The organism is Micromonospora sp. BL1 (genome assembly GCF_003667485.1).
GTDB classification, from domain to species: Bacteria; Actinomycetota; Actinomycetes; order Mycobacteriales; family Micromonosporaceae; genus Micromonospora; species Micromonospora tulbaghiae.
Map to the genome: position 1 here is coordinate 1 of NZ_RCVK01000223.1, position 57,671 is coordinate 57,671.

Genomic DNA, 57,671 nt, shown 5'->3' on the forward strand with positions numbered 1-57,671 from the left:
GTGGACGGCGCCCCCGCCGGTCCCGCGCCGTCGTCGGACGCCGCCGCCGCGACGCCGCCGCGCGCCACCGCGCCGCCGGAGAGCGCCGTGCCGTCGGGCGCCGCCGCGCCGCCGGCGGACGCGGGACCGCCGCCGGACCCGGCGCTGCGGCCGGGACGTGCCGACCTGCTGGCCGCGCACGGGTACAACGCGCTGGCCCTGCCGACCGAGCTGGTCCCCTTCGACCTGCTCACCGACTCCTGGGCGGAGCGGGCGGACGGTTTCGTCGCGGCCCGGACGCGGCTGCTCGCCGAGCGGCCCGCCCCGCCCGAGCTCACCGCGCACGACTGGCTGCCCATGCCCGAGGTGGTGCCGACCCGGTCGGGGCGGGCGGCCGAGGAACTGCTCTGCCGCTGCCACCCGGGCCCGCGCGGTGTCGTGCTGCACGCCGCGGCGTTCCCGACCTGGCTGTCCACGCTCGCCGACCTCGGGTACGAACCGGTGGCCGTCGGAATCGGCCGGCTCGACCCGGAGACGATCGAGGCGTTCGCGGCCGAGCTGACCCGCCGGACCCCCGGATCGGTGTCGTTCGTGGTGGTGGAGGCGGCCAGCAACGCCGCCGGTGGCGTACCCGTCGAACCCGCCGCCCTCCGGGAGCTGCGCCGCGTCACCGCCGCACACGGGGTGCCGCTCGTCCTGGACGCCAGCCGCGTCGTCGACAACGCCGTCCAGCTCGCCGGCCCCGACGGGGATCCCTGGACCGGGGTGCGGGACATGCTCGCCGTCGCCGACACGGCGACGCTCAGCCTGTCCAAGGACTTCGGCGTCACCGCCGGCGGGCTGGTCGCCACCCGCGACCCGGAGCTGGCGGCGCGGCTGCGCGAGCACGTGGCGCGGCGCGGCGCCGAGGTGGACCGGGCCACCCGGATGACGCTGCGGGCCGCGCTCGCGGACCGCGACGGCGTCACGGAACTGGTCCGGCGGCGCGTCGCCGCCGTCGCGGTGCTCCGCGACGGCCTGCGGGCGGCCGGCCTGCCGGTCGTGGACGTCGACGGCGCCCACTGTGTCCTGCTCGACCTCGCCCGGATGCCCGGACTGGCCGGTCAGGAACACCCCACGATGTCCGGGCTGGCCTGGCTCTACACCGGCGCCGGCGTCCGGGGCGGCCCGCACCTGGCCGTCGGCGGGCCGCTCGCCGGCACCGTCCGGCTCGCCGTGCCGGTCGGCTTCGGGCCCGACGACGCCGAGGCGGTGGTGGCCGCCGTCGCCGCGCTCACCGCCGCACCGGGCGAGGTTCCCGAACTGGTCACCGGCGGGATCCGCACGGCGGGGGAGGCGGCCCGGGCGGTCTACCAGCCCGCCGACCGGGTGCCCGAGGACGTCCGGCAGGCGCTGCGCGACCAGGCCCCGGCCGACGACAACGGCACCGTGCTGCGGGAACACCAGCCGGCCGTACGCCGACGGGTGGTGCCGGTGGCCGGCGCCCAGGTGGAGGTCTTCACCGCCGGCGACGGCCCGCCGCTGCTGCTCGCCCACCCGTTCAACATCGGCGCCGGCGTCTTCGCGCGGCAGTTCGAGGCGCTGGCCGGGCGGTACCGGGTGATCAGCGTCCACCACCCCGGCGTCGGGGCGAGCACCGCCTCGGCCGACCTCACCCTCGACGGGATCGCCGCCCTCCAACTGCGGGTGCTGCGGGAGATCGGGGTCGACGGGCCGGTCCACGTCGCCGGCGCGTCGTTCGGCGGGCTGGTCGCGCTCACGTTCGCCCTCAACCACCCCGAGGACACCGCCTCGCTGATCCTGCTCGGCAGCTCCTACAAGATCGGCAACCGGGTCGGTGAGATCAACCGGCTGGCCGTGGTGGCGGCCCAGGACCTCGACCGCACGATCGAGGGGTCCGGCGCCGACCGGCTGCGGCACGAGCGGGCCGCCGTGGAGGCGCTGCTGCTGCGCTGCGAGAGCATGGACCCCCAGACAGGGCTGCGCTACCTCGACGTGTTCGCGGCCCGGCCGGACCTCCGCGACCGGCTCGGCGAGCTGGACCTGCCGGCGCTCGTGGTGCAGGGCCGGCACGACACGGTCATCCCGTCGGAGACGGCGCGGCTGCTGCACCAGGGCATCCGGGGCGCCCGCTACGAGGAGATCGCCGACGCCGGCCACTTCCCGTATCTGACCAGCCCGCAGGAGTGCAACCGGATCCTGACCGACTTCCTGCGCGGCGCCGGAGGGGAGGGGTCGTGACCGTCCTGACTCCCGAGCTGGAACTGCTCGGTCCCGACGCGACGACGCGGACGACAGTGGTGCGGCCCGGCATGTGCGGGCCGGGGTCGCTGTTCGTCGGCCAGGTCGGCGACTGGACCTGGGACACCGTCAGCGCGCTCTGCGACACCAACGTCTACACCGCCCGCGACGCCGACGGGATGCCGACCTACCTGGCGTTCCACTACATCCACCTGCGCGGCGGCGCCGACCTGCACGTGCGCGGCATGACCTTCGGCGACGTGCTGCGGGTGGACTCGCGGTCCTTCGCCTCCGGCAGCGAGTCGGTGCTGACGCTGCACGAGATCCGGCGCGGCGACCGGCCGGGACGCGTCGTCGACCCGGACGAGTTCTACGCCCACCCCGACCCGGCATGCCTGTACGCGCAGAACTTCAACCGCTGGGTGGTCCGGGGCCCGTCGGGCGGCAACGGCGACCTGCGCAGCGCGTCCCCACCGGGGTTCCGCCACGCGCACCTCCCCGTGCTGCCCGCGCGGCACTCGCCCCGGCGCGCGTACGCCGAACTGCGCGCCCTCGGCGCCGAGCCCGACCCGCCCGACCCGCTGGACCGGCTGGCGCTGGACTACCCGGTCGACCCGAGCCGCGACCTCAACGGCGTCGGCCTGCTCTACTTCGCGTCCTACTTCTCCATCGTGGACTGGGCGTCGCTGCGGCTGTGGCGGCACCGCGGCGGCACCGACGCCGGTTTCCTGCGGCGGATCGTGCTGGACCAGCGGATGAGCTACCTCGGCAACGCCGACGTGGGCGCCGTGCTGCGGGTGCGGGTGTCCCGGCGGCCGGGCGGCGACGTGACCGGCGCCGACGAGACGGTCCGGGTGGTGCTCGCCGACCGCGACACCGGACGGCCGCTCGCGGTGGCCCTTGCGCAGACCCGGACGGAGGCGACGACGTGAGCGCGAACGACGAGGCGGTCCGGCGGGTGGTCCACGAGGTGATCACCGAGATCCTGCCGGCGGTCCCCGGCGACCGGATCCCGGGCGGCGCGCACCTGCGCGACCTGGGCGCCGACTCGATCGACCGGGTCGAGATCATCCTGGCCCTCCGGGAGCGGCTCGGCGTCGACGAGCCGCTCGGCAGCTTCAGTGACCTGCCCGACATCGACCACCTGGTCGCGTACCTCTGCGAGGTGACGGCATGAACGTGGGCATCGAGGCCCTGAACGTGTACTGCGGGGTGGCCTCCGTCGCGGTGCCGGTCCTGTTCGAGGGGCGCGGTCTGGACGCGACCCGCCTGGGCAACCTGATGATGACCGCGAAGTCGGTCGCGCTGCCGTTCGAGGATCCGGTCACGCACGCGGTGAACGCCGCCAAGCCGATCCTCGACGCGATGGACGAGGCCGACCGCGACCGGATCGAACTGCTGGTGACCTCCAGCGAGTCCGGCCTGGACCTCAGCAAGTCGATCGCCTCGTACGTGCACCGGCACCTCGGGCTGAGCCGCCGCTGCCGGATGCTGGAGGTGAAGCAGGCCTGCTACGCCGCGACCGGGGCGCTCCAGCTCGCCTGCGGCTACCTCGCCGCCGGCCTGTCGCCGGGCGCCAAGGCGCTGGTGATCGCCACCGACGTGTCACTGGTGAACGAGAACGCCTCGTACACCGAGCCGGCCATGGGCACCGGCGCCGCGGCGGTGCTGCTCGGCGACGACCCGCGGGTGCTGGACGTGGACCTCGGGGCGTTCGGGACGCACAGCTACGAGACGTTCGACTCGGCCCGGCCGGGCCCGACGTTCGACGTCGCCGACGCGGACCGCTCGCTGTTCGCCTACCTGGACTGCCTGACGAACGCCTACGCCCACTACGCGGAGAAGGTGGCGGACGTCGACTTCGCCACCACCTTCGGCGGGCTGGCCATGCACACGCCGTTCGCCGGCATCGTCCGCGCGGCGCACCGCAAGCTCGCCCGCGAGCACCGGATGCCGGACGCCGACGCGGACTTCGCCCGCCGCGTCGCGCCCGGGCTGGAGTACCCGCGGCTGGTCGGCAACCTCTGCTCCGGCTCGGTCTACCTGGCCCTGGCCAGCCTGATCGACCATTTGCGGCCCGACGAACCGGTACGGGTCGGGATGTACTCGTACGGCTCCGGCTGCGCCGCCGAGTTCTACTCCGGCCTGGTCGACGCGCGGTCCACCGCCGAGGTGGGCCGGATGCGCATCGGCGAGCACCTCGCCGGCCGGTGCGAGCTGACGTTCGACGAGTACAAGCGGATCCTCGCCGACAACGCCGACTGCCTCGTGCCGGTGGCGGACAAGCGGATCGACCCGGGGCGGTACGCCGAGGTGCTGGACCGGGTGGCGGGCCCGCGCACGCTGCTCGCCTGCACCGGCGCCCGCGCCTACCACCGCACCTACGAGTGGATCGGGGCGGGCGCGTGACGCCGGGGCTGGACACGGCCGCCGCGCTGCTGGCGGCGGGCCCGCTGCTGCGGGTGCTGCCGCCACCGGTTCGCGTGCGGTGCGCCGACCCGGCCACCGCCGCCGCGCTGGTCCGGCTGTGCGCACGGCTGGACGTGCCGGCGCCGACGCCGGTGGCCGACGCCGCCGATCTCGGCCCGTTCGAGCGGGTGCTGAGCGACCTGCTGGACCTCGACGCGAACCCGGCACCGCGGGCGGCGGACGAGCCGCGGGTGGCCGCCGAGGCGCGCGAGCGGGACTTCACCTGCCGCTTCCGGCGCACCGACGTGCGTACCGGCGACGGGGCGGTGCTGCCGACGTACGCCGGCGGCGCCCCGGACCGGCCGCCGGTGCTGCTGGTGTCCGCGTGCGGGATGCCCGCCCGGCTCGCGGAGGGCTGGGCCGACCGGCTGTCCCGCGACTTCCACGTGCTCGTCCCCGAGACCCGGGGCCTGTTCGCCGACGTGGACGGGTTCACCGGCGACACCGGCGTGGTGGCCCAGGCCGACGACCTCCTCGCGGTGCTGGACCGGTTCGGGCTGCGCCGCGCGCACCTGATCGGCCTGTGCGGCGGCGCGGTGCTCGCGGTCGTGGCGGCCGCGCGGGCGCCGGAGCGGGTGTCGTCGCTGAGCCTCTGGCACGGCGACTTCGACCTCGGCGGCGAGAGCCCGAAGACCGACCACCAGCAGAACCTGCAGGCTCTGATGGCGATGGCCGCCCGCGGCCCGCAGCAGGCCGCGGCGGTGCACGCGGTGCTCACCAACACCATGCTCGGCGTCGCCCCGCCACGGCTGGCGCACCTGGTCACGTACCCGTACGCGACGCCCGAGCTGCTGCGCCGGTACTGCCGGCTCAACGGCGCCATCATGGGCACGGACCTGCGTCCGTACCTCGCCGGGCTGACCACGCGCACGCTCGTCGTCACGAGCGAGGACGACCACACGGCGCATCCCGCCGGTTCGCGGGCCGTGGCCGCCCGGATCGCCGGGTCCGTCCTGCATGTCGCCCCGCACGGCGACCACCTGTCGCTGTTCCATGCCGAGGACAGCCTCGTCGACCTCGCCGCGCGGTTCGTCGCCGGCGACGACGCCCTCGGCACACGATCTCCCGCCGAAGCCGGCCGGCGGGTGCCCCCCGTCCCGACGAGAGGTGGAGAGGAGGTGTTCCCATGACCAAGGAGACCGCGCCCAAGAAGTCGCTCCCGGTGCGCAAGCTGGAGTCCATCAAGGCCAGCGCCGTCGCCCCGTGCGCGCCCGCGCTGAACTGAACCCGGTGACACGGGGGCGGGGGTCCGGCTGCCGGACCCCCGCCCCTGCGCCCAGTCCCGCACCGTCAGAGGAGAGGTCCCACAGTGACCGAGTTCGCCCTCGACGCACCGGTCCTGGTCCGGCCGTACACCGCCCGCAGAGACGGTGACTTCGCCGTGATCGGTGACGACAGTCGTCAGGTCTACCTGTCCATCCCGGCCGAGGGCCTCGACCTGCTGGAGTGGCTGCGCGACGGCGCCACAGTCGGTGAGGCCGTACGCCGCTTCGAGGCGACGCACGCGGCGTCACCGGACGCCGACGCGTTCCTCCAGGCGCTGGCCGACGAGGGGTTCCTCGCCCCGGCCGGCGCGCACGACCCGCCGCCGGACGCCGAACCGGCCCGGGCGCGACGCGCCGGGCATCTGGAGTGGCTGTCCCCGCACGCCGCACGGCGCCTGCTGAGCCGGCCCGCGCTCGCCGTCTGCGGCGTGGTCGTCGGAGTCGCGGTCGCGATGGCCGTCGACCGGCCGGGGCTGGTGCCCGGGCCGTCCAGCCTCATGTTCCACTCCCACTTCTGGGCCTACCTGCTGGTCGTCCTCGGCATCGCGGTGATCGGCGTGTGGCTGCACGAGCTGGCCCACGTCGTGGGGGCGCGCGCCGCCGGCACGTCGGCCCGCATGACTGTCGGCAACCAGATGTACGCCATCGTCGCGCAGACCGACCTGTCGGGCATGTGGATGGCGTCCAAGCGGGAGCGTTTCGTCGCGGTGCTGGTCGGGCCGCTCGTCGACGTGATCGGCGCGGCGCTGTTGTTCATCACGCTGTGGCTGAACGACGTCGGCGTCCTCGGGCTGCCGGAGCCGGTACGGCTGGTGGTGGCCGGCGTGCTGTTCACGTCGTTCATCCGGCTGCTCTGGCAGACGTTCCTGTTCCTGCGTACCGACTTCTACTACCTGATCACGACCGCGCTGGACACCCGGAGCCTGATGGCCGACACCGGCGCCTACCTGCGCAACCTCGTCCGGCGGGTGCTGCGCCGCCGGCTCATCGACCAGTCCGGGGTCGGGCGCGGCGAGATGCGCACCATCCGGATCTACGCGGTCGTCTGGGTCCTGGGCCGCGTCGTGGCCCTGGCCGTCCTGTTCACCGCGACCATCCCGCTGCTGTGGTTCTACCTGGTCCGGGTCGTCGGCTTCTTCCGCGGCGACGAGATGACCGGCCAGTTCACCTGGGCCGACGTGCTCGCGCTGGCGATGCTGTCGTTCCTGCTCGACGGCGGCGGCACCCTGATGTGGCTGCGGTCGCTGCGACGTTCCAGCCGGCTGCGCCGCCGCGCGCCGGACCGCGTCCTGGTGGAGTAGGCCCCCCACGGACGACGACTCCGCCCGGTTGCACGGGCGGAGTCGTCGTCCGGCGGTCAGCGGGCGTCTCAGCGCCCGGCGGACCTGCGGAACTGGGCGATCGCCAGCGGGATCGACAGGGCCAGCAGAGCGCCGATCCACAGCGCGGAGGCGGCGACCGGGTGTTGCAGCGGCCAGACGTCCGGCGCGGTGGACGGGTCGACGTTGCCGAACTGGACCCGGACCGCCTGGACGATCGCCGAGACCGGGTTCCACTCGGCGACCGGTTGCAGGACGCCCGGCATGGAGTCGATCGGCACGTAGGCGTTGGAGAGGAAGCCCAGCGGGATGGCGATGGTGAAGCCGGTGCTGCTGACCGCCTCCGGCGCCCGGGACGCCAGCCCCACCACGGCCATCAGCCACGACAGCGCGTACGCGAACGCCAGCAGGATCAGGAATCCCAGCGCCGCCTCGGGCACCGACGTGCGGCTGCGCCACCCCACGACCAGGCCGAGCAGCGCGGTGACGGTGATGACCACACCGCTGTTCACCAGGTCGCTCGTGGTGCGGCCGACGAGCACCGCGGACCGGGAGATGGGCATCGACATCAGCCGGTCGACGATGCCGTTGCGCAGGTCGGCGGCGATCGCGGTGCCGGTGTTGACGGCGCCGAAGAGGACCGCCTGCACGAAGATGCCGCCGAGCAGGTACTCGCGGTACGGCACCCCCTGCGCGTCGATCGCGCCGCCGACGATGAAGCCGAACAGCAGCGTCATCATCGCCGGCGCGATGGCCGCGTTGAGCAGCATCTCCGGTACGCGCAGGATCATCCTCAGGTTGCGCTTCGCGACGACGACGCCCTCACCGAAGGCCAGTACGACGGCGTTCACTGCTTCTCCTCCACGGTCTCCTTGGCGGGCTCGTCGCCGGTCCGCCGGCCGGGGCCGGTGAGGGCGAGGAAGACGTCGTCCAGCGTCGCCGTGCGCAGCGCGGCGTCCCGGACCGGGATGCCGGCCTGGCGCAGCAGCCGCGCGCCGGCCAGGAGCGTGTCCACGCCGTCGCCGGCCGGCACGGAGATCCGGCCGGCGGCCTCGTCCACGCTGGCCGGTCCGGTGCCGAGCGAGGTGAGCACCGCCTGTGCGGCGGTCAGGTCGGCGTCCGGCCCGAGGGTGATCTCCAGGCTGGTGCCGGAGACCCGCCGCTTCAGCTCGTCCGGCGTGCCGCCGGCGACCACCCGGCCGTGGTCGATCACCACGATCTGGTCGGCCAGCCGGTCGGCCTCCTCGAGGTACTGGGTGGTCAGCAGCAGCGTCATGCCGCCGGAGACCAGCTCACCGATGGTGTCCCACAGCGCCGTCCGGCTCCGGGTGTCCAGGCCGGTGGTCGGCTCGTCCAGGAACAGCACCCGCGGCGTACGGATCAGCGCGGCGGCCAGGTCGAGGCGCCGCCGCATGCCGCCGGAGTACTCCTTCGCCCGGCGGCCCGCGGCGTCCACGAGGTCGAAGCGTTGCAGCAGCTCGTCGGCCCGCTGCCGGCTCTGCCGGGAGCCCAGGTGCAGCAGCCGGCCCAGCATCTCCAGGTTCTCGAACCCGGAGAGGTTCTCGTCCACGGCGGCGTGCTGCCCGGACAGGCTGATCACCCGGCGTACCTCGGCGGCCTGGGTGACCACGTCGAATCCGGCCACCTCGGCCCGGCCGCCGGTCGGGGCGAGCAGTGTGGTGAGCAGCCGGACGGCGGTGCTCTTGCCCGCGCCGTTCGGCCCGAGGATCCCGGTGATGGTGCCCTCCGGCACCACCAGGTCCAGGCCGTCCAGCGCGGTCACCTTGTCGAACTGTCTGCGTAGCCCGTCAGCGACGATGGCGTTCGCCACGTCGTCTCCTCCCTCTGCGGTTCGGTCGGGATGCTCACCGGCCGGCCGGCCGAACCGCAGTGGGAGCCGGTCGCGCCGGCCCGGTCAGAACTCGACCGTGAGCGCGGTCAGCCCGCGCAGCGTGAGCCCGGGCCGCCAGGGCGTCTCGTCGAGGCTCTCCGCCGGGCGCAGGTCGGGCATCCGGGCGAGCAGCGTGGTGATGGCGACCTGCCCCTCGACGCGGGCCAGCGGCGCGCCCAGGCACATGTGGGCGCCCCGGCCGAAGGCGAGGTGCCGGTTCGCGGTCCGCTCGATGTCGAGCCGGTCCGGCTCCGGGTAGCGGCCCGGATCGCGGTCGGCGGCCGCGAGGACGCCGATCACCATCTCGCCGCGGCTGATCGGCACGCCGCCGATCTCGGTGTCCTCGGCTGCGAACCGCGGGAAGCTGATCTCGATCGGGCCGTGGTAGCGCAGCATCTCCTCGACGGCGCCCGGCGCCAGCTCGGGCTTGTCGCGCAGCAGCCGCAGCTGGTCGGGGTTGCGGAACAGCGCCAGGACCATGTTGCCGATCAGGTGCTGCGTGGTGCCGAGGCCGCCGACCACGAGCAGCGCCACCATCTTCAGCAACTCGTCGTCGCTCATCCGCTCGCCGTCGGCCTCGGCCAGGGCCATCCCGGAGATCACGTCGTCGCCGGGCTCGGCGCGCTTGCGCTGGATCAGCGCGTCCAGGTAGCGCACGAACTCCTCGATCTCGGCCATCACCTGGGCCGGGTTCATGCCCTGCGGCGCGGACTGCGCGGACGTCGGGTCCAGCGACAGCAGCAGTTCGGACCAGAGCCGGAACCGGTCCCGGTCGGCGCGGGGGATGCCCAGCATGTCGGACATGACGGTGAGCGGCAGCGGCACCGCGAAGTCCTCGACCAGGTCGAAGGTCCGCCCCTCACGTTCGAGCAGCCCGTCGACGAGCTGGTCGGTGATCTGCTGGACGCCGGGGCGCAGCCGCTCGACGTACTGCGGCGTGAACGCCTGCTGCACCAGCCGGCGCTGCCGGGTGTGCTCGGGCGGGTCGACGCTGCCCATGCTGCCGCCGAGCAGCCGCACCACCGCCTCGGGCAGCGCCGGCGCCTCCATGCCCTCGGGCATCACGGTCGGGCTGGTCTTGAACCGGTGGTAGTCGGTGAGGAAGCTGGTGCACTCGTCGTAGCCGGTGACCAGCCAGACGTCCTGGCCGGTGGGCATCCGGACCCGGGAGACCGGGTTGGCGTCGCGGAGGGCGGCGTAGGTGTCGTAGGCCGTCTCCCGTGCGGCGGGCGACATCAGGTCCGGTTGTTCGGAGGTCGTCACGTCGGCGTCCCCTCTCCAGCGTTCGGCCGCACCGGTCGGCGCCGGCTCCGGATGAGCATTTCCGGGCCATGGCGACACCTCTGCTCAGAGTTGAGCACCGGCCACCCTGCGCACTACTGCGCAGACGTCACCGGCCCTCTTCCGGTGGACTGCGTGCTGTTGTCCTGGTTCCCTTCGATGACGGAGCGCCGACGCATGGACCTCGAAACCACGGAGACCGAACGCCTGCGCACGCTGGACCAGCAGCGCGTGTGGCACCCGTACACCCCCACCGACGCCTACCTCAACGCCAAGCCCCTGGTGATCACCCACGGCGAGGGTGTCTACCTGGTGGACAGCGACGGCAACCGCTATCTCGACGCGGGCTCCTCGCTGGGCGTGAACATCCACGGCCACCAACGTCGGGAACTGAACGAGGCGCTGGCCGCGCAGGCGGCGAAGATCGCGCACACCACGCTCTACGGCATGACCCACCCGGGCGCCGCGGAACTCGCCGACCGGCTGGTCCGGCTCGCCCCGGAGGGCATCGACAAGGTGCTGTTCCTGGAGTCCGGCTCCAGCGCCGTGGAGACGGCGATGAAGATGGCGTACTCCTACTGGGTCTTCAAGGGATCGCCGCAGCGCAACAAGTTCGTGTCCATGGGCGGGGCCTTCCACGGCGACACCATCGGCGCGCTGTCGGTGGGCCAGATGACGATCCTGAAGAACTTCTACCAGCCGCTGCTGCGCGAGACCAGCTCGTTCGCCCAGCCGTACGCGTACCGCTGCGGGTTGTGCAACAACAACTGCAACCTGGCCTGTGCGGACACGCTGGAGGAGGTGCTGGAGCGCGAGGGCGACGAGGTCGCCGCCGTGCTCGTGGAGCCGCGCGTGCAGAACGTCAGCGGCATGATCGTGGCGCGCGACGGTCACCTGGCCCGGGTCGCCGAGATCGCCCGCCGCTACGGCGTCCTGCTCATCGCCGACGAGCTGGGTGTGGGCTTCGGCCGTACCGGCCCGATGTTCGCCTGCCAGGCCGACGGCGTGTCGCCCGACATCCTCTGCGTCGGCAAGGGCCTGACCGGCGGGTACATGCCGTTGACGGCGACCATGGCGTCGGCGGAGGTGTTCGACGCGTTCCGCGGTGACGGCAAGATGCTGCTGTCCGGGCACACGTTCTCCGGCAACCCGCTCGCCGTCGCCGTGGCGCTGGCGAGCCTGGACCTGTTCGAGAAGGACGACCTGATCCGGCACGGCCAGGCGCAGGCCGTGGTCCTGGCCGAGGAGCTGGACAAGTTCCGCAGCGTCCCGCACGTCGGCGACGTCCGCCAGTGCGGCCTGCTGGCCGCCGTCGAGCTGGTGGCCGACGTGGAGACGCGCGAGCCGTTCCCGATGGAGCTGGGCGTCGCGACCCGTATCACCGAGCGGTGCCGCGAGCTCGGCATGATCATCCACTCGGCGCCGAGCGACACCATCGTCATCGTGCCGCCGCTGGTGATGACCGAGGAGGAGCTGCGCACGATGTCGCGGATCCTGCTCCAGGCGACGCAGGAGGTCGTGGCCTCGCTGTCCGCCTGAGCGCGGGAGAACGGGAACGGGACGGGCGCGGGCCCGTCCCGTTCCGTCGTCTCCAGGACCGGCTCAGGACCGGCTCAGGACCGCACGGCGAGATCGGCCAGGAGCGCCTCGGCCAGCTCGGCGGGCGGGCCGGCCAGGTAGAAGTGACCGCCGCTGAACACCCGCAGGCTGAAGCCGGCCGACGTGACCTCGGCCCAGGAGCGCATCTCCGTCACGTCGACCTCCGGATCGGCGTCGCCGGTGAACGCCGACACGGGACAGCGCAGCGGCGGGCCGGGCAACTGCCGGTACGTCTCGTTGACCGCGAAGTCGGCGCGCAGCCCCGGCAGGAACAACGCCATCAGGTCGTGCCGCCGCAGCACCTCGTCCGGCGTGCCGCCCAGCGCCGCGACGGCCGGCAGGAACTCGTCCGCGCCGAGCGTGTGCCGGTCCGGCCGGCGGGCGGGCAGGTGCGGCGCGCGCCGGCCGGAGACGAACAGCCGCGCCGGACCGTTCGGCCCGGCGGACAGCCGCCGGGCGGTCTCGTACGCGACCACCGCGCCCATGCTGTGGCCGAACAACGCGTACGGGCGGTCCGCGTGCGCGGCGATCGCGGCGGCCAGCGGCGGCACGACGTGCTCGATGCTGGTGTACGGCGGCTCCGACAGCCGGGACTCCCGGCCGGGCAGCACGACCGGGCAGACGCCCAGGTACGGCTCCAGCGCGGCGCGCCACGGCCGGAAGAACGAGCCGCCGCCCCCGGCGTGCGGGACGCAGTACAGCAGCATCGGGGCGTCCGGGTCGGCCGGGCCCTTGATCCACCGGTTGCTCATCGTTCCTCCTCGTCGGACCGCAGCACCACGTGCCCCACGGTGCCGGTCGCGCCGACCGCCGTGACGAGCGCGCGCAGCGGGACGCCGGTCCACGGCTCGGACCGGCGGACGAACCGCACCGGCAGCGCGCCGAGGTCGACGAGCGGGTGGGGCGTCTCCGCCACCAGGGTCGGTACGAGCCGGCGGTGCCGCAGCTGGAGGAGCACCTTGGTCAGCTGCGCGAGCCCGGACGCGGCCTCCGCGTGGCCCAGGTTCGGCTTGAGGGTGCCGATCGGCACGCGTACCCCCTCGGGACCGGGCGCGGCGGCGGCCAGGAACCGGCCCACGGCCTCGATCTCGGCGGCGTCGGACAGGGCGGCCCCGGAGGCTGCGCACTCGACGTACCCGATGTCGGCGGGGGTGAGCCCGGCCCGGCCCACCGCCTCGGTGAGCGAGCCGGCAAGGGTGGCCGCGTCGGGCGTGCCGAACCGGCTCGTCGCGCCGCTGTGCCCCACCCAGGTGCTCTCCACCACGGCGTCGACGCGGTCGCGGTCCCGGCGCGCGTCGCCGAGCCGGCGCAGCAGCAGCGCGCCGGCGCCCTCGCCGGGCGACCAGCCGCCGGCGGCGGCGTCCAGCGCCCGGTGCGGCGTCTCGGCGACCAGGCCCAGCCCGCGCAGCACCGCCACGTGGTACGGATGCGCCAGCAGGTTCACCGCGCCGACCACGGCGGCGTCGCAGTCGCCCCGGTCGAGGCTCTCGGCCGCCTGGCGCAGCGCGGTCAGCGCGGAGGAACAGGAGGTGTCCACGGCGACGCTCGGGCCGCGGAAGTCGAAGGTGTGGGAGATCCGGTTGGCGATCTCCGAGCCGGTGCCGGAGATCCGGGCCGGGTCGCCGTCGCGCCACCGGTCGGTGCCGGCGAGGCGGTGGTCGTGCCACATCACCCCGACGAAGACACCGACCCGGCCGAGGGACGCCGGGGTGTGGCCGGCGTCCTCCAGGCACGCCCACACCACTTCGAGCAGGACGCGTACCTGCGGGTCGAGGACGGCCGCCTCGGCCGGTGCGATCCCGAAGACCATGCTGTCGAACGTCTCCAGGCCGGACAGGTAGCCGCCGGCCGGTCCGGCGCCCCGCCCGGGCGGGGGTGGCGTGATCGCGCAGTGGCCGGCGTCGAGGTTGCGCCAGAGCGTCCCCACGTCGTCCGCGCCGGGGTAGCGGCCGGCCACCCCGACGACGGCGATCTCGTGCGGCCCCGCGGCGGGCGGTGGACCGGCGGCGGGCGTCTCGGTCTCGTCGTCGCGCGTCACCGGACCGCACAGGAACGCCTGCTGGAACACGTGGTCGTCGTCCAGCCGCAACGCGGCGCGCACCGGCGCCTCGGCGACCGCGCCGACCGGGCACAGCCCGAGGCCGTGGTCGGCCTGGGCGCTCATCAGCACCTGGCCGAGGTAACCGGCCTCCAGGGCGAGGTACCGCTCGGCGTCGTCGCCGTAGAGCGGGCGGATCGCCCGCGTCTGCCCGACGAGGAGGATCTGGAACGCCGCCCGGTCGTACACCGGCCGGTTGTAGACGAAGTGGGCGGTGCGGTCCAGGGCCGCGCCGTCGCCGATGCGGCGCAGCGTGTGCTCGTCGGGGTGGTGGTAGTAGACGCCGGCCGGCAGCCCGGTGACCCGGTCGCCGGGCACGTGGACGTAGACCTGCACGCCGTAGGTGTCGCCGGCCGACGGGTACAGCCGCCGCGCCCGGTCGCCGTCGGGCAGCGGGCGCAGCAGGCCCAGCAGGCCCGCCACCGTGGACAGCGGCACGGGCCGGTCGAGGAAGTCGCGGCGCGAGGCCCGACGCCGGTACCACCGCCGCGCGGGGGGCTCCCCGGACAGGGGCACCGCCTCGCCGTCGTCGCGCAGGTCCAGCCGGGCCGCGGCGAAGGCGGACCGCTCGGTGGGGGAGAGCACGTCGACCGTCCGCGGCGGCGGCGCCGCGGCCGGGGGCGGGTCCGCGGGTACGGGTGCCGGCGGGCCGGGCGACAGGTGCGCGGCAATGCCGTCGATCGTCGGGTTCTCCAGCAGCGCCGCCACCGGCACCCGGGTGCCGAGACGCTCGTGCAGCCGGGCCGAGACCTGGACCATGGTGAACGACGTGGCGCCCTGGTCCCACAGGTCGGCCGCCGGGTCGACGGTCTCGCCGAGCAGGTCGGCGAACAGTTCCGTGAGCACCTGACGGACGCCCGGCGCGTGCGGGGTGTCCGCCGGTTCCGGCGGCGCGACCGGTGTCTGTGCGACGTCCGGCGCGGGCGGCGTGACCGGCGGCAGCGGCCACGGCAGGGCGGCGCGGTCCAGCTTGCCGTTGTCGGTGGCGGGGAACTGCTCCAGCACGGCCAGGTGGCTCGGCACCATGTAGTCGGGCAGCGTCTCGGCGGCGAAGGCCCGCAGGTCGCGTACGGCCGGGGCGGTGCCGCCGGAGGACAGCAGGTACGCCACCAGCTTGCGCTCGCCGCCCTCCTCGCGGGCGACCACCACCGCGTCCTTGACGCCCGGATGGCCGCGCAGCCGGTGCTCGATCTCGCCGAGTTCCACCCGGAACCCGCGGATCTTCACCTGGTGGTCGGCCCGGCCCAGGAAGGTCAGGTTGCCGTCCGGCAGGAACGCCGCCCGGTCGCCGGTGCGGTACATCCGGTCGCCGGGCGGCCCGAACGGGCACGGCACGAACCGGTCCTCGGTGAGGTCCGGCCGGTTGTGGTAGCCGACGGCGAGCACCTCCCCGGCGATGTAGAGGTCGCCCTCGACGCCGGGCCGGCACGGGCGCCGCTCGTCGTCCAGGACGTAGTAGCGGGCGTTGTCGATCGGCCGGCCGTACGGGATGCTGCGCCACCCGGGGTCGACCGTCCCGACCCGGTAGAAGTTCGACCACACGGTGGCCTCGGTCGCCCCGCCGAGGTTGACGATCTCGGCGGCGGTGAAGCAGGCCCGCAGCTCGTCGGGCAGGGGCAGCGGCGTGTGGTCGCCGCTGAGGAACACCAGCCGCAGGCCGGTGGTGCCGGGCCCGCCGCGGTGCGCGGCGGTCAGCGGTACGACGTGCGCCAGGGTGGTCGGCGCGGAGTTCCAGAACGTGACCGGTTCCCGCAGCAGGACGTCCAGCAGCAGCGCCGGGTCCTTCTGCTGCTCGGAGTCGGCCACGTAGATCGAGGCGCCGTAGCCGAGCAGCCCGAGGATGTCGAACACGGACAGGTCGAAGCCGAGCGACGTCACGCACAGCCCGGTGTCCTCCGGTCCGAAGCGGAACGTCCGGCGCGCCCAGTGCAGGAGGTTGTGCACGGCCCGGTGGGTGACCGCGACCCCCTTGGGCCGGCCGGTGCTGCCGGAGGTGAAGATGACGTACGCGAGGTCGTCCTCGCCGGTGCACGGCTCCGGGTCCGGTACGGCGGCCGAACCGACCCGGTCGGCGTGGACCACGGCGATCCCGTCCGGCCGGCCCGGCGCGGGCAGGTCCAGGTCACCGGTCGTGACGAGCGCGATCGCGCCCGCGTCGGCGAGCATCAGCGCGGCCCGCGCCGGCGGCAGTGACGGCTCCACCGGCAGGTAGGCGCCACCGGCCTTGAGCACGCCGTACACGGCGGCGACCATGAGCGGCCCCCGGGCGACGCTGATCCCGACCACGGATCCGGCGCCGACGCCCGCGGCGCGCAGCCGGACCGCGATCCGGTTCGCCACCGCGTTCAGCTCACCGAAGGACGTGGTCCCGCCGCGCCCGCGTACGGCGACCGCCTCGGGCCGGGCCCGGGCCTGGGCCTCGAACAGCAGGTGCACCGGCCCGGCGTGCGGGAACTCGACGGCGGTGTCGTTCCACCCGTACAGGACGTCGCCGAGGTCGGCCAGCTCGGCCAGCGCCGACCGGTACGCGTCGAAGATCCGGTCCAGGTCGTCGTCGCCGATCGCGTCCTCGGTGGCGTCCCAGAACAGCCGCAGCGTGTCGTCGCCCTCGTCGATCGCGATGCAGTCCAGCGCCACGTCGGGTGTGCACGTCAGCCACGGGCCGGCTGTCACACCGTCCGGCAGCGGCACGTCGCCGAGTTCGAGCAGCCCGGTGCACACGACCGGGTAGCCGGCGCCGCCGTCGCGCATCCGCCGCAGCACCAGCCGCCGCAGCTCGGCCAGGCCCGACGCGCCGTCCGCCGCCGCGTCGGCGGTGATCTGCCGGTCGTAGCGCTCGGCGAGGTCGAGCAGGCCCTCGCCCGGCTCGCCCGCGGCCAGCCAGCTCAGCGCGGTCAGCTCGGCGGGCCGGAACGGCTCGGACCGCGGCGTCCACCGCACCAGCGGCACCGCGAAGCGGTCGTGGTGGCAGGTGCCGAGCGCGGTGGTGAGCGCGGCCATGAGCAGCGCGTCGAGCGCGAGGCCGCGTTCGCGGGCCAGCCGCCGGATCCGTGTCCAGCCCGCCACCCGGGCGGTACGCCGCCGCCGCGGCCCGGTGTGCGCCTCGATCTGCGGGCCGGGCGGAAGGTCGGCCAGGCGGTCCTGCCAGTACCGGCGGGCGTGCGGGTCCGGCGACGCCTGCGGCGCGCGGGGCGGCCCGGCCACCGGCGTGCCCGGGTCGGCGTAGCGGCGCATCAGCTCGCGCAGCAGCAGGTGGATGCTGCGGCCGTCGGCCACCAGCAGGTCCAGCGCCACGTGCACGGTCGCCGCGCCGGCCTCGTCCACCTGGACGCGCAGCTCGCCCTGGGGGAGCCGGCCGAGCGGGAAGGCCCGCCCCACCATGTCCCGCTGCACCGCGTCGGGCGGCGGCCCGCCGGGCCCGGTCACCGGGATGTGCCACCGGTCCGGCACGTCGTCGCGGGTGACCAGCCGGCCGTCCGGGGTGACGACGGTCCGCAGCGGCTCGTGCGCGGCGAGCAGGCCCAGCCACGCCGACTCCAGCCGGGACAGGTCGAGCCGGTCGACGGCGAAGGCGTGCACCACCTGGCAGCCGCTCCACGGCCCGGTGCCGCCCGTGGTCCGGGCCACGAAGTACGCCTGCTGGAGGTCGTTGAGGGGACGGCCGGCGTCGTCGGGGACGGGCCGCAGCCAGCGCAGCGTGTTGACGAACCAGGCGAAGGTCGCGGCGACCACGCCCGGGGCGAAGGCGTCCTCCGCGACGTCCCACCGCACGCGCAGCTCCCCGTCGCGCTCACCGATCTGCGCGTCGAGCGTGACGCCGGTGGTCTGGCTGACCGCGTACCGGCCGTCGGCGCCGGTGCCGCCCACGTCGAGCAGGCTGGTGAACACCACCGGCAGCCCCGCCGGGACCGGCAGCCGGCGCGACCGCAGCTCACGGAGCGCGGCCACACCGGGCACGTCGGCGTGTTCGAGGTCGCGGCGCAGCCGGTCGTGGACCGCCCGGGCGGCCTCTCCGAACGGCCGCCCGGTCGCCGGCTCGGCGACGAACACGGTGGTCGAGGTGAACGGCCCGGGCACACCGGCCGCGTCGGCGGGCAGCCACAGCCGGCTGTTGGTGGTGAGCACGAGCGAGAACGCCGCGTCGGCGCCGGCCCGCCGCAACGCCTCGGTGAAGGCGGTGAGCACCACAGCGGTCGGGGAGACGCCGAGATCGCCCGCGTACGCGGTCACCGCGGCCCACTCGCGCCGGGTCAGCGCCGCCGTGTACGGCACCCGGACCGGGCCGGGCTCGGCGCCGGAGGTGGGCAGCGCGGGTCCGGGCGGCAGGTCACGCAGCGCGTCGGCCCAGTACTCCAGGCCGGCGCGGTACCCGTCGCCGTCGCGGTGGGCGGCGAGCGCCACGCCGAGGTCCCGCAGCGAGGCGCCGGGGGCGGGCAGCTCGTGGCCGGGGTCGTCGTAGAGCGCCCGGAGCTGGTCGACGAGCAACTCCAGCCCGGCGCCGTCGACGATCGCCGCGTCGACGCTGAGGTGCAGCACACCGCCGCCGTCCGGGGCCCGGGTCACCTCGACCGTCCACAGCGGCTCGTCGGCCGGGCCGTAGGAGTGGTGGGAGAGGCGCCGGCGTACCTCCTCGGCGTCGGCGCCGACCGGCATGGTCCAGTCCGGCGGCCGCTCGGCCACCCGCTGACGCCCGTCCGCGGTCAGCACGAGCCGCAGCGCCTCGTGGTGCCCCACGAGCCGCCCCCACGCCGCGCGCAGGCGGTCCACGTCCAGGTCGGCGACGTCGTACTCGCGGTAGAGGTGGCAGCCGGGCCCGCCGGTCGCCTTGGCCAGCAGGTAGCCCTCCTGGAGCGGGGTGAGCGGGAACGGCTCGTGCCGCCGCCCGGGCTCGGGGCGTACGTCGGGACGCAGCCCCGCGCCGGCGGGCGCGGCCCGGGCGGCCAGCTCGGCCAGTTCCCGGGCGGTGGCGCAGCGGCGCAGCGCGTCGGTCGGCAGCTCGGTGCCGAACGCGGCGCCGACCTCCAGCAGCACCCGCGCGGCGGCGAGGGAACCGAGTCCCAGGTCGCCCAGGTCCGTGTCGGCGTCCGCCGTGACTCCGGCCGGCAGCACGCCCGACAGGACGCCCAGGACGATCTCCACGCGGTCCGGGATGGCGGTCTGCTCGTTCATGCGCTCCCCGCTCCGAAGGCCGGCCCTGTCGCCGCAACCTAAGCGGCGCCGGACCGGGCGTGCTGCTCAACTCTGGGCAGCCAGTGCGTCCGGCGGGCCGGACAGTCCAAGTCGTGTCCACCAGACCGAAGTCCGCCTGGGTGTTCCCGGGGCAGGGCGCGCAGCGCCGGGGCATGGGCGGTGACCTGTTCGACCGCTTCCCGGCCGAGTGCGCCGCCGCCGACCGGATCATCGGCGTACCGGTGGCCCGGCTGTGCCGCGACGACGCCCTGCTCGGCGACACCCGGTACGCGCAGCCGGCGCTGTTCGTGGTCGGCGCGCTCGCCTACCTGGCGGCACGCGACGAGGAGCCGCCGCCGGACTACCTCGCCGGGCACAGCCTCGGCGAGTACGCGGCGCTGTTCGCGGCCGGCTGCCTGGACTTCGAGGACGCGCTGCGCCTGGTGTGCCGCCGCGGCGAGATCATGGCGCGGGCGGCCGGCGGCGGCATGCTCGCCGTGCTCGGCGAACGGCTGGACCGGCTGCCCGGGGTGCTCGCCGACGCCGGTGTCGACGACGTGGACGTGGCCAACGACAACGCCGACGGCCAGGTGACGCTCTCCGGCCCGCGCGAGTCGCTGTCGGCCGCGGCGCGGGCGGTCACCGCCGCCGGTCTGGGCCGCTGCGTCCCGCTTCCGGTGGCCGCCGCGTTCCACTCGCGGTACATGCGCGCCGCCGCGGCCGAGTTCGCCGACGTGCTGTCGGAGGTCCGGTTCGCGCCGCCGCGGGTGCCGGTGATCTCCAACGTGACCGCCCGGCCGCACGACCCGCTGCTGCTGCCCGACCTGCTCGCCGTGCAGCTGCGCCGCCCGGTGCGGTGGCGCGAGACGATGGCGTACCTGGTCGGCCGCGGCGTGCGCACGGTGCGTGAGCTGGGTCCGGGCCGGGTGCTGACGGACCTGTTCCGCCCGGTGCTCGCGGCGGCGCCGGCCGTGCCGGACGGCGGCGACCGGGGACCGGCGGCGCTCGGCTGTCAGCGGTTCCGCGCCGACTACGGCGTCACGTGGGCCTACCTCGCCGGCTCGATGTACCGCGGGATCAGCTCGGTGGCGATGGTCGCCCGCCTGGGCAAGGCGGGCCTGCTCGGCTTCTTCGGCGCGGGTGGCTTCGACCGCGACGAGGTCGAGGCGGTCCTGCGCTCGCTCACCGTGGATCCCGGTCCGGGCCGCTTCGGCATGAACCTGCTGGCGATGCCGGACAACCCGGCGCTGGAGTCGGCGCTGGCGGAGCTGTACGTCCGGCACGACGTCCGCTACGTCGAGGCGGCCGGGTACACCGGCGTCACCGCGGCGCTGGTGCGGTTCCGGTTCGCCGGCGCGCACCTGAGCGCCGACGGCACCCCGGTCGCCGTCCGGCACGTCGTGGCGAAGGTGTCCCGGCCCGAGGTCGCGGCCGCGTTCCTGGCACCGCCGCCGGAGTCCGTGCTCGCCGCTCTCGTGGCCGAGGGCGCGCTGTCCGCCGGGGAGGCCGCGGCGGCGGCGCGGCTGCCGGTCAGCGGCGACCTGTGCGCCGAGGCCGACTCGGCCGGGCACACCGACGCGCGGTCCGCGCTGACGCTCGTGCCGGACCTCGTCCTGCTGCGTGACGCGGAGATGCTCCGGCACCGCTACCACGAACGGATCCGGGTGGGCGCCGCGGGCGGGCTGGGCACCCCGGAGGCGGTCGCCGCGGCGTTCGTGCTCGGCGCCGACTTCGTGGTCACCGGGTCGATCAACCAGGCCACGCCCGAGGCCGGGACGTCACCCGAGGTCAAGGACCTGCTGGCGCGCGCCGGGATCCAGGACACGGCGTACGCGCCGGCCGGTGACACGTTCGAGTTCGGCTCCCGCGTGCAGGTGCTACGCCGCGGCACGATGTTCGCGGCGCGGGCCACCCAGCTGCTCCAGCTCTACCACCGCTACGACACCTGGGACGAGGTGCCCGCCGCGATCCGCGACGCCGTGGAACGGACCACCTTCCGCCGGCCGTTCGCGCAGGTGTGGCGGGAGACCGAGCGGCACTACCGGGACACCGGCCGGGCCGCGCAGGTGGAGCGCGCCGACCCGCGCCGGCGGATGGCACTGGCGTTCAAGTGGTACTTCGCCCACGCCACGGACGTGGCGCTGCGCGGCGACACCACGGAACGGGCGAACTTCCAGGTCCACACCGGACCGGCGATGGGCGCCTTCAACAGGTACGTGCGCGGCACCGAACTGGCCGACTGGCGGCTGCGGCACGTCGACGTCATCGCCGAACTGCTGATGCGCGGCGCGGCCGACGTCCTGCGCCGGCACTGTCCGCCGGTGGCCAGTAGTGAGCAGAGCGGCTGCTCCGATGCTGACTAGCGTGTCCGGGCGCCCACCGAACCAGCCGAAGCGAAGGAGTCTCCGATGACCACCACATCGAGTCCGCCGTTCGTGTTGCCGACCGCCCAGGCCCAGACCTCGATCGACCGGGCCGCGATCCTGCACTCGGGCAACGCCGGCGTGATCGTCGAACGGGTCGGTCAGTTGCGTGCCGAGTTCCGCTCCGAGGCCCGGCAGTTCGCCCGGGAGCTGTCGGAGTACCTCAACACCAACTACGCCGGCATCATCACGGTGTTCGTCTACGAGGAGACCTTCGGCACGAAGGACCGCCTCCACTGGCTGATGCACCTGAAGTCGCTGCACGCGTACGAGACGCTGATCGAGATGGGCAGCCGCGACGCCGGGTGGCGGGACATCATCATGCGCCAGCGCATCGACCCCGCGCGCGGCGGCGGCACGTGGGACCGGATGTTCCTCGACGGCGACCTGCACGAGACGGTGCTCATCCCGTCGGCCTTCGGCATGTACGGCACGTCGGACGAGACGCCGGACTCGGTGCGGACCACCGACGGCGCGGCCACGTTCACCGTGCCCACCGCGCAGCTCCAGACCGACGTGCCGGTCGAGGACCAGCTCAACTCCGCCACCTGCGGCATCCTCATGCACCGCACCGGCGAGCTGCGCTACGAGTTCCGCGCCGAGGGGCGCGCGTTCGCCCGGGCGCTGTGCGAGAGCTGGAACCGGGCGCTGGCCGGCCACGCCACCATCTACCTGTACGAGGAGGCGTTCGGCCGGTCCGACCGCATCCACCACTTCATCCACCTGAAGTCGCTCAGCTCGTACTACACGCTGATGGGCGTCCGCGCGATGAGCGACCCCGCCACCCGCGAGGTGTTCACCCGCCAGTGGATCCCGGAGGAGAAGGGCGGCGGGGGCTGGGAACGGATGTTCGTCCAGTCCAGCCTGTCCGACCTGTCGCTCACGCCCCAGCACTGGGGCATGTACGCCACCAAGACGGAGCGGTGACCGATGCCCGTGACTGACTGCCTGCACACGATCTTCGCCCGGCGGGCGGCGGAACAGCCGCACCGGATCGCGGTGACCTGCGGCGACCACCGGCTGTCCTACAGCGAGCTGGACCGGCTCTCCGGTGAGCTGGCCGAGCGGCTGCGCGGGTACGGGGTGCGCCCCGGCGTCCACGTCGGAGTGTGTGTCGACCGCTCGGTCGACCTGGTCGTGTCCGTCCTGGCGGTGGTCAAGGCGGGTGGCGCGTACGTGCCGGTGGACGCCGGGCATCCGGCCGCGCGGGTCGCGGCGGTGCTGGCCGGCAGCCGGGTTCCGGTGACGGTGGCGGTGACCCGGACGGCCGACTCGCTCGCGGAGTGGTCGGGCCCGGTGCTGTGGGCCGACGACAGCGAGGACGACGACGCCGCCGACGACGAGGACACCGACGGCGAGGACCCGCAGGGCGAGGTCACGGCGGTCGAGGTCACGGCCGCCGACGGCACGGCGGAGCGGGCCGGCGGCACCGGCGCCGTGGTGGAGCCCGCCGCCGAGGCCGGGCCGGACGACCCCGCGTACGTCATCCACACGTCCGGTTCCACCGGGGCGCCGAAGGGCGTGGAGGTGACCCACCGCAGCGTCGTGGCGCTGCTGGAGCACGGCGCCGGACGGTTCGGCTTCGGCAGCGAAGACACGTGGACGCTGTTCCACTCGATCGGCTTCGACTTCTCCGTCTGGGAGCTGTGGGGCGCGCTGCTGTCCGGCGGCCGGCTCGTCGTCGTACCGGGGCGCGTGGCCCGGACCCCGGCGCTGATGCTGGACCTGGTGCGGCGCGAACAGGTCACCGTGCTCAACCAGACCCCGTCGGCGTTCCGCCAGTTCGCCGCCGCCTACCTGGCCGACGAGGGCCCGGACGAGCTGCGCCTGGTGGTGTTCGGCGGCGAGCGGCTCGACGTCGGGGTGCTGGCGCCGTGGATCGCCCGGCGCGGCGACGACCGGCCGGAGCTGGTCAACATGTACGGCATCACCGAGGTGACGGTGCACGCCACCGCCCGCCGGATCGTCGCGGCGGACCTCGACCGGCCGTCGGTGAGCCCGATCGGCCGGCCCCTGCCCGGCGTCCGGATCGAGCTGCGCGACGAGACCGGCGCGGTGGTGCCCGACGGCACACCGGGGGAGCTGTACGTGGCGGGCGCCGGGCTGGCGCGGGGATACCTGCACCAGCCGGAGCTGACCGCCGAGCGGTTCGTCACCTCCGGCGGTGAGCGCTGGTACCGCTCCGGGGACCGGGCCGTGCGGACCGACGGCGACCTGGTCTACCTCGGCCGGGTCGACAGGCAGTTGAAGGTCCGCGGCTACCGGATCGAGCCGGGGGAGGTGGAGGCGGCGGTCCTGGCCCATCCCGGCGTCGGCACCGCGCTGGTGACCGCCCAGGACTTCGGCGAGGGCGACGTACGCCTGGTCGCCTACGTCACGCCCCCGCCCGGCGCGGACCCGGACACGCTCACCGAGGCGGACCTCGCCGCGACCGTGGCGGACCTGCCCGGCTACCTGCGGCCGTCCCGCTTCCACGTGGTCGCCGACATCCCGCTCACCGTGCAGGGCAAGGCCGACGTGGCGGTCCTGGACCGCCTGGCCGAACCGGCCGGCGACGACGCCGTGTCCGGGGTGAAGGCGATCGCCGACGAGGTGCTGCGCCGCGACGTGCCGGTGGACGGCGACCTGTTCGACCTCGGCGCCACGTCGCTGGCCCTCACCCGGATCGTGGCCATGGTGAACGACCGGTTCGGCATCGCGCTGACCGGCGCCGAGATGGAGGAACCCACGGTCGGGTGCCTCGCCGAGGTGGTGGACGCGTCCCGACGCCACCATTCCCTGCAACAGGTAGGAGGATGACATGGAGGACGACTACACGCTCACCGACGAGGAGCTGGCCGGCTTCCACCGCAACGGGTACTTCGGCCCGTTCCCGGTGTACGAGGTCGAGGAGATGCAGCGGCGGTGGCGGCGGGAACGGCTGCGCCTGCTGGACCGCTCGCACGCGGTCTACCAGGACGAGGCCGCGCTCTCCGGCAACACCAACATCTCCAACTACGACCGGCACCTGGACAACGAGTTCCTGGCCGACCACATCTGCCACCCGCGCATCGTCGACCGCGTCGTCAGCGTGCTCGGCCCGGACGTGCAGTGCTGGCGGTCGGAGTTCTTCCCCAAGTACCCCGGCGACGAGGGCACCGACTGGCACCAGGCCGACACGTTCGCCAACGCCTCCGGCAAGCCGCAGATCCTCTGGCCCGGCGACGCGAAGGACTTCGGCGGCACGATCACCGTCTGGACGGCCTTCACCGAGGCCAACGAGGAGACCGGCTGCCTCCAGTTCATCCCGGGCACCCACCGGACGATGTTCTACGACGAGACCAAGCGCATGCACTACGACCCGTCCTCCATCAACAGCACCGACAAGGACGGCGTACGCCGCGGCTTCTTCGGCTACGACTACCGCGAGCTGCAGATCGACCCGGACTGGAAGCCCGACGAGTCCAAGGCGGTGTCGATGGTGATGCGGCCCGGCGAGGCGATCATGTTCTGGTCCACGCTGATGCACGCGTCGCTGCCGCACGCCGGGCGGACCGAGGAGATGCGGCTCGGCTTCGCCGGCCGGTACGTGCCGGTGTCGGTGGACGTCTACCCGGACACCGACGTCATCGAGGAGTACGGCGGCGCCGTGTCGCTTGACCGCTGGGGCTCGGTGCTCGTCGCGGGACACAACGGCAACCCGCACAACCGGATGGCGACCGAGACCACGCGGGGTCACCGGTTCACCCGGCGGGACCGCTCCGGGGCGCGGGTGTCACCGGCATGACCGTCTTCGAGGTCGTGAAGGCGAGCCTCGTCGAGGTCGTCCCGGACGTCGACCCGGCGAGTGTCACCGCCGGGCGGACGCTGAGCGACCTCGGCTGCACGAGCATCGACCGGGCCGAGGTCGTGACGCTGGCCATGGAGCGGCTCGGCATCGTGGTGCCGATCTCCGAGTTCCGCGACGTCAACGACCTCGACCGGATCGTCGAGCTGCTGCGGACACACATGTGAGCACGGTCGCGGTGACCGGCACCGGGATCGTCTGCGCGATCGGGGCGGACGTCCCGTCGTTCACCACGGCGCTGCGGGCGGGCCGCAGCGGTGTCGTCGGCACCGCTGACGGCCTGGCCGCGCCGATCACCGGGTGGTCGTTCGAGGACGCGGTGGCCGGCGCGCCCGAACCGCTGCGCCGCCGGGCGGTCCGGGCCGCGGCCCGGGCGCCGCGGCCGGTGCGGGCCGCCGTCGCGGCGGCGCTGCAGGCGTGGACCGGGGCCGGCCTGCCCGGCGCCCGGATCCCCGGCGAACGGGTCGGCATCGTGGTGGCCGGGCACAACCTGACCGCGCGCTACACGCACGAGCTGTACCGGACCTGGCAGGAACGGCCGGCGTACCTGCCTGCGCGGTTCGCCCTGCACGTCCAGGACACCGACCACGTCGGCACGCTCAGCGAGGTGCTGTCCGCGACCGGCGAGGGGTTCACCGTCGGCGGGGCGTCGGCCAGCGGCAACGTCGGCATCGTGCACGCCGCCCGGCTGGTCGCCGCCGGCGCGGTGGACTGCTGCGTCCTGGTCGGCGCGGTCACCGAGCTGACACCGATGCACCACCGGGGCTTCGCCGTGCTCGGCGCGCTCGCCGAGCCGGGCGGCGACCCGGCCGCCGCCTGCCGGCCGTTCGACCAGGGCCGGCGCGGTTTCGTGCCCGGCGAGGCCGCCGCGGCGCTGGTGCTGGAACGCCCCGCCGCCGCGGCCCGGCGGGGTGCGGAGGTCCTGGCGACGGTGCCCGGGTGTGCGCTCGGCCTGGACGCCAACCGGCTCGCCGACCCCGACGCGGCCGGGCAGGCCCGCGTGATCCGGGCCGCCCTGGCCGCCGCGGGACTGGCCCCGCACGAGGTGGACTACGTCAACGCCCACGCCACCGGTTCCCGGCTGGGCGACGAGACGGAACTCGCGTCGCTGCACGACGTGCTCGGCGCCGCCGCCGGCCGGCCGTGGGTGAACGCCACCAAGGCGCTGACCGGTCACTGCCTCGGGTCGGCCGGGGTGGTCGAGGCCGTCGCCACGGTCGCGCAGCTCACCGGCGGCTTCGTGCACCCCAACCCGAACCTGGCCCGACCGATCGACGCCCGGATCCGGTTCGCCGGCCCCGGGCCCGAGCCCGCCCGGCTGCGATACGCGCTGTCCACGGGCTTCGGCTTCGGGGGCGTCAACACGGCCGTGGTCCTCGCCCGTACCGCCGATGGAGGTTGAACGATCATGTACGACGTCGTCGTCGTCGGGGCCCGCTGCGCGGGCGCGCCGACCGCCATGCTCCTGGCCCGCCAGGGCCACCGGGTGCTGCTGCTGGACCGCAGCGGCTTCCCGGCCGACAAGCTCTCCACGCTCTACATCCAGCAGCCGGGCGTCGCGCGGCTGGCCCGCTGGGGCCTGCTGGACGCGCTGCGGGCCACCGGCTGCCCGCCGCTGGACCACGTCGTCTACCAGCTGGGTGACGTCCGCGTCGAGGGCTGCTGCAGCGGCATCGACGGCATCCGCGCGGCGTACGCGCCCCGCCGCTCGATCCTGGACCCGCTGCTGGCCGGCGCCGCGGTCGACGCGGGCGCCGAGTTCCGCGACGACTGCCGGGTCACCGGCCTGCTGTGGGAGGACGACCGGGTCGTCGGGGTGCGCACCGACCGCGGCGACGAGCGGGCCGCGCTGGTCGTCGGCGCCGACGGGATGCGCTCCACGGTCGCCGGGCTCGTGAACGCGCCGACGACGACCGCCCACCCGCCGCTGACCTGCGCGTACTACGCGTTCTGGGACGGGCCGAAGACGCACTTCGAGATGTACGAGGGCGACACCGGCTGGGTGTCGGCGGTGCCGACGAACGACGGCGCCGTGCTCATCGCCGCCTACTACCCGCAGCAGCGCTTCGACGAGGTCCGGCACGACGCGCAGGCGGCCTACCTGGACAACGTGCGGACCAACGCGCCGCGGCTGTACGAGCAGATGGAGCGCGGCCGGCAGATCGGGGCCGTGCACGGCACCGGCGACCAGCAGAACTTCTTCCGCCGCGCGCACGGCCCCGGCTGGGCGCTCGCCGGCGACGCCGGCCACCACAAGGACTCGCTGACCGCGCGCGGCATCTCCGACGCGTTCATGCAGGCCGACCTGCTCGCCGAGACGGTGGGCGGGCACCTGGCCGACCGGACACGGCTCGACGCCGCGCTGGCCGACTACGACCGGGAACGCGAGCAGCGGCTGATGGAGAACTACCAGGCGACCCTGCTGGTGGCCCAGGCCGAGGCGCGGGACAAGCGCCGCGCGCTGCTGCGCGCCGTCGGCAGCAGCCCCGAGCTGACCACCCGCTACTTCGACGCGGTGGCCGGGATCGTCTCGCTGCGGGAGCTGTACACCCCGGAACTGATGGCGCTGATGTCCGCCCCGACGGCCACCTGACACCGCGCCCTATTGAGCAGACACCCGTGCCGATGATCGGCGACCGTCAGATCCGCAGACGTCTTGCGATCCGATTTCACCGGCACGACTTTTTGTGGAGGAACCATGTCGCCCACCCCGTACGACTCGCCGTTCAATCGCCGCGCGCTGCTCCGGATGGGCCTCGTCGCGGGCGCCGCGGTGGCCGGCGTGCCGCTGCTGTCGGCCTGCGGCGACGACGAGGAGCCGTCGCCGGCGGCGGCCGGCGGGGGGTCGCTGGCGGTGCTGAAGGTGGGCGCGCCGAACGCGGTCACCGACGCCGAGGCCGGCAACCCGCTGCTGACCAGCATCGGCGCGACGCTCATCGTCATGCGGCACGTGTACGACTCGCTGATGGTGCTCGACAACGGCGAGTACAAGTACCAGCTCGCCGAGTCGGTGCAGCCCAACGCCGACGGCAGCGTGTGGACGATCAACCTGCGTTCCGGGGTGACGTTCCACGACGGCAAGCCGGTCACCGCCGCCGACGTGGTGCACAGCATCCGTACGCTCGGCGCCAAGCCCAGCAACCGGGCCTCCGTCTACGCCAACGTCGACCTCGCCAAGGTGACGGCCGTCGACGACCGCACGGTCACCGTGCCGCTGCTGACCCCGCGCGGCGACTTCAAGGAAGCCGTCCTCGTCGTCTTCTCGCCGGTCTTCCCGGCCGGCATGACCGAGTTCAGCAAGCCGATCGGGTCGGGCCCGTACCGGCTGGCCGAGCGCAACGGCACCACGACCCGGCTGGTCGCCAACGAGCAGTACTGGGGCGGCAAGCCGAGCGTCGCCGAACTCCAGGTGGTCGGCATCCTCGACGCCGGCGCCCGGCTGTCGGCGCTGAAGGCGGGGCAGGTCGACTACGCCGTCAGCATCAGCTCCACCGGCGCGAAGACCGAGGCGGCGAACAGCGAACTCACGGTCGTCCGGGGCGGCCCGGCGAACGCCAACGCGCTGTCGTTCGCGATGAACCAGAAGCTCGCGCCGTTCGACGACGCCCGGGTCCGCCAGGCGGTCCGGCTGGCGGTGGACCGGCAGGCGCTGGTCGACAACGCGCTGCTCGGGCTCGGCTCGACCGCCGACGACGTGGTCGGCAAGAGCCTGCCCGGCTACGCCGACCTGCCGGCCCGCGCCCGCGACCTGGAGCAGGCGAAGCGGCTGTTCGCCGAGGCCGGGATCACCAAGCTGACGCTGCGGACCGGCGAGCTCGTCCCCGGCATGCTCAACGCCAGCCGGCTGCTGGCCCAGCAGCTCAAGGAGGCGGGCGTCGAGCTGACGCTCCAGGAGATCTCGCCCGACGCCTACTACGCCGACCTCACCACGCTGGCCACGCACCCGTTCCAGGCGTTCTACTACGTGAACCGGCCGGCCGCCGTGCACCTGTCGGCGGTCACCCACGGCAAGGCGCCGTTCAACGTCACCGGCACGTCGGCCGCCTACCAGGAGCGGCTGGCGAAGGCCCAGGCGACAGTCGACGACAACGCCCGCGCGGAGGCGTTCAAGGCGTTGCAGGAGGAGTTCTACAAGGAGGGCGGCGACCTGCTGTGGGGCTTTCAGGAGCAGCTCGACGCCGCCCGTAAGGGGATCAGCGGGGTCCGCACGATGCAGTCGATCCAGCTGTTCGACCGGGCGACCGGGCCGGCGTGACCGCGCTCGGGTTCCTGGCCCGACGGCTGCTGGCGACGGTGGCCACGCTGTTCGCGGTGGCGGTGGTGCTCTTCGCCGGCTCGGAGGTGCTCCCGGGTGACGCCGCGTCGGCGTCACTCGGGCCCGACGCCACCATCGAGGAGGTCGCGCAGCGCCGGGCCGAACTCGGCGTCGACCGGCCCTGGCCGGTGCGGTTCGTCGAGTGGGGGACCGCGGCGCTGCGCCTCGACCTGGGCACCAGCACCTCGATGCACCGGCCGGTGGTCGACGTCGTGGCCGAGCCGCTGGCCGCCACCGGCCTCCTGGTCGGCCTCACCGCGGCGGTGACGGTGCCGCTGGCGATGGGACTGGGGCTGCTCACCGGGCTGCGGCCGGGCGGCCGGGTGGACCGGGCGGTGTCGGCGGTCGCGGTGGTGGCGGTGTCGATCCCGCAGTTCGTCACCGCCGGCCTGCTCGTGCTGGTCTTCGCCGACCTGTGGCCGCTGCTGCCGGCGATCTCGCTCCCGCCGCTGGGCGGTGGACCGCTGGACCGGCCGGAGATCCTGGTGCTGCCGGTGGCCGCGCTGACGCTGTTCGGCGCGGCGTGGGCGAGCCGGATCGTGCGGGCCACGGTGATCGACGCCGACGCGATGCCCCACGTCGAGGCGGCCCGGCTGGCCGGGCTGCCCGAGCGGGTGGTCGTGGCGCGGCACCTGCTGCCCGCGGCGGCGCCGCCGTGCGCGCAGACGTTCGCGTGGCTGCTGTCCGGGCTGTTCGGCGGCACCACTGTGGTCGAGGTGGTGTTCAACTACCCGGGCCTGTCGCAGACGCTGGTGGCGGCGGTCCGCAACCACGACACCGCCGTCCTGGAGGGGGTCGGGCTGCTCCTCGCCGCGATCATCCTCGTCTCGTTCATCGTGGCCGACCTGCTCGTCCTCGCGGTCGACCCCCGGCTGCGGGTGGCCGCCCGATGAGGGCCGCGCGGTGGCTGCTCGCCGGGACGGCAGCGGCCGTGGTGCTGCTCGTGCTGGGCGTCGCGTTGTTCGGCCCGCTGTTCGCCGGCGAGCCGGAGCGGATCGTCGGGCTGCCCTACAGCGCGCCGACGGCGGGCAGCCCGCTGGGCACCGACAGCGCCGGACGGGACGTGCTGGACCGGGTGCTGGCCGGCGGCCGGCCGCTGGTGGCCGTGCCGGTGGTGGCGACGATCCTGGCAACCGTGCTCGGCCTGGTGCTGGGCCTGCTCGGCGGCTACTTCGCCGGGATCACCGACGCCGTGGTGTCCCGGCTGGACTACCTGCTGCTGGGCCTGCCGCCGGTGCTGATCCTGCTGGTGCTGCTGCACGGCTGGGGGTACAGCGCCACCACGATGATCATCGTGGTGGTGCTGACCGGCACGCCGTTCGTCTCCCGGGTGACCCGGGCCGAGACGCTCCGCGCGGTCGAGGACGGCTACGTGGTGGCCGCCTACGCCGGCGGCGACTCGCACCTGTCGGTGATCGTCCGGGAGATCCTGCCGAACATCGTCCGGCCGGTGCTCGCCGACTTCGGCACCCGCCTCGCCATCGCGGTCACGCTGACGGCGGCGGCGGCGTTCCTCGGCTTCGGCTCCAGCGGCCCGAACTGGGGGGCCATGATCAGCCAGAACGTCGAGGGCATCCAGCTCACCCCGTGGGGCGTCGCGGTGCCGGCGGTCCTGCTCGGTGTGCTCACCGTCGCCGCGAACCTCGGCATCGACCGGATCGTCGGGCGGGTGCTGCGATGATCGAGATCAGTGGGCTACGGGTCGAGGACGCCGCCGGGCGGGCCGTCCTGGAGAACCTGTCGTTGCGCGTCGCCGAGGGCGAGCGGGTCGCCGTCGTCGGCGAGTCCGGGGCGGGCAAGACGACGCTGGCGATGGCCCTCGTCGGGGCGGTACGGCGCGGACTACGGGTGGCCGGAGGCACGGTCGTGGTCGACGGGCACGACGTGCTGACGGCCTCCGGGGCCGAGGTGCGGCGGGTCCGGCGGCGGGTGCTGGCGTACCTCCCGCAGGATCCGCCGTCGGCGCTGAGCCCGACGTTGCGGGTGCGGGCGCAGATCCGCGAGCTGGCCGCGGACCGGTCCGACGCGGCCGTGAGCCGTGGGCTGGTCGAGGTGGGCCTGCCCGGCGACCGGGCCTTCCTGCGCCGGTACCCGCACCAGCTCTCGGGCGGTCAGCAGCAACGCCTGGCGCTGGCCCGGCTGCTGGCCGGCGACCCGCGCGGCCTGGTGCTCGACGAGCCGACCACGGGCCTCGACGGGCTGGTGCGCAAACAGGTGCTCGACCAGTTGGACCGGCTCTCCGCGGATCGCGGGCTGGCGGTCGTGCTCGTCACCCACGACCTCGCGGCGGCGGCCCGGATGACCGATCGCCTGATCGTGCTGCGCGGCGGCGTCGTGGTGGAGCAGGGACCGACCGCGCAGGTGCTCACCCGGCCGGCCGCCGCGTACACCCGGGACCTGCTCGCCGCGGTGCCGGACCTGCCGGCGGAGATGCGCCGTCGCGCCGCCACGCCGCAGCGGGGCGCGGAGGTCCTGACCGTGTCCGGGCTGTCGGTGCCGCGGGGTGGCCGGGTCGTCCTGGACGACGTGTCCCTGCGGTTGCGTGCCGGCGAGGCGCTGGCCCTGCTGGGCACGTCGGGCTGCGGCAAGACGACGCTCGCCCGGGCCGTCGTCGGCACGCTGCGCCCCAGTTCGGGCCGGGTGACGCTGTCCGGCGAGGTCCTGGAGCCGACGCTCGGGCGCCGGCCGGTGCACCAGCGACGCCGCTTGCAGCTCATCCCGCAGGACTCCGGCGGGTCGCTGAACCCGCGGCGGCCGGTGGGCGCGGCGATCGGCCGGGTGGTCCGCCTGGCCGGTGGGATGACGGCCGAGGCGGCCGCGGCGGAGACCCGACGGCTGATGGGGCTCGTCGGCCTGCCGGGGGAGCTGGCGTCGCGGCTGCCGCGGGAGCTGTCCGGCGGGCAGCGGCAACGCGTCGCCATCGCCCGCGCGCTCGCCGCCGGGGCCGACGTGCTCGTCTGCGACGAGATCACGTCGAGCCTCGACGCCCAGGTGGCGGCCTCGGTCCTGGCGCTGCTCGACTCGCTGCGGCGGACCCTGGGCCTGGCGGTGCTCATCGTGACGCACGACCTCGGTGTGATCGCCCGCAACGCGGACCGGGTCGCCGTGCTCAGCGGTGGGCGGATCGTCGAGGAGGGGACTGTCGAGCAGGTGTTCGGCAACCCGCGCCACGAGGCGAGCAGGATGCTGCTGGACGCCGCGCGGCCCGTCACGGCGGCGGCGGACGTGCCGTGAGCGCCGGAGACGGAGGGCCGCTCCCGGTTTCCCGGTAGCGGCCCTCCGTCTCGGTGTCAGGGCGTCAGACGAGTTCGTCGAGGAGCTCGTAGTTCAGCGTGAAGGTGTGGCTGCCGTCCTCCAGCTTGCGCATGGTGGCGGTGCCCTGGATGCCGGCGAGCCCCTCGGTACCGGTCCCCGGCACGATGTGCCACTCGGCGCCGCCCTCCTCGTCGCTCATCAATCCGACGGCCTGGTGCTGGAGCATGAAACTGCCCTTGGAACCGCCGATCGACACTTCGATCACCTCGTGACCGACGTATCCGGCGCCGCCCTTGCCATAGGCGAACAGGAACTGCGCGCGGCTGGTGCCCTCGAGTTCACCGGAATACGTCTTGGTGACCGAGGCCCGCGAGAATTTCATGCCGTCGGGGGTCTCCTGCCACTCGTCTTCGTCCCAGGAGTCGAGCGTAAATGAAGCGGTCGCGGTGCTCACCTTGTCTCATTCCTTCCGTGGTTCTTTTTCAGTCCCAAACCGAGGCGCAGAACGGGTGACCGGCGGGGTCGAGGAAGACCCGCCACTTCGCGTCGCCGGGCTGGTCGGCGGGTTTCGTCGCACCCAGGCGCAGCAACTCGGTCTCGGCCGTCTCGATGTCGTCGACGGCCAGGTCGAGGTGCAGTTGCTGGGGAACCGTCTGCCCGGGCCACTCCGGACGCCGGTAGTTCTCCACCCGCTGCAACGCCACGGCGACGCCGTCACCGTTGCGGAGGAACGCGCCCGACTCCGACTCGTGCACCGGCTCGAGGCCGGCTGCTTCCCGGTAGAAGGCCACCAGCGGGGCGATTTCGGAACAATCCAGTGTTACCGCCGCCAAGCGACCGACAGCCATTCACGTCTCCTGGAGATTGTCGTCCGATCGAAAGCGTGGCCCGAGCCTAGCAATCCGCCGTCGTCCACGCCACGGTTACCGGGTGTGTCGCGGCCGCCCTGCTCATTAGACGGTTGCGAATGGACAGCACACGCCGAAGGTTCCGCAGCATACCGGGGCAACCGTCGGCGGCGCCACCGTCACGCCAATCGAGTTGCTCTCACTTCGTGCTCAGAACAGCGCAGCGTCGAGCGCACTCGTCCGCCACGATTCGCCGGTACCCCAATGACCGGCGTGGAGGAGAACACGGTGGAAGGCTTCGAGATCTTCACCTACGGGGACGCCGTCGCCGACGTCTTCGACGGGACAGGATGGGCCGGTGACCCGGGCGACACCGAGGAGACGATCGAGTGGCTCGCCGAGAACTCCGGCGGCGGGCCCGTCCTCGAACTCGGCGTCGGCACCGGCCGGGTCGCCGTCCCGCTGGCCCGCAGGGGCATCGAGGTGCACGGCATCGACGCGTCGGAGGGGATGCTGACGCAGTTGCGCGACAAACCCGGCGGCGAGCTGGTGCACGTGCACGTCCAGGACTTCACCGACTTCACGCTGCCGTACAAGTTCTCCCTGGCGTACGCGGTCTTCGACACCCTGCCGTTCATCACCGACCAGGAGGAGCAGATCCGCTGCTTCCAGAAGGTCGCCGACGTCCTGGAGCCGGGCGGGCGGTTCGTGATCCAGACGTCCATCCCCGACCCGGCGCGGTACGACCGCAACCAGCGCACCCAGACCGTACGGGTGGAGAAGGACCACGTCGTGATGACGTTCACCCGGCGCGAGCGGATCTCCCAGTGCTCGTCGATCCAGTTCGCGGTCCTGCGGCCCGACGGCATCCGGTTCTTCCCGATGCGCATCCGCACCGTCATGCCGTCCGAGATGGACCTGATGGCCCGCCTCGGCGGGCTCACCATGGAGTCGCGCTGGGGCCACTGGGACGGACGACCACTGCGCGACTCCGACGAGCGGCACATCACCGTCTACCGCAAGTAGGGCGGCGGATCGGTGGAGCACAGCCAGACGAGCGCCGGCGACGCTGACCGGCGCCTTCGGGTGGTCCTGGTGCAGCAGGGCGTCTGGGACATGCCGCTGGAGTCGCTGCCGCTCGCCTCGGCGTACCTCAAGGCGATGGTGTCCGGCGACGCCGAGCTGGACGCCCGGGTGTCGGTGGAGATCTGCAACTTCCGGGGGCGGGTGACGCACGGGGAGATGGCCGCCCGGCTGTTCGCCGGCCCGCTGCCCGACGTGATCGGGTTCTCCGTCTTCGGCTGGAACCAGCGCGCCTTCGGCGCGCTGGCCGCCACCTACAAGCAGCTCAACCCGCAGGGGTGGGTGCTCTTCGGCGGCACCCACGTCAGCGCGCAGGCCGACCGCGTGTTCCGGCTCTACCCGGAGATCGACGTCGTGGTCAACGGCGAGGGCGAGCTGACCTTCCTCGACCTGCTCCGCGCCCGGCTGGCCGGCGTGCCCGCGGACGACCTCGGCGAGGTTCTGGGCATCTCCTGGCACCGCGCCGACGGCAGCGTGGTCACCAACCCGGACCGGCCCCGGATCGAGGACCTCGACGTCATCCCGTCGCCGTTCCTCACCGGAGCCGTCGAACTGCTCGACGCCGACGGCCGGTTCCGCTACGACGTCGCGCTGTTCGAGACCAACCGCGGCTGCCCGTACAAGTGCTCGTTCTGCTACTGGGGCGGCGCGGTCGGCCAGCGGGTACGCGCGTTCTCCCGGGAACGGCTGCGCGCCGAGCTGGAACTGTTCGCCCGGTGCGGCGTGCACACGGTGGTCGCCTGCGACGCCAACTTCGGCATGCTGCCGATCGACCTGGAACTCGTCGACGACCTCATCGACATCAAACGGCGTCACGGCTTCCCGCTGGCCTTCGAGAGCTCGTGGGCCAAGAACAAGTCGAAGGTGTTCTACGAGATCGTGCGGCGGATGAAGGAGGCCGGGCTGCGCAGCTCCTTCACCCTGGCCCTCCAGTCGCTCAACCCGGACGCCCTGACGCTGATGCGCCGGCGGAACATGAAGGTCAACGACTGGCGTGACCTGGTGCGGTGGCTCAACCGGGAAGGGCTGGACTGCTACGCCGAGCTGATCTGGGGTGCGCCGGGCGACACCGTCGAGTCGTTCCTGGCCGGGTACGACGAACTCGCCCAGCACGTGTCCCGCATCGCCGTCTACCCGATCATGCTGTTGCCGAACACCGAGTACGCGGAGAACAAGGAGCTGTACGGCATCGTCGCGCTGCGCGGCGACAACGACGACTTCGAGTACGTGCTCGCCCACCGCACCATGACGTTCGAGGACAACGCGGTGATGCAGCGGTTCCTGTTCTGGGCCCGGGTGATGGCCGAGAACGCCGTCCTGCGTCACTGCTGGCTGCCGCTGCGGCGGCTGGCCGGGTGGGAGCAGTCCCGGGTCCTCAACAGCCTCGCCGACTGGGCGGACACCACCTCGGCGCGGGAGGCGATCCCGTTGCGGGAGGCCGCGATGCGGGGGCACGGCGGCGGCGCGCCGGCGTACGCGGCCGCCATCGGCTACCTCTTCACCGAGGCGGACGGGCGGCGGGCGCTGGAGCTGTGGTGGCAGGAGGTGGTCTCGCGGCAGCTCGCGGACGACGTCCGCCCGTTCCTCGACGAGGTGTACCGCTACGACCTGCTGACCCAGCCGGTCTGCGATCCCGACGAGCTCCCCGTCGTCGAGATCGGCGGTGTCGAGTACTTCCACCGCCCGGACGTGACCCTGGCGTACGACGTGCCGGGCGTCCTCGCGCGGATGCGCGCCGACGAGCCGGTCTCGCTGGCGCCGGACCCGATCCGGGTCGACATCTACTACCGCACCGGCGCCATGACCGCTGTGATGTCGACGAACCACGAGGAGATCCTGCACTTCATGGGGGAGGTGCGGAGGGCAGGCAGCCCGCTGACCGTGCCCTGACCGATCGTCGGTGTCCGGAGTGGACCGGGCGCTGCCATACTCGGCACGATGGGGTCGTCGTCGACGTGACTGTGCAGTTCCGTGTGCTGGGCCCGCCGGAGGTCGTCCGGAACGGGCGGGTCGTGCCCCTCGGCGGGCCGAAGCAGCAGGCGCTGCTGGCCCTGTTCCTGCTGCGGCCGAACCGGTTCGTCGCCGCCGACTGGCTGGTCGACGCGCTCTGGGACGCGCGACCGCCGGCCAGCGCGCCGACCACGCTGCGCACGTACGTCGCCGGGCTGCGCCGCGCCGTGGAGCCGCAACGGTCCCACCGCGAGCCGGCGCGCGTCCTGCGCAGCCACCCCCGGGGGTACGAGCTGCGGGTCGACTCCGACGCGGTGGACGCGATCCGGTTCGCCGGCCTGGTGGACCGGGCGGCGGACGCGCTCGCGGCCGGGCAGGCGGCGGCCGCCGAGCGGACGTACACCGAGGCGCTGGCGTTGTGGCGCGGCGAGCCGCTGGCGGGCGTGGCCGAGCTGGCCGCGGTGCGCCCGGAGGCGGCCCGGCTGGCCGAGCTGCGGTTGAGCGCCGAGGAGGGGCGGTTGACCGCCGCCGTCGCCGCCGGCCGGCACGCGACGCTGCTGCCGGAGCTGCGCCGGTTCGTGTCGGCGAACCCGCTGCGCGAGGGCGCCCGGGCGCAGTTGATGCTGGCGCTGTACCGCTCGGGGCGGCAGACCGAGGCGCTCGCCGTCTTCGACGAGGGGCGCCGGATCCTGGCCGGCGAGTACGGGCTCGACCCCGGTGAGCAGATCCGCGCGGTGCACCGGCTGATCCTGGAGCAGGCCGTACCGCCGGACCGGAGCAGCCCGGCGGAGGTCGCCGGCCCGGCGGCGGCCGGACGCCCGGCCCCGCCGGAGCGCGACGGCGGACCGCTCGTGGGCCGGGACGCGGAGCTGGAGCGGCTGCGGGAGACGCTGGACGCGGCCACCGGGCACGGCGGGCGGGTGCTGACGCTGGTGGGGGAGGCCGGTATCGGCAAGACCAGCCTCGCCGCGGCGCTCGGCGCGCGGGCCGCCGCGACCGGCGTCCCGGTGGTCTGGGGCCGGTGCCCGGACGTCGGGCAGGCGCCGCCGTTCTGGCTGTGGAGCCAGGTGGTACGCGCGCTGGTGGCGATGCCGCAGACCGGCGCCACCGGCTCGGCGGGCCGGCTGGGCGGGTTCGCCGCCGGCGCGCCGACCGGGCCGGCGGACGGTCGCGGCCTGGACCCCACGGCGCGGTTCCAGGTGTACGAGGCGGTGGCCGAACTGGTGCACGCGGCGGCCCGGGAACGTGGCCTGCTCGTGGTCCTGGACGACCTGCACGCCGCCGACCCGGACTCGCTGCTGTTGCTGCGGTTCCTCGCCGCCGCCCTGCCCGCGTCCCGGGCGCTGGTGGTCGCCACGCTCCGGCCGTACGACGACGACCCGGCTCTGGTGGCGACCGTCGCCGAGCTGGCGCGCGGGAGCGGCTTCGGTCAGGTCCGGCTCGCCGGGCTGGACGCCTCGGCGGTCGCCGACCTGGTCCGGGACCGGACCGGCGAGGCGCCACCGGAGCCGGTGGTGACCCGGCTGGTCACCCGGACCGGGGGGAACCCGTTCTTCCTCACCGAACTGCTGCGGTCCCGGACCGGCCCGGGCGCCGGCGCGGAGCTGCCGCCGAGCATCCGGGACACGGTGCGGCTGCGGCTCGCCGGACTGCCCGGCCCCACCCGGCGGTGCCTCGACCTGCTCGGCGTGGCCGGACACGACCTGGACCTGGCGGTGCTGGCGGCGGCACTGGACAGCACCCCCGAGGCGGTCGCCGATGACCTCGCCCCGGCCTACCCGGCCGCGCTGGTGGTCGAGACCGGGCCGGGCGCGCTCGCGTTCCGCCATCCGCTGATCGCCGAGGTCACCTACGCCGAGCTGGTCCCGCCGCGCCGGGCCGCGCTGCACGCCCGGCTGGCCGCCGCGTACGAGCAGTCGGCCGGCATCTCCCCGGCGGAGCTGGCCCACCACTACGGCGAGGCGGTCGGGCTGGGCCACGGCGAGGACCACCTGCGGTGGTCGCTGCGCGCCGCCGACGACGCCACCCGCCGGGTCGCCTACGAGGACGCGCTCGGTCACCTGGAACGCGCCGCGCTCCGGCTGGCCCCGGCCGCGCGGGTCACGCCCGACGCGGCGGTCACCGAGCTGACCGTCCAGTTGCACCGCGCGGCCCTGCTCCAGATGACTGTGGGCGTCGGCAGCGACGCGGTGGACCGGGTCTGCGCCCGGGCCCGCGAACTGCTGACGCTCGTGGGGCCGGACGCCGACATCCGCCACGCGCTCTGGGCGCTCGGCGAACTCGCCGCCAACCGGGCCGAGTTCGCGATCTGCGCCGACCTCGCCGGGCGGCTCGTCCGGGCACCCGACGACGGCAGCGGGCTGATCGCCGTGGCCGGTGAGTACCTGCTCGGCGCGATCGGCTACTTCACCGGACGGCAGGCCGAGGGCGAGCGGCGGCTCACCGCGGGCATCGACCGGCTGCGTACCGTCGACCGGACGCTGCTGCGCCGCGAGGTCGGGCGGCGTCCCGTGCTGGCCTGCCACAACTTCCGGGCGCTCGTGCGCTCGATGCGCGGCGACCCGGCCGGCGCGTGGGCGGACATCGCCGCCGCCGAGGCCCTCGCCGAGGAACTCGACGACCCGTACGGCCGGGCCAACGCGGCGCTCTACGCCGCCTGGCTGGCGATGCAGGAACACGACGTCGCCGCGGCCGACGCGGCGGGGCGACGGTGCCGGGACATCGGCCGGGCCACCGGCCTGCCGCACATGACGGCGACCGGCGCGTACTTCCTGGAGTGGGCGGCCGCGCGCGGCGGCGACCCCGGCCGGCTCGACGCGATGCGCGCCGCCGCCGAGGAGTTCTACCGCCCCGGGCTGCGGTCCACCCGGACCATCACGCTCTGCGCGATGGCCGAGGCGTACCTGACCGGCGGCCGTCCGGACACCGCGGCGACGCTGGCCGAGGAGGCGCTGGCGCTGGCGGACCGGGTGGGCGAGCGCGTCTTCGTCGCGGAGCTGCACCGGATCCGCGGCGCGGCCCGGCGCGACCGCGCGGAGTGGGACCTCGGCGCGCGGATCGCCGCCGATCAGGGAGCGGCTCTGCTGCTGCCCCGGTTCGCCGCCTTCTGACCGGTGTGGAGGCCCACCTCCACGCCGTCTCCACACCCCTTCCACAGCGGCCTGGTGCCCTGACCGGTGCCGGGCGGTGGAGAACCGTCCGGGACGACGTTTTCGAAGGGGCACCACGATGGGATCAGTTCAGCCGCCGGCTCACCAGGAGGTCCAGGAGGTCGAGGTCGCCGTCATCGGCTGCGGGCCGGTGGGCGCGCTCACCGCCAACCTGCTCGGCGCCCGCGGCGTCACCACGCTCGTCGTCGAACGCAGCGCGGCCCCGCACGGCCAGCCGCGGGCGTTCTCCTGCGACGACGAGGCGCTGCGCATCTACCAGCAGGCCGGCCTGCTCGACGAGGTACGCGACGAGATGGTCGCGCCGCCGCTGGTCGAGTACGTCAACGGCGCGGGCCGGGTCTTCGCCCGGATGAGGCTGTCCGAGACGGACTTCGGGTACGGGCACGCGCCGCTGCGCTTCTTCGACCAACCGCGACTGGAACGCACGCTGCGCGCCGGGCTGGACCGTTTCCCGCACGTCCGGCTCGCGCTCGGCACCGAGCTGGTCGGCCTCACCCAGGACGAGGACGGCGTGACCGTGCTGCTGTCCGACGTGGCCACCGGGCAGCGGCGGGCGGTCCGCGCCCGGTACGTGCTCGGCTGCGACGGCGCCCGCAGCGCCACCCGCGCCGCCGTCCGGATCCCGCTGTCCGGGGCGAGCTACGCCGAACCGTGGCTCGCGGTCTCCGGCGACGTGCCGCCCGGCGCGGTACGGGTGCCGGACACCACGTTCGTCTGCGACTGGCGGCGCCCGGCATTCGTCTCTCCGGGCACGGCCGGCAGCTACCGGATGGAGTTCATGCTGCGCCCGGGCGAGACCGAGGACGAGGTGCAGCGGCCGGAGAGCATCGCCGCGCTCGTCTCCCCGTACGTCGACCCGGACCGGTTCACAGTCACCCGGGCAGTGGTCTACACCTTCCACCACCTCGTCGCGCAGCGGTGGCGGGAGGGGCGCGTGTTCCTGCTCGGCGACGCGGCGCACCAGATGCCCCCGTTCATGGGCCAGGGCCTGTGCAGCGGCCTGCGCGACGCGGCGAACCTGTCGTGGAAACTGTCGCTGGTGCTGTCCGGCGCCGCCGACCCCGCCGTGCTCGACACGTACGAAACCGAGCGGCGCCCGCACACGGTGGAGATGGCGCGGACGAGCGTCCGGCTGGGACACGTCTTCCTGGCCCGCAACCGGATCACCGCCGGGCTGCGCGACACCGCGCTGCGGGCGGTCCAGACGATTCCCCGGGTACGGCGGTTCGTGGAGCGCTTCGAGTTCAAACCGGTCCCGGCGTACCGGCGGGGCCTGATGGCCGGCGGGCGTCGCGACGGCGTGGTCGGGACGATGTTCCCCCAGCCGCGCGTCCTCGTCCCGGGTGCGCCCGGCGAGCGCCTGCTCGACGAGGCGCTCGGCGACGGCTTCGTCGTGCTGGGCCGCGCCGGCGTGGACAGCCCGCCCGGACCGCTGTGGCAGCGGCTGCCGGTGCGGTTCGTCGCGGTCCACCCGCCCGGCACGCCGCTCGCCGGCCTGCCGGACTCGTCCGGGGACGGCCGGCCGGGCCGGGTCGACGTCGTGGACGCCGACGGCGTGCTCGGCGGGTGGCTGCGGCGGCACGGCGCCGACCTGGTGGTGCTGCGGCCGGACCGGTTCGTGTTCGCGCTGGTGCGGCCCGGCGGCGTCGAGCACGCCGCCCGGGACCTGTCGGCCGCCCTCGGCGTGCCGCCGGACGGACGGGACGGCGCCTATCATCGTTCACTGTGGACGGCGCGGAGGTCGACCGGCTGACTGTCGACGGGGTGGGTTCGATAGCGCACCTGCTGCCCAGGTCACGCGGCAGGTGTGGGGTCTACGAGCTGACCTTCGCCGACGGCGAGCGGTACGTGGGGCAGGCGGTCGACGTGGTGGCGCGGTTCGGCGTGCACCGCAAGACCTGGACCGACATCGTCGAGATCACCTTCCGGCGGGTACCCCGCGACCGGCTCGACGACGAGGAGCGGGACCAGATCCGCAGGCGTGAGTCGGCCGGGGTGCGGCTGCGCAACGTCGTGCACACCGCCGGCCGGCTCGGCGCCGCCGAACTGGATCGGATCCTGTCCCCGGCGGAGCAGCAACGCTGGCTGGCCGGCCACGAGCCGTGCCCGGTAGCCCTCGCGCCGCACGAGTGGTATCCGGCCCAGCACCGCCGGACCCGCCACCAGTTCGACCGGCTGCGTGCAGACGCCCGGTTCACCGCCGAGATGGCCCGCCTGGTCGGGGCGTACCTGCGTCTGACGATGCCCGTGCCGGAGGAGACCCAGCGCGACTTCTGGACGATCACCGCGCTGCCGAGCACCAACGCCGGCACCTACCCGCGTCTGTTCACCGTCTCCGTGCACTCACTGGAGACGCTGTACGTCTGTCACGACCGGCGGTGGCCGCATGCGCTACAGATCTGCCTGAACGTCGACAAGACGGTGGCGCAGTCGCAGCTCCGCACCCGCCTGCGGCTGCGGGCGATGCGCGCCGCCCCTTACGGCAACCGTGTCCGGCCACTGGTGCTGGCGCTGCGGTTCGGGTCGGTGGCCGGCGCGTACGAAGCGCTGACCCGGCCGCAGATCGTCAAGGCGGCTCGTCGGCTCAACCTGGACCTGATGAGGAAGGGCCCCGCGCTCAACTGGAAGACCCACTGCCCGGACCTCGTCCGGCACGTGCTGTCCGGTTGAGCGCGGGAGCCGCTCACACCACGTCGGACACCCGGGTCAGGTTGGTGCGCTGCCAGTCGTGGTCGCCGAGGGCGCGGGACAGCAACTGGATGTTGCCGTTCGCCGCCGTGTACGTGATCTGGAGCCGGCCGCCGCCCAGCCACACCGACAGCACGCTGCGCCCCACCGGCGGCATCCCGTCGATCTGCACCCGCTCGGCCTGCCACGTGTCGCCGTCGCCGGTCAGCTCCCACAGCCCGCCGTCGAAGTCGGCGAAGACCAGCAGCCAGCCGTCGGGCGCGCCGTCCACGCCGGGCAGCCGCTGCACCGCCGACGCGCTGCACTCCGGCAGGCCGAGCTCCGCGGTCAGCGACCGGGTGTGCCAGGCGCCGTCGTCGCCCACGGCGTACATCCGGATGTCCTGCCGGTGGTCGAGGCCGAACACCCGGTGCCGTTCGCCGGCGCGGTGCTCGCCCCACACCGGCATCATGGTCAGCGGCAGCGGGTTCTCCGCCTGGGTGGCCCAGGTCAGCGAGATCTGCCCCCAGCCCTCGGGGCCCTCCCACAGCATCCGCAGGTGCTCCTCGGCGTCCCGGTAGACGATCACGTCGAGGCCGGTGACGCCGTCGACGTACCCGTAGGGGGTGCCGTCGGCGGCGACCGCGCCCTCCACCGACACGTCCTGCCAGACCCAGCCCTCGCCGGGTGCCTGGGACAGCCGGATCGTCCGGCCGTCCGTGGCGCTGTACACGACCCGCTGGGTGTCGCCGTTGCGGTAGGCGTGCGGGCCGTACCGCACGGCGGGCGGGCCGCCGCTGTCCTGCGTCAGGTCACCCCACCACCACTGGCCCTGGTCGTACCAGATCTGGAGGACGTGACCGCCGTCCCCGGCGTAGACGTACGACGGCACGCCGTCGTGGGCGAAGAACGGCGACGGGGAGGTGCCGCGGGCCATCCGGGGCGCGCCCACGTCCGCGGTGAGCCTCGTCCACGTCCACCCGTCGCCTTCGGGGTAGTGCACCACCAGGTGCCGCTCGCAGTCGGAGTAGGCGACGTGGTCGACGTCCGGCAGCACCCGGATGCCGACGCCGTCGGTGAACGGCAGCCGCCCGTACATGGCGAAGAAGCCGTTGCGGTCGTCGGACTTCGGCACCCGGTACCAGCTCGCGTTGCGGTGCATCACGTTGCCGCTCTTGCCGTGGTTGAGCCCGAACGCGTGGCCGATCTCGTGCGTGGCGACGTGCCGGAAGTCGGGGCCGTGGAGGTCGACGTCGAAGTACCCGTGCGCGTCCCAGTTGATCTTCCGGTTGAAGATGACCGGAAGTTGGCCGCCCGTGTCCGGCCAGCCCGGAGCGGCCCCCCACTTGGTCACCGCGTAGACGGTCCGGAACCAGCCGGTGTCGTGGAACACCGGGTCGTCGCCGACGGAGAAGACGATGTCCGCCTGCGCCGGGTCGAAGACGCGGGTGAACTCGAACGGCCCGTACCAGTTCTCGCCCAGCACCTCGCGCCACACGTCGAACGACACCTGGATCAGCTCGTGCTTCAGCGCGTCGGTGAACTCGTCCCGGGCGTACGGCATCGTCATGTCACCGAGGTGGTAGGTCAGGTTCGTGTGCCGGAAGTGCCCACCCTGGAGGACGAAACCGGTGGTGGTCGTCCGGTCCGGGGTGCCGCAGCCCGGTGCGGTCAGGTGGGCGGCGGTGACGGCGTCGGGCCGCCCGGTCACCGGCAGCTCGTGGAACGTCTGGTACGCCCGGATTGCCGCGCCGAGCCCGGTGGTGGGGGCGAAGCCCGCCTCGGTGAGCAGCGTGGCGACCGCGTCCAGGGGCAGGTTCGCCACGTCCGGCCGGATCAGTGACACCGTGCCGTCCACCACGTCGCCCACGTACGCGGTGCCGTCGGCGGTGACCGCCACCGCGTACGGGGCGTGGCCGGTGGTGATCGGATCGAGCGTGCGCGGCGCGTACGGGTTGGTGGTGTCGACGAGCTGGACGCCCTTGTCCGTCGCCAGCCAGGCCCGGGACAGTCCCGGCACGGCCGCGAGGTCGCGGACGCCCGCCGCGCTCGGCACCGCGCCGAGCCGCAGGCCGCTGTCCGGGTCGTGCACGCCGAACAGCGGGTGCACTGTCCCGCCGCCGAGCGAGCCGACGTAGATCATCCCGTCGTGCGCGACCGCCACCCCGCCCGGCTGGAGGTGGGCGGGCTCGATCGGCGCCACGGTGAGCGTCCCGTCCGGACGCAGCACGGCGAGCGCGTCGTCGGCCGGCACGAGCCCCTTGACGTACAGCGTGGCGTAGACGGTGCCGTCCGGGGCTACCGTGAGCCGGTTCGGCGCCGACGGCAGCGGCACGACGCGCCGCTGCGTGGTGTCCGCCAGTTCGATCACGTGCAGGCGCTTGTGCGCCCAGTCGGCGGTGTAGAGCAGGTCGGCCACCGGATCCACGGCGATCGCGATCAGCCCGAAGCCGATCGGGATGTCGGTGACCGTGCCGGTGGCCAGGTCGCACCGGGAGACGCTGTAGCTCTGCACGCCCCGGTTCATCACGTATGCCTGCCCGCGTCCGGGGTGCCAGGCCACCGCCCGGGGCTCGTGGCCGACCGGCAGGGACGGGCGGACCGGGGCGAGGGTACGGGGGTCGAGCACGTGCAGCCGGCCGGCGCCGGACGCGGGGTAGTGGGTGACGAGCAACGCCGTGCCGGTGCCGGTGACGGCGTGCACGGAACCGGGATCGGCGGCGGTGCCGAGGGCGACCTGGAGCTGAGGCGGTGGTGTGGGAGCGGGAGTGGTCATGACGTCCTCCACTGGACGTGAATGCTTCGCGACCCACCGTAGGGCTATGCGCCTGACCTGCGGATTCTTCGTCGTTGATCCGGCAGTGTCGATGTGCGGGCCCTTGCCGAGATCCGTTCACGAGCGTAGGAAGAACACCACCGTCCGATGTCGAAGGAGACACGCGTGCCCACCCCCAGACGGCTCCGTCTCGCCGTGTCCGCGTTGGTGACCGCATCGGCCGTGCTGCTCGGCTCCGGCGCCGCCGCGGCGCCGTCCGCGCCTCCCGCGCCGCCCGGACAGCGGTCCTGCGACCCGATCGACCCGGCGGCCTGCCTGCTGCCGTTCCCGAACGACTACTTCACCGTCCCGGACCGCAGCACCCCGACCGGCAAGCGGGTCCGGTTCGCTGCCTCCGCGATGCCCGCCAACGTGCTCGGCGTGCCGATCGACCCGGCCGAGTGGAACCGGCAGGACGGCTTCAGCCCCGGCTCGCCGATCCTGGCGCGCGTACCCGGCCTCGACGCCGCGCGGACGCGGATCGCGCCGGTCACCGACGTCGGCCGCTCGCTGGCGCCGGACGCGCCGATCGTGCTGCTCGACGCCCGCACCGGCCGGCGTACGCCGTACTGGGCGGAACTGGACGCGCACGCGGCCGGCAGCCCGGACCGGCAGGCGCTGATCATCCGGCCGGCGGTGGCGCTGACCGAGGGCGCCCGCTACGTCGTCGGCCTGCGCGGCATGCGCGACGGCGACGGCGCGCTGATCCCGGCGCCGAAGGCGTTCCGCGCGTACGTCACCGGTGCCGGCGTAGACCGGCGTGACCCGCGCGCGCCGCAGATGAAGCGGATCCTCGCCGACCTGACCCGGGCCGGGGTCAAGCGGCACAGCCTCTACCTCGCCTGGGACTTCACGGTCGCCAGCCGGCAGGGGCTGACCGGGCGGATGCTGGCGGTCCGGGACGGCGCGTTCGCCGCGCTCGGCCGCCGCGCGCCCTCGTTCACCGTCAGCCAGGTCACCGACTACACGCCGGAGCAGGATCCGCTGATCGCCCGGCAGGTGACCGGCACCGTCGCCGTGCCGTCCTACCTGACCGGTGACGGCGGGCCGGGCTCCCGCCTGCACTACGGGCCGCCCGGCGGCGACGGCACCCCGCCGACGCCGAGCGCCCTGCCCACACCGTCCGGCACGACGGTGGCGGCCGACTTCGTCTGCAACATCCCGCGCAGCGCGTCCGCCGCGCGACCGGCCCACCTCTCGCTCTACGGCCACGGCCTGCTCGGCCGGCCCACCGAGATCAACGTCGGCAACGTCAAGACCATGTCGCAGACGTACGACTTCACGTTCTGCGCGACGAGCTGGATCGGCATGGCGGCGGCCGACGTCCCGTACGTGGCGGGCGCCTTCACCGACCTCAGCGCCTTCCCGGCGGTGGCCGACCGGCTCCAGCAGAGCTTCCTGAACTTCCTGTTCCTGGGCCGGACGATGATCCACCGCAACGGGTTCGCCGCCCACCCGGCGTTCCGCGACGCCGCCGGGCGGCCGCTGATCGACGTGAAGGGCGGACTGCACTACGACGGCAACAGCCAGGGCGGCATCAACGGCGGCGCGCTCACCGCCATCGCCCAGGACTGGACCCGCTCGGTGCTCGGCGTGCCCGCGATGAACTACTCCACGCTGCTGCAACGCAGCGTCGACTTCGCCCCGTTCCAGACCGTCCTCGACGGCTACTACCCGGACAAGATCGACCAGCAGATCGTCTTCGGTCTGCTCCAGATGCTGTGGGACCGGTCCGAGGCCAACGGGTACGCCCAGCACATGACCGACCGGCCGCTGCCGCGTACCCCGGCGCACCGGGTGCTGATGCACGTGGCCTTCGCCGACCAGCAGGTCTCGACCGCCGCGGCGGAGGTCCAGGCGCGCACCATCGGCGCCCGCCTGCACACCCCGGCGCTCGCCCCCGGCTGGTCGCCGGACGTGCGGCCGTTCTGGGGCATCGCCCCGATCCGCAGGTACCCGTACGCCGGCTCGGCCATGGTGGTCTGGAACAGCGGTGCGGCGTACGCGCCGCCGCCGACGAACCTCGCGCCCGCCGGACCGGAGTACGGCGAGGACTCGCACGAGTTCCCGCGCGCCCAGCCCGGCGCCCAGCGGCAGAAGGCGGTGTTCCTGCTCACCGGCAAGGTGATCGACGTCTGCGCGGGCGGGCCCTGCCCGTGACGTAGCCCTCCGGGGAGGACGCCGCTCGCCCGCGCGGCACCACCCGCGACCGCGTGCCCGCGGTCGTCCGGCCGCAGTCGTGCGCAACTCCGCCGCCGTCGCGCTCGTTGGGGCCACGAGGGACGGGCGGGGGAGGGCGATGGCGGCGCGACGGGGTGCCGAACTGCTGCGTCCACCGGCGAGTTCGGGCCGGGCGACGCTCCTGGAACTGTTCTTCGACCTGGCGTTCGTGGTGGCGCTCGCCCGGGTCTCCCAGCGCTTCGCGGCCCTGGGCGACGACACCGGGTGGGCGCTCGTCACCGGGTTCGGGCGGACCCTGCTGCTCTTCCTGGCGCTGTGGCTGATCTGGTCGCACACCGCCTGGATCACCAGCCGGTACGAGCCCGAGCAGCCGGTCATCCAGGCCGTCGTGGTCGGCACCATGTTCGCGGGCCTGGTCATGGCGGTGACGCTGCCCCGCGCCATGGAGGAGCGGGCCGTGCAGTTCACTGTCGCGTACCTGGCTGTGATGGTGGTGCGGCCGCTCGTGGTCGGCGTGGCGCTGCGCGGCCATCCGCGACGGCTGGTGCCGTACCGGCTCGCCGCCTGGGCGGCGGTGACCGCGCCCGTCTGGCTGGCCGGCGCGCTGGGCCCGGAGCGCCTTCGCGTGCCGCTGTGGACGCTCGCCCTCGCGGTCGACTACCTCGCCTGGACGCTGGGCTGGCCGCTGCCCCGGGTCGGCGCCTCGGCGGTGGGCCGCTGGCGGATCGCGGGTACCCATCTCGCCGACCGCTACCAGCAGATGTTCCTCATCGCGCTCGGCGAGTCCATCCTGGTCATCGGCATGGTCTACGGCGGTGTGGACTACTCGGCCGAGCGGGCCGCCGCCTTCGTGGTCGCGTTCGCCACCACCGCGCTGCTCTGGCGGATCTACTTCCACCGGGCCGGCCTGCTGCTGACCGAGGCGATGGGTCGCGCCGCCATGCCGGGCCGGCTGGGCGCGACGTCGGAACGGACGCACCTGGTGATCGTGCTCAGCGTGCTCGTCACCTCGGTCGGCTACGAGTTGGTGATCGACAGCCCGTACGGGCCGCCCCGGCCCGGCTGGCTGCTGTTCGTGGTCGGGGGTCCGGCACTGTTCCTCGTCGCCCGCATGCGGCTGGAGTACGAGATCTTCGGCCGGGTGTCCCCGTCGCGGCTGATCGGCCTGCTGCTCCTGCTGCTGGTCACGCCCGCCGCGGCGCTCTGGGCGCCGATGGCCGGGATGGTCGCGGTGGGCGTGGTGCTGGCGCTGGTCGCGTCGGTCGACACGCTGCGTGACCGCGGGCGGCCGCCGGAGGTCCCGGCTTCGCCGGTCGTCCGGGGGGAGGGCGGCGAGCGCGACGCCGAGGCATGAGCCACCCGCGGTCGTCAGGGGGGCGGGAGACGCCACGGAGATCGCCTTGAGAGGGAGAACGATCGGTCTTGACGCCGGGCCGGCGCGCGGTCATGTCTGGTGCAGACAGAACGATCGTTCTACCTGGCCGCCCCGATGGCCGCCGGGACGTTCGCGCGCTCAGGAACCACCGAGAGGAAGTCCATGACCACCTCCGTCGCCGCCCCTCGCGTCCCGGCCACGGCGGCCGGACTGCGGCGGCTGTACTTCGTCCGCTTCGTCTTCGCCGCCGTCTGGGCCGCTGTGACGCTCCCGCTCGCCGGGCACCTCGACCCGGTGACCGTGACGCTGCTCGTGATCTACCCGCTGTTCGACGTGGCCGCCGCCGTGGCCGACATCCGTGCCTCGCGGGCCACCGGATCGCCGGCCCCGCTCTACGTGAACGTCGCGGTGAGCCTGCTGGCCGCCGTCGGCCTGGCCGTCGCCGGTACGTCCGGCGTCCCGGCCGTGCTGCGGGTGTGGGGCGCCTGGGCGGTCGTGGCCGGACTCGTCCAGTTGATCGTGGCCGTGCCACGCCGCCGGCTGGGCGGTCAGTGGCCGATGATCCTCAGTGGCGGCATCTCCGTCCTCGCCGGGGCGTCGTTCGTCGCGGCCGCGTCGGCTGACGATCCGGCGCTGGCCGGCGCGATCGGCTACGCCGTCCCCGGCGCCGTGTTCTTCCTCGTCTCGGCCGTCCGCCTCGGCCGCGCGGCGCGCGCGGGCGCCTCGCCCGCGAGGGCCTGAGCGCCGGGTCAGCCGGCGGATCCGGCCGGCCCGCGCTCGCTGTTGACGCGCAGAAGCCCTTCGACCCCGCGCAGGAACGTCTCCGAGACCAGCGCGGGGTCGAAGAGGCAGCCGGCCGCCATGGCGCCGTCGCGGAGCATGACGAAGTGGCGGGCGGCGGCTTCCGCCGTCGGCTCGTGGACCTGCGCCATCTGGGCGGTGAGTGTGTCCAGGAACCATTGGCGGTGGGCGATGATCTCCCGGTGCACCGGATGCTCGCCGTCCGGATATTCCGCCGCCGCGTTCAGGAACGCGCAGCCGCGGAATCCGGGGGACCGGATGCCCCGGGCGACGGAGTCGGCGACGGCCAGCAGGCGATCGACCGGAGAAGGGTTGTCCGTGATCGCCGCTTCCACGGCGGCGCGGTCCATTTCGTGCACCCGGCGCAGATAGCCGAGAATGAGATCGTCCTTGCCGGGGAAGTGCCGGTAAAAGGTGGCGCGGGTGACTTTCGCCTCGGCGATGATCCGGTCGACCCCGACGGAATGGATGCCTTCGGCGTAGAAGACTCTGGTCGCCGTGTCGAGAAGCCGGAGTCGTGCCTCCGAGGGCCGGGTGCCAGAGCTCTCACGCGCCATGGCCCCATCTTAACGAACAGAACGTTCGGTCCGGCACGTGCCCACCGGCCCTCGCCGGACCGGCCGGTTCTCAGCATTCTCTCAGCCGGGCGTTCATGGGAACCGGTTGCGGGATTCGGGCACCTCGGATAGCGGCGGGAGGGTCGGTGTGACCATTCGCCGACGTTTCCCCATTCCGCTGACAGCGATTCCGCGCGTGCCCGATATTGGAGTCTCCGCCGGGCCTGTCGAAAGGAATGCCACATGAATGCCGCACCGAAGCCGGAGACCGGAATGCCGACTGTCGTGCTCGTTCACGGGGCATTCGTGGACGGGTCGAGCTGGAACGGGGTGATCGCCGACCTCCAGCGCCGGGGTTATCCGGCCATCGCCGTGGCGAACCCGCTGCGCAGTGTGGCGGGGGACGCCGCCTACCTGCGCGCCCTCGTGGACAGCCTGTCCGGACCGGTCGTGCTGGCCGCCCACTCGTACGGCGGAGCGGTCATCACCGAGGCCGCGGACGGCGCCGCCGACGTCCGGGCCCTGGTGTACGTCGCCAGCTTCAGCCCGGATGCCGGCGAATCGGTGGCCGACCTGAACGCGAGGTTCCCCGGCAGCCGGCTCGCCGACAACATCCAGGCGGTGCCGATCCCGGTGCAGGACGGCAGCGCGGACATGGACCAGTACGTCAAGCAGGAAACCTATCCGGACTTCTTCGCCCCCGACGTCCCCCGGGAGACCGCCGCGGTGATGGCGGCCACGCAGCGGCCGACCGCGGCGAACACGCTGACCGACAGCGTGACGCGGGCCGCCTGGAAGAGCATTCCCTCCTGGACCCTCGTCACCACCCAGGACCTGGCGATCCCGCCGGATCTGCAGCGCTTCCTGGCGCAGCGGGCCGGGTCGACGACGGTCGAGGTCGATGCGTCCCACGCGGTGACCGTCTCGCAGCCGGCGGCCGTCGCGGACCTCATCGACACGGCGGCGCGGGCCACGTCGCGGTGACGTCCCGCAACCCGACCGGACTGATGTCCTAGGACGGTCTAGAGGGTGTGCCGGCCGCGACGGTCGGCACACCACGCGTGCGGCGTTCGTTGGAGGAGGTCTGCGTCTCGCGCCGGATGCGGGGCGCCGGGGACGGCGGGTCCGGACCGTCCGGCGGCCCTTCGTGCATCGGGGATCCGCGATGCTAGCCTGCCCGTCTGGTATGGACAGTCTCCTCGACCGGGTTCAAGAGTGGATCGATGACGGATGGTTCGGACGCCCGGCGTTCGCGGCACCACGCAACGTCCGGGGCCACGCCCGTGACCGGCGCCCGAGGTGGTCGCGGGTGACCCGGACCGCACCGGCGGTCGTCCGGACCGTGCTCGCCGCGGTCGTCGCGTCCGCGGTGCTCGCGCTGACGCCGCTCGCACCGGCAGCCGGCGCCGTCAACGCGCACGCGCCCGCGGGCCGCGCAGAGGGCGACCACGTCAAGTACTACACGGTGGAGGCGACCCACCAGGGCGAGCCGGAGAACCTCACCGAGATCGCGGAGCGGTTCCTGGGCGACGGCTCGCGGGCCGCCGAGCTGTTCGCCCTCAACACCGGGCGGATCCAGCCGGACGGCGCCACACTGACCGACGGCGCCCGGCTCCGGGCGGGCTGGGTGCTGGTGCTGCCGTGGGACGCGTACGGCAGCGAGGTCCGCCAGGGCGTCCCGCCGGCCGCGAAGCCGGCGCCCGGGACGTCCACGCCGGCCGGGCGGCAACCCGCCGGCGGCGACGCGGCCGTCCGCCCGCCGAAGGGGTGCCGCACCGCCGCGACCTCGGACGCCCGGTCACAGTGGGCCGCTCCGCGGATCGCCGCCGACCAGGCGTGGCCGCACAGCCGGGGCCGGGACCAGCTCGTGGCCGTCGTCGACTCCGGTGTCGCCGGCGGCCTGCCCGCGCTCGCCGGCCGGGTCACGACGGGCGTCGACCGGGCGACCGGCGGCGCTCGCGGTGACGCCGACTGCCTCGGCACCGGTACGGCGATGGCCGGGCTGATCGTGGCGCAGCCGGTGAAGGGGTCGGCAGTGGCCGGCGTCGCGCCGGACGCGGCGGTCATGCCGGTCCGGGTGGCGGGCCGGACTCCCGGCGCCTCGGCCGCGGCGAGCGCGGCGGGCATCCGGGCGGCGGTCGGCTCCGGCGCCTCCGTCGTCGCGGTCGGGCCGCAGGTGGACCTCGGTCAGGCGGAGGTGGTGTCCGCCGTCAACGAGGCGGTCGAGGCCGGCGCGGTGGTCGTGGTGGGTGCCGTGGGCGAGTCGGCGCCGCCGGACCCGGACGTACCGCTGCACGACGCGGTGCTGCGGGTCGGCGGGATCAGGGCCGACGGGGGTACGGCCGACGGCTACCGCACCGGCGGCGTGGACGTGGTCGCACCGGGCGTCGACGTGACGAGCCTCGGCCTCACCGGCACCCGGCCGGTGAGCGGCACCGGCACGCACCTCGCCGTCGCGTACGTGGCGGGCCAGGCGGCGCTGATCCGGTCGGCGTACCCGGATCTCGACCCGGCGCAGGTCCGCAACCGGGTGCTGAAGACCGCGAAGACCACCGGCGGCGTCGCGCCGGAGATCGACCTGACGGCCTCCGTCACCGCCGTGCTGCCCGAGGAGGCGCCCCGAGCACAGGCGGCCGAGCAGGCGTCCGGCTCCACCGGGATCGGCCGCCGGGCGGCGTTGCTGGCGCTCGCCGGGCTGGCGGCGCTCGCCGCCCTGCTGCTGGGTCTGCGCGCCCGCAGGTCGGCGCGGAGCGGTGCCGGGCGGCCGGAAGCGGCACCCGCCGGGGCCGAGGCGGTGTCGCCGTCCGTCCACACCGACGCGACGGACCTCGCCGCGACCCGGATCGATCCGGCCGTGGCCGCCCCGGTCCCGACCGTCCGGAGGAACCCCGGCCCGGCGGTCACCGATCCGGACCTCGGCGGCCCGGCCGTCGTGCACGCCGCCGGCACCGCTGCCGACGACACCGATCCGGCCGGCACCGATCCGGCGGGCACAGGTCCGGCCGGCACTCGGCCGGACGTGACGGCGGCGGTGGCGGAGTTGAGCCGCGACCCCGCGCTGCGGCACCTGGCCGCCGACGAGGCGGGGATGGCGTACCTGGCCGAGACCCGACCGGAGGCGCGGGAGAAGGCGCTCATCGGCCTCGTGCCGGGCATGGACGACGAGACGGTCGCCGCGCTGCCGGCGATGGTGACGGCGCTACCCGGCACCGACGAGCAGGAGCAGTCGCTCACCGGCGTCCTGGTCGACGTGCGGCGTCACCTGCGCGGCGACCCGCTCGCGCTGGACCGGGCGCTGGTGCGGGCCGGGAAGATCCGGTGGCAGTCCCAGCACGAGCTGGCCGAGCACGTCACGTCGTACGCGCAGCAGCATCCGGAGCTGGCGCGGCTCGCCACCGCCATCGCCGAGACCCGCTGGTCGAGCGGCGCCGAGGAGCCGGCGCGCGGCAGCTGATCAGAGCAGCACGAGTTCCTGGGCCAGCATGTCGGTCCAGGTGCGGCGGGTGAAGTTGCAGCCGGTGTGCGCCACGAACTGCTCCAGGGTGCGTACCGGTCCGATGCCGAGCCGGTCGGTCGGCGGGGTGTGCAGCATGTAGAGCACCCGGCGGCGGCTCAGCTCCTCGTAGCGGGCCCAGTCGGACTCGACGTGATCGCTCCAGTGGCGCGGCCTGTCCTGCCGGATGTAGTAGTGCCAGGCCAGCACCTCGGTGGGGTGGAACAGGTCGTAGCCCCACGTGAAGGCGCGCAGGGCCAGGGTGATCTCCTCGCCGTTGAAGTAGATGCCCGGGTCGTAGGGCACCTCGGCGACGAACGAGCCGGGCGCGAAGAGGAACCCGGCGGCCAGGAACAGCGCCGGCTTGGGCGGTACGCCGGGCCCGGCCCCCTCGATGAGACGCTGGCCGAGGACCGGCACGCCGAACGTGGTCCAGTCGCTGACCACGATCTCGGCGGGCGCGCCCGCGCCGGTGAACTCCTGATCGGGCTCGTAGCTCGCCGGGTACGCGGTCAGGACCGGCTTCGCCGCACCCGTCTCCCGCGCCATCCGGATCAGCCGTACGTCCCAGTCCGGCGCGAACCGGGTGTGGCTGTCCACCTGGAGCAGCCAGTCCTCGCCGCGGTAGCGCTGGAACGTCTTGTCCCGGGCCCAGCACGCGCCGCGGCTGTCACGGGCGTCGTACTCCTGCACGTCCACCTGCGGCAGGTCGCGGATGGCGGAGATGTCCTCGTCGCCGAGGTGCTGCCAGCACACCGCGATCCGGACGTCCTCCGGGCGTGCCGCCCTGGCCAGGCAGTCCAGCACCGTCGGCACCAGTTCCCGGTCCCGGTACGACGCGATCGCCACGAAGATCGTCACGCCTCCGCCTCCGCCGGGACGAGGGCGTACGACTGGAACAGCAGCGCCAGCGCGCGGTGCTCGTCGGCGGGATCGGTGACCGGGAGCCGGTCGCCGCGCGACCGGATGTGGGCCAGGAGGTCCGGTTCCGGCGCCAGCCCATATGCCTGGAGGTAGTAGGCGACCGACTCGGGCCAGAGCCAGCTCCCGTCGGTGCGGTAGGTCATCGGCACGACCTGTCCGCGTCCGGGCTCCACCACGTCGAGCCCGCGCGCGGTGGTGGCGAGCACCGGCGCGCCCGCGTCGAGGTACGCCGCCGCCCGCGCCAGGTCCGTGCCGGACAGCCGTTCGCGGTCCGGCGCGAAGCGTGCGCCGTCGTCGTCGACCTCGTCGAAGACGCGGGCGATCCGCAGCGGCCCGGCGTCCCGGTCGGCCCAGAGCAGCGCGCCGGACCGGCGGGCCGCGGCCGAGTAGGGCGGGAGTTTGTCGCCGGGTCGGTACACCTCGACCAGCGGGGCCGAGATCCCGGCCCCGGCCAGCGCCTGCATCACGGTCGCCGCCGTCCCGGCCTGCGGGCCGCTCGTCTCCAGCACGTAGACCGGCGCGGGCGGGATCACCGAGGCGGCCCACTCCGGGGCGATCCGCCATCCGCGCCACAGCGCGACGGCGCCGGGCTGCTGCCGCGCGGCGGCGACCGCGACCCGGTCGGTGTCGTCCATCAGGCCCTCGCGGCCGGTCAGGTCCGCCAGCGGCGGCACCCGCCCGCCGAAGACACGCGGATTCGGTACGGCCGACGCGAACGTGAACGCCAGGTCCACCGGTCCGGGCGGCTCGGGGACGGACACCGCGCCGGTGTCGGCGAGCCGCAGCCGCGCCTCGGCGAGCAGCGCGTCCGGCACCCGGCCACCGAGGTGCAGCAGCGCGGTGTGCAGCTCGTCCTGCTCCGTCATTCCCGGCCTCCTCGCGTCCTCGTCGGCGGGCGTCGGCGCATTCGACCACGGCGGCCGCCGGGAGCACCGCGCAGCGCCGGGGCTCGTGCCCGAAGGACACCGCGACCCGAGGCGTTCGTGCAGCCGGTCAGAGCGCGCCCGCGCGTACCAGGGCGGCGAGCGCCCGGTGTACGGCGACCGCGCCGGCCGGCGGCGGCGGGTCGGCCCGGCACCGCCGCAGGTGCCGCAGCAGCCCCTCGTCGGCCAGCGCGCCCTCGTCCAGCAGCCGGTCGGCCAGGGCGGCCGGCCAGACCCAGGCGCCGTCGGTACGCAGGTGCGCGGTCAGCGCGGGCGCGGACCGCAGGTGGGTGACGAACGGCGCGATCTCGTCGTCGTCGACAGGCAGCCGCGCGTCCCCGTCGGCGGCCAGGCGCACCTCGCCGGGCGGCTGCGGGGCCCAGACGAGCGCGGACCGGGACCGGGCCGCCCACTGGTACGCGGGCAGCGGCAGGTCGGGCCGGTACACCTCGACCGGCGCGGCGTGCCCGGCGTCGGCGAGCGCCCGCTGTCCCCGGTCGCTGATCGCGGGCAGTTCGTCGTCCGGCGCCGTCGCCTCGACCAGGTAGACGCGCACCGCGTGCACCGTGTCGTCCGGTCCCCGCGTGATCCGCCAGCAGCGCCACACCCCGGCGGTGCGGGCCGGGTCCAGCACATCGAGCAGCACCCGGTCGAGACCGTCCACGGTGCCGCCCGCCGTCTCGTCCACCACGAGCGGCGCGGTCGTCGCGTACAGCGGCAGGTCGGTGGGCGGGAACGGGACGAACAGGGCCGCCGGGTCGGCGTCCACGTCCTGGTCGGCCGCCGGTTCGGGCAGCAGCGGCGTCTCCGGGGGCAGCAGCGCGGCCAGCGCCGCGATCTCCGCCGCGGACTGCGGGAACGCGCCGAGCAGCCGTGCCGCGCAGGCGCCGTGGTCGCCGCGGGCGAGCAGCGTACGCAGGACGGCGAGGTCGCCGTCCGGGATCCGGCCCGCGGCGCGCAGGCAGAGCAGGTGCAGCGGGCCCGTGCTCACGGCGTCGCCGCCGTCTCGCGCAGGAAGGCGGCGGCCAGGCGGGCCGGCGTGGCGCCGCCGGGGTTGACGAGCGCGTCGCGGTCACCGGTCACGTCGGCCAGTTCCGCCAGGTGCAGCAGCCGCCAGCCGGGGGCCGGGACCGGCTCCCGGTGCGGTTCGCCGGTCGCGAGCACCACGCACCGCTCGTCGCCGGGGACGTGGACGACGAGCGGCCGCCCGTCGCCGTTCACGGCCAGGTGGAGGGTGGACGCGCGCAGCACCGACCGCAGGTGCGCCGGCTGCGCCGCACCGGCCGCGGCCAGGCGTAGCAGGGCGTCGACCGGGTCGGTGGGGGAGTCCGGGAAGTGTGGGCGGTAGTCCGGGTTGCTCCGGAACTCGCCCACCTCGCCGTCCGCCCCGGCCTGCCACACCCCGAGGACCGCCTCGAACGGGGGCTCGTCGTCCTCGTCGCCGGCCGGCCATTCCGGGTCGAGCAGGAACAGGAACTCGTCGTCGGTCATCAGCCGGCGTCCTCGTCCTCGTACCGGAGCGCGTGCCAGACGACCGCGGCGGCCAGCCGTACCGGTTCCGGGCCGCCCGGGTCGACCAGGACGTCGATGCCGTCCGGCAGCAGCTCGGCCAGCTCGACCGCCTCGACCCGGCGCCACTGCGGCGCGAAGGTGCGTGCGCGCTCGTCGGCCGAGGTGGCCACGACCACGCACGGCGTGTCGTCGAAGGAGTGGACGACGAGGGGACGGCCGTCGCCGTTCATCGCCAGGTCGAG

Annotated in this window: 42 protein-coding genes (1 of these 42 running past the window's edge); 28 read left to right on the top strand and 14 right to left on the bottom strand. The window is 74.3% G+C overall.

Annotation, left to right across the window (positions count from 1 at the left end; all coding sequences use genetic code 11):
• The 6 genes from EAD96_RS13200 to EAD96_RS13225 form a co-directional block, all read left to right on the top strand.
• Window positions 1-2,220: alpha/beta fold hydrolase (locus EAD96_RS13200; protein ID WP_121684462.1), on the top strand; the 2,220-nt coding region annotated here is incomplete at its 5' end.
• The gene (locus EAD96_RS13205) at window positions 2,217-3,152 is read left to right on the top strand and encodes an LnmK family bifunctional acyltransferase/decarboxylase (protein ID WP_013476298.1); all 936 of its coding nucleotides are present in this window, start codon (window positions 2,217-2,219) and stop codon (window positions 3,150-3,152) included. The genes EAD96_RS13200 and EAD96_RS13205, both read left to right, overlap by 4 nt.
• Window positions 3,149-3,397 carry an acyl carrier protein gene (locus EAD96_RS13210; protein ID WP_013476299.1) on the top strand — a complete coding sequence of 83 codons (249 nt, stop codon included), beginning with the start codon at window positions 3,149-3,151 and terminating at the stop codon, window positions 3,395-3,397. Before EAD96_RS13205 ends, EAD96_RS13210 begins: the two co-directional genes overlap by 4 nt.
• Window positions 3,394-4,629: a hydroxymethylglutaryl-CoA synthase family protein gene (locus tag EAD96_RS13215; protein WP_121684463.1), complete on the top strand. Its 1,236-nt coding sequence runs from the start codon at window positions 3,394-3,396 to the stop codon at window positions 4,627-4,629. The genes EAD96_RS13210 and EAD96_RS13215 overlap by 4 nt, the downstream gene beginning before the upstream one ends.
• Window positions 4,626-5,819: an alpha/beta fold hydrolase gene (locus EAD96_RS13220; RefSeq protein ID WP_121684464.1), complete on the top strand. Its 1,194-nt coding sequence runs from the start codon at window positions 4,626-4,628 to the stop codon at window positions 5,817-5,819. Before EAD96_RS13215 ends, EAD96_RS13220 begins: the two co-directional genes overlap by 4 nt.
• A 179-nt stretch (window positions 5,820-5,998) precedes the next feature.
• A complete protein-coding gene (locus tag EAD96_RS13225; RefSeq protein ID WP_121684465.1) occupies window positions 5,999-7,255 on the top strand; it encodes a hypothetical protein in 1,257 nt (418 codons plus the stop codon).
• Between the two features lie 68 nt (window positions 7,256-7,323).
• On the opposite strand, the gene EAD96_RS13230 is transcribed toward EAD96_RS13225, so the two are convergent.
• From EAD96_RS13230 to EAD96_RS13240, 3 genes are all read right to left on the bottom strand, one after another.
• Entirely contained in the window at window positions 7,324-8,124 is an 801-nt protein-coding gene (locus EAD96_RS13230; protein ID WP_013476303.1) for an ABC transporter permease, read from the bottom strand.
• Window positions 8,121-9,104, bottom strand: a complete 984-nt coding sequence (locus tag EAD96_RS13235; protein WP_121684466.1) for an ATP-binding cassette domain-containing protein — start codon at window positions 9,102-9,104, stop codon at window positions 8,121-8,123. Before EAD96_RS13235 ends, EAD96_RS13230 begins: the two co-directional genes overlap by 4 nt.
• Window positions 9,105-9,188: 84 nt before the next feature.
• Window positions 9,189-10,427, bottom strand: a complete 1,239-nt coding sequence (locus EAD96_RS13240; RefSeq protein ID WP_121684467.1) for a cytochrome P450 — start codon at window positions 10,425-10,427, stop codon at window positions 9,189-9,191.
• Window positions 10,428-10,622: 195 nt separating this feature from the next.
• Here EAD96_RS13240 and bioA point away from each other — a divergent pair, with 195 nt between their 5' ends.
• A complete protein-coding gene (gene bioA, locus EAD96_RS13245; RefSeq protein ID WP_120569405.1) occupies window positions 10,623-11,984 on the top strand; it encodes an adenosylmethionine--8-amino-7-oxononanoate transaminase in 1,362 nt (453 codons plus the stop codon).
• 74 nt (window positions 11,985-12,058) lie between these two features.
• On the opposite strand, the gene EAD96_RS13250 is transcribed toward bioA, so the two are convergent.
• Both EAD96_RS13250 and EAD96_RS13255 read right to left on the bottom strand, forming a co-directional pair.
• Window positions 12,059-12,796 carry a thioesterase II family protein gene (locus EAD96_RS13250; RefSeq protein WP_121684468.1) on the bottom strand — a complete coding sequence of 246 codons (738 nt, stop codon included), beginning with the start codon at window positions 12,794-12,796 and terminating at the stop codon, window positions 12,059-12,061.
• Window positions 12,793-19,311: a non-ribosomal peptide synthetase gene (locus EAD96_RS13255; RefSeq protein WP_121684469.1), complete on the bottom strand. Its 6,519-nt coding sequence runs from the start codon at window positions 19,309-19,311 to the stop codon at window positions 12,793-12,795. Before EAD96_RS13255 ends, EAD96_RS13250 begins: the two co-directional genes overlap by 4 nt.
• A gap of 113 nt (window positions 19,312-19,424) precedes the next feature.
• Here EAD96_RS13255 and fabD point away from each other — a divergent pair, with 113 nt between their 5' ends.
• From fabD to EAD96_RS13310, 11 genes are all read left to right on the top strand, one after another.
• Window positions 19,425-21,674, top strand: coding sequence for an ACP S-malonyltransferase (gene fabD / locus EAD96_RS13260; RefSeq protein ID WP_233585709.1), 2,250 nt, complete (start codon window positions 19,425-19,427; stop codon window positions 21,672-21,674).
• 45 nt (window positions 21,675-21,719) lie between these two features.
• Window positions 21,720-22,661, top strand: coding sequence for a DUF6039 family protein (locus EAD96_RS13265; protein WP_120569409.1), 942 nt, complete (start codon window positions 21,720-21,722; stop codon window positions 22,659-22,661).
• 3 nt (window positions 22,662-22,664) lie between these two features.
• Window positions 22,665-24,533 (top strand): amino acid adenylation domain-containing protein, encoded by a 1,869-nt coding sequence (locus EAD96_RS13270; protein WP_121684471.1) that lies wholly within the window; start codon window positions 22,665-22,667, stop codon window positions 24,531-24,533.
• Window position 24,534: 1 nt separating this feature from the next.
• Window positions 24,535-25,500, top strand: coding sequence for a chlorinating enzyme (locus tag EAD96_RS13275; protein WP_120569411.1), 966 nt, complete (start codon window positions 24,535-24,537; stop codon window positions 25,498-25,500).
• Window positions 25,497-25,727 carry a phosphopantetheine-binding protein gene (locus tag EAD96_RS13280; RefSeq protein ID WP_013287026.1) on the top strand — a complete coding sequence of 77 codons (231 nt, stop codon included), beginning with the start codon at window positions 25,497-25,499 and terminating at the stop codon, window positions 25,725-25,727. The genes EAD96_RS13275 and EAD96_RS13280 overlap by 4 nt, the downstream gene beginning before the upstream one ends.
• On the top strand, window positions 25,724-26,962 hold the full coding sequence (locus tag EAD96_RS13285; RefSeq protein WP_121684472.1) for a beta-ketoacyl synthase N-terminal-like domain-containing protein: 1,239 nt from the start codon (window positions 25,724-25,726) through the stop codon (window positions 26,960-26,962). Before EAD96_RS13280 ends, EAD96_RS13285 begins: the two co-directional genes overlap by 4 nt.
• Window positions 26,963-26,968: 6 nt before the next feature.
• A complete protein-coding gene (locus EAD96_RS13290) occupies window positions 26,969-28,153 on the top strand; it encodes an NAD(P)/FAD-dependent oxidoreductase (protein WP_121684473.1) in 1,185 nt (394 codons plus the stop codon).
• Window positions 28,154-28,258: 105 nt separating this feature from the next.
• On the top strand, window positions 28,259-29,815 hold the full coding sequence (locus tag EAD96_RS13295; protein ID WP_120569414.1) for an ABC transporter substrate-binding protein: 1,557 nt from the start codon (window positions 28,259-28,261) through the stop codon (window positions 29,813-29,815).
• Window positions 29,812-30,768: an ABC transporter permease gene (locus EAD96_RS13300; RefSeq protein WP_121684474.1), complete on the top strand. Its 957-nt coding sequence runs from the start codon at window positions 29,812-29,814 to the stop codon at window positions 30,766-30,768. Before EAD96_RS13295 ends, EAD96_RS13300 begins: the two co-directional genes overlap by 4 nt.
• Window positions 30,765-31,556 carry an ABC transporter permease gene (locus tag EAD96_RS13305; RefSeq protein WP_120569416.1) on the top strand — a complete coding sequence of 264 codons (792 nt, stop codon included), beginning with the start codon at window positions 30,765-30,767 and terminating at the stop codon, window positions 31,554-31,556. The genes EAD96_RS13300 and EAD96_RS13305 overlap by 4 nt, the downstream gene beginning before the upstream one ends.
• The gene (locus tag EAD96_RS13310) at window positions 31,553-33,109 is read left to right on the top strand and encodes an ABC transporter ATP-binding protein (protein ID WP_121684475.1); all 1,557 of its coding nucleotides are present in this window, start codon (window positions 31,553-31,555) and stop codon (window positions 33,107-33,109) included. Before EAD96_RS13305 ends, EAD96_RS13310 begins: the two co-directional genes overlap by 4 nt.
• Window positions 33,110-33,173: 64 nt before the next feature.
• Here the strand turns inward: EAD96_RS13310 and EAD96_RS13315 are convergent, their stop codons facing one another.
• Together EAD96_RS13315 and EAD96_RS13320 are read right to left on the bottom strand one after the other, a co-directional pair.
• A complete protein-coding gene (locus EAD96_RS13315; protein WP_013287019.1) occupies window positions 33,174-33,584 on the bottom strand; it encodes a DUF3224 domain-containing protein in 411 nt (136 codons plus the stop codon).
• Window positions 33,585-33,612: 28 nt separating this feature from the next.
• The gene (locus EAD96_RS13320) at window positions 33,613-33,978 is read right to left on the bottom strand and encodes a VOC family protein (RefSeq protein WP_114920719.1); all 366 of its coding nucleotides are present in this window, start codon (window positions 33,976-33,978) and stop codon (window positions 33,613-33,615) included.
• Window positions 33,979-34,242: 264 nt separating this feature from the next.
• On the opposite strand from EAD96_RS13320, the gene EAD96_RS13325 reads away from it, so the two are divergent.
• From EAD96_RS13325 to EAD96_RS13345, 5 genes are all read left to right on the top strand, one after another.
• A complete protein-coding gene (locus EAD96_RS13325; protein ID WP_233585713.1) occupies window positions 34,243-35,004 on the top strand; it encodes a class I SAM-dependent methyltransferase in 762 nt (253 codons plus the stop codon).
• Window positions 35,005-35,016: 12 nt separating this feature from the next.
• Window positions 35,017-36,951: a KedN5 family methylcobalamin-dependent radical SAM C-methyltransferase gene (locus tag EAD96_RS13330; RefSeq protein ID WP_121684476.1), complete on the top strand. Its 1,935-nt coding sequence runs from the start codon at window positions 35,017-35,019 to the stop codon at window positions 36,949-36,951.
• A gap of 65 nt (window positions 36,952-37,016) precedes the next feature.
• The gene (locus EAD96_RS13335; protein ID WP_233585714.1) at window positions 37,017-40,121 is read left to right on the top strand and encodes a BTAD domain-containing putative transcriptional regulator; all 3,105 of its coding nucleotides are present in this window, start codon (window positions 37,017-37,019) and stop codon (window positions 40,119-40,121) included.
• A 118-nt stretch (window positions 40,122-40,239) separates the two neighbouring features.
• Window positions 40,240-41,934, top strand: coding sequence for a bifunctional 3-(3-hydroxy-phenyl)propionate/3-hydroxycinnamic acid hydroxylase (locus tag EAD96_RS13340; protein ID WP_121684477.1), 1,695 nt, complete (start codon window positions 40,240-40,242; stop codon window positions 41,932-41,934).
• Window positions 41,907-42,851, top strand: coding sequence for a GIY-YIG nuclease family protein (locus EAD96_RS13345; protein ID WP_121684478.1), 945 nt, complete (start codon window positions 41,907-41,909; stop codon window positions 42,849-42,851). The genes EAD96_RS13340 and EAD96_RS13345 overlap by 28 nt, the downstream gene beginning before the upstream one ends.
• Window positions 42,852-42,864: 13 nt before the next feature.
• Here the strand turns inward: EAD96_RS13345 and EAD96_RS13350 are convergent, their stop codons facing one another.
• Window positions 42,865-45,624, bottom strand: a complete 2,760-nt coding sequence (locus tag EAD96_RS13350) for a matrixin family metalloprotease (protein WP_121684479.1) — start codon at window positions 45,622-45,624, stop codon at window positions 42,865-42,867.
• Window positions 45,625-45,789: 165 nt separating this feature from the next.
• Here EAD96_RS13350 and EAD96_RS13355 point away from each other — a divergent pair, with 165 nt between their 5' ends.
• From EAD96_RS13355 to EAD96_RS13365, 3 genes are all read left to right on the top strand, one after another.
• A complete protein-coding gene (locus EAD96_RS13355) occupies window positions 45,790-47,823 on the top strand; it encodes a hypothetical protein (protein ID WP_121684492.1) in 2,034 nt (677 codons plus the stop codon).
• 139 nt (window positions 47,824-47,962) lie between these two features.
• Window positions 47,963-49,198, top strand: a complete 1,236-nt coding sequence (locus tag EAD96_RS13360) for a low temperature requirement protein A (RefSeq protein WP_121684480.1) — start codon at window positions 47,963-47,965, stop codon at window positions 49,196-49,198.
• Window positions 49,199-49,381: 183 nt separating this feature from the next.
• Window positions 49,382-49,960 carry a hypothetical protein gene (locus EAD96_RS13365; protein ID WP_121684481.1) on the top strand — a complete coding sequence of 193 codons (579 nt, stop codon included), beginning with the start codon at window positions 49,382-49,384 and terminating at the stop codon, window positions 49,958-49,960.
• Window positions 49,961-49,968: 8 nt separating this feature from the next.
• Here the strand turns inward: EAD96_RS13365 and EAD96_RS13370 are convergent, their stop codons facing one another.
• Complete coding sequence (locus tag EAD96_RS13370; protein ID WP_121684482.1) at window positions 49,969-50,577, bottom strand: TetR/AcrR family transcriptional regulator; 609 nt, start codon at window positions 50,575-50,577, stop codon at window positions 49,969-49,971.
• Window positions 50,578-50,820: 243 nt separating this feature from the next.
• On the opposite strand from EAD96_RS13370, the gene EAD96_RS13375 reads away from it, so the two are divergent.
• Together EAD96_RS13375 and EAD96_RS13380 are read left to right on the top strand one after the other, a co-directional pair.
• Window positions 50,821-51,561 carry an alpha/beta fold hydrolase gene (locus EAD96_RS13375; RefSeq protein ID WP_121684483.1) on the top strand — a complete coding sequence of 247 codons (741 nt, stop codon included), beginning with the start codon at window positions 50,821-50,823 and terminating at the stop codon, window positions 51,559-51,561.
• Between the two features lie 325 nt (window positions 51,562-51,886).
• Window positions 51,887-54,031 (top strand): S8 family serine peptidase, encoded by a 2,145-nt coding sequence (locus EAD96_RS13380; protein WP_121684484.1) that lies wholly within the window; start codon window positions 51,887-51,889, stop codon window positions 54,029-54,031.
• On the opposite strand, the gene EAD96_RS13385 is transcribed toward EAD96_RS13380, so the two are convergent.
• The 5 genes from EAD96_RS13385 to EAD96_RS13405 form a co-directional block, all read right to left on the bottom strand.
• Window positions 54,032-54,931, bottom strand: coding sequence for a GlcNAc-transferase family protein (locus EAD96_RS13385; protein WP_121684485.1), 900 nt, complete (start codon window positions 54,929-54,931; stop codon window positions 54,032-54,034). It abuts the gene before it with no gap.
• Window positions 54,928-55,860, bottom strand: a complete 933-nt coding sequence (locus EAD96_RS13390) for a hypothetical protein (protein WP_121684486.1) — start codon at window positions 55,858-55,860, stop codon at window positions 54,928-54,930. Before EAD96_RS13390 ends, EAD96_RS13385 begins: the two co-directional genes overlap by 4 nt.
• Window positions 55,861-55,987: 127 nt before the next feature.
• Window positions 55,988-56,908: a hypothetical protein gene (locus tag EAD96_RS13395; RefSeq protein ID WP_121684487.1), complete on the bottom strand. Its 921-nt coding sequence runs from the start codon at window positions 56,906-56,908 to the stop codon at window positions 55,988-55,990.
• A complete protein-coding gene (locus tag EAD96_RS13400; RefSeq protein ID WP_121684488.1) occupies window positions 56,905-57,408 on the bottom strand; it encodes a type VII secretion system-associated protein in 504 nt (167 codons plus the stop codon). The genes EAD96_RS13395 and EAD96_RS13400 overlap by 4 nt, the downstream gene beginning before the upstream one ends.
• On the bottom strand, window positions 57,408-57,671 hold the 3' portion of the coding sequence (locus EAD96_RS13405) for a type VII secretion system-associated protein (RefSeq protein WP_121684489.1). 99 nt of this gene lie beyond the right edge of the window; the window shows 264 of its 363 coding nt (coding positions 100-363); the start codon falls outside the window, past its right edge — the gene reads right to left on this strand; its stop codon occupies window positions 57,408-57,410. Before EAD96_RS13405 ends, EAD96_RS13400 begins: the two co-directional genes overlap by 1 nt.

Excerpts from the sequence above, each read along its gene's own strand:
- EAD96_RS13215 (WP_121684463.1), top strand. The coding sequence starts at position 3,394 with ATGAACGTGGGCATCGAGGCCCTGAACGTGTACTGCGGGGTGGCCTCC.
- bioA (WP_120569405.1), top strand. The coding sequence starts at position 10,623 with ATGGACCTCGAAACCACGGAGACCGAACGCCTGCGCACGCTGGACCAG.
- EAD96_RS13250 (WP_121684468.1), bottom strand. The coding sequence starts at position 12,796 with ATGAGCAACCGGTGGATCAAGGGCCCGGCCGACCCGGACGCCCCGATG.
- EAD96_RS13255 (WP_121684469.1), bottom strand. The coding sequence starts at position 19,311 with ATGAACGAGCAGACCGCCATCCCGGACCGCGTGGAGATCGTCCTGGGC.
- EAD96_RS13265 (WP_120569409.1), top strand. The coding sequence starts at position 21,720 with ATGACCACCACATCGAGTCCGCCGTTCGTGTTGCCGACCGCCCAGGCC.
- EAD96_RS13270 (WP_121684471.1), top strand. The coding sequence starts at position 22,665 with ATGCCCGTGACTGACTGCCTGCACACGATCTTCGCCCGGCGGGCGGCG.
- EAD96_RS13275 (WP_120569411.1), top strand. The coding sequence starts at position 24,535 with ATGGAGGACGACTACACGCTCACCGACGAGGAGCTGGCCGGCTTCCAC.
- EAD96_RS13280 (WP_013287026.1), top strand. The coding sequence starts at position 25,497 with ATGACCGTCTTCGAGGTCGTGAAGGCGAGCCTCGTCGAGGTCGTCCCG.
- EAD96_RS13290 (WP_121684473.1), top strand. The coding sequence starts at position 26,969 with ATGTACGACGTCGTCGTCGTCGGGGCCCGCTGCGCGGGCGCGCCGACC.
- EAD96_RS13295 (WP_120569414.1), top strand. The coding sequence starts at position 28,259 with ATGTCGCCCACCCCGTACGACTCGCCGTTCAATCGCCGCGCGCTGCTC.
- EAD96_RS13305 (WP_120569416.1), top strand. The coding sequence starts at position 30,765 with ATGAGGGCCGCGCGGTGGCTGCTCGCCGGGACGGCAGCGGCCGTGGTG.
- EAD96_RS13310 (WP_121684475.1), top strand. The coding sequence starts at position 31,553 with ATGATCGAGATCAGTGGGCTACGGGTCGAGGACGCCGCCGGGCGGGCC.
- EAD96_RS13320 (WP_114920719.1), bottom strand. The coding sequence starts at position 33,978 with ATGGCTGTCGGTCGCTTGGCGGCGGTAACACTGGATTGTTCCGAAATC.
- EAD96_RS13325 (WP_233585713.1), top strand. The coding sequence starts at position 34,243 with ATGACCGGCGTGGAGGAGAACACGGTGGAAGGCTTCGAGATCTTCACC.
- EAD96_RS13340 (WP_121684477.1), top strand. The coding sequence starts at position 40,240 with ATGGGATCAGTTCAGCCGCCGGCTCACCAGGAGGTCCAGGAGGTCGAG.
- EAD96_RS13350 (WP_121684479.1), bottom strand. The coding sequence starts at position 45,624 with ATGACCACTCCCGCTCCCACACCACCGCCTCAGCTCCAGGTCGCCCTC.
- EAD96_RS13360 (WP_121684480.1), top strand. The coding sequence starts at position 47,963 with ATGGCGGCGCGACGGGGTGCCGAACTGCTGCGTCCACCGGCGAGTTCG.
- EAD96_RS13365 (WP_121684481.1), top strand. The coding sequence starts at position 49,382 with ATGACCACCTCCGTCGCCGCCCCTCGCGTCCCGGCCACGGCGGCCGGA.
- EAD96_RS13370 (WP_121684482.1), bottom strand. The coding sequence starts at position 50,577 with ATGGCGCGTGAGAGCTCTGGCACCCGGCCCTCGGAGGCACGACTCCGG.
- EAD96_RS13375 (WP_121684483.1), top strand. The coding sequence starts at position 50,821 with ATGAATGCCGCACCGAAGCCGGAGACCGGAATGCCGACTGTCGTGCTC.
- EAD96_RS13390 (WP_121684486.1), bottom strand. The coding sequence starts at position 55,860 with ATGACGGAGCAGGACGAGCTGCACACCGCGCTGCTGCACCTCGGTGGC.
- EAD96_RS13400 (WP_121684488.1), bottom strand. The coding sequence starts at position 57,408 with ATGACCGACGACGAGTTCCTGTTCCTGCTCGACCCGGAATGGCCGGCC.